This window comes from Streptacidiphilus neutrinimicus, from assembly GCF_000787815.1.
Lineage (GTDB): Bacteria > Actinomycetota > Actinomycetes > Streptomycetales > Streptomycetaceae > Streptacidiphilus > Streptacidiphilus neutrinimicus.
Genome location: NZ_BBPO01000012.1, coordinates 72,346 through 128,052 on the forward strand (window position 1 = coordinate 72,346; position 55,707 = coordinate 128,052).

Genomic DNA, 55,707 nt, shown 5'->3' on the forward strand with positions numbered 1-55,707 from the left:
GTGTCCGAGGACGTTCCCTCGGACACCGCGCCCGCCCGCTCACCTCGTTCGCGTCAGTGCTGCCAGACGCGCACGTAGTCGACCTGCATGTCCGACGGCGCCACAGGCTGGGCGTCGGAGGAGTTGAGGCCGTTGTTCAGGATCAGGTACTGCGGGGCCGAGGTGATGCCGGTGGTGATCTGGCCCACCTCCTTGCCGTCGTAGTAGTAGGTGACGGAACCGGGCTCCCAGTCGGCTCCGTAGGTGTGCCATCCGCTGTAGTCGCCGGAGGCACAGCCGCCGGGGCCGCCGGACGGGGAGTGGAAGTGGTAGCAGGCCTGGCCTTCCAGGCCCTCCATCACGTCCATCTCACCGTCGGTCGGCCAGCTCTGGCCGTCGGTCCAGAAGGCCGGCCAGTTGGCGACGCCCCCGCTGCCCGGCGGCAGGTAGATCCGCGCCTCGAACGCGCCGTAGGTGAACTGGGCCTTGCCGCTGGACTCCACGAGACCGGAACGGTACGGGTACGTCTTGCCGTTGACGGTCGTGGGCTCCTGGGCCATGGCCAGGTGCAGCGAGCCGCCGCCGACGCTGACCTGCGAGGGTGCGTAGGCGTCCTGCTCGCTGCTGTTGACCGGCGGGGTGGTGCAGGTCCCACAGCCGAGCCAGTTGGGGTTCCACTTCGAGGTGTCGAGACTGGTCCCGTTGAACTCGTCGGCGAACACCTCGTGCCAGGAACCCTGAATCCCGACCGGAACGGGGGTCGCGGCGGACGAGGCCGTCGACGTGGGTGTCGACGTCGGGGTCGTCGCCGGGGCCGTGGTCGGGATCTGGCTGGGGATCGTGGTCGCCGTCGGCGAAGACGCCGCCGCGGAGGCCGACGCCGACGCCGACGCCGATTCCGATTCCGATGCCGATTGCGAGGCCGCCGCGGACGCGGACGCCGAAGCCGTGCCGGTGGCCGCGGAGGTCGTCGGCGCGCTCGTGACGCTCGCACTCGGCGAACCCGACGCCGAACCCGGCGCGGCGGACGACGCCGAGGACGACGGCGCGGCGCTCGCGGCCGGAGTCGCCGCGGAGCTCGGCGTCACGCTGGCGCCGTCGGAGGTGAAGGAGCCGGTCGGAGCGAGCCGGTGCCAGGTGTTGTCGCTCTCGTACTCCACGAAGTAGCTGTACGCGCCGGCCGCGAAAGTGCGGCTCGCCGGGGTGAAGACGGTCTCGGAGGTGCTCAGCGTGGTGGGGCCGGAGACCTTGAAGTCGAAGTGCGCCCCGCTCGCGGACCGCACCGCGACCGTGAGCGCCTGCACCTGAAGGGTGCGGGTGGCGTGGAGCCTGGCCGTGGCGGTGGCCGAGGTGCCCGCCGCCGGGGAGGACGGCCTGAGGGACAGGGCGTCGACGACGACGCGGTTGGCCGTGTGCGACTGCGCGGCGCTGGCGCCGCCGACAGCGACCGCGGTCGCTGTGGCCATGGCCAGCCCGGTGGCGGCCAGCACCCTCCGCCGCTTGGCCGAACGGAGGCGGTGTTTCGCTTGATTGCGCATGGCGTGGGAGAACCTTTCGTTTCCCCCCCGACGTGCCGGGCCGACCGCGGACAGGAGCGGACTGGTTGACCCGATGCACGTGGAGCCTGCGCGACGAGCGCGGACCGGCGCAACCTCCCTCCGCCCGCCACCCGTGCGCAGGGCGCGCCGCACATCGCGACCGCTCCCGCAAGATGCCTGGTGGCAGAGCGTTTTCACAGGAACCGCCACCGAAACTGTGACCTCGCACACAAGCGATCCCGGCTGCCCCTTTGTCCGACTTAACCCGATTGCTCACTTTAGTGACAATTGCCCACCCCGACTGCGCGGCCCCCACGTTGGCACCGCGTCAGCGAATGCGCCCGCGCGCCCGCGCAGTTGACCCGGACCGCAGTCGTGATCAAGCTCCGGTCGAAGATCAGTACGATCGGGCGGTGATCATCCTCCGAAGGGCGGCGGCCGGGACAGCAGCCTGGCTCGCCGCACTGGCCCTGCTGGGCGGTCTCCCCACGACCGCCCACGCGGACAGCACCGACAACACCGCCCAACCCCCGCCCAAGGTCGAGCTCATCCTCGACGTCAGCGGCTCGATGCGCACGCCCGACATCGGCGGCATGAGCCGCATCTCGGCCGCGCAGCACGCGCTCGACGAAGTCGTCGACGCACTGCCCGACCAGGACCAGGTGGGTCTGCGCACCCTGGGCGCGACCTATCCCGGCAACAACAAGGCCGTCGGCTGCAAGGACACCCAACTGATGGTGCCCATCGGCCCGCTGAACCGGGTCGAGATGAAGACCGACGTCGCGACGCTGCGCCCGCTCGGCTGGACGCCGATCGGCCTGGCCCTGCGCGACGCCGCCAAGGACCTCGGCGTCGACAGCTCCAGCCGCCACATCGTGCTCGTCACCGACGGCGAGGACGACTGCGCGCCGCCGGACCCCTGCGACGTGGCGCGCGCCCTGGCCGCCGACGGCACCCATCTGACCGTGGACACGCTCGGCCTCACCGAGGACGACAAGGTCCGTCGGCAGCTGAGCTGCATCGCCCAGGCCACCGGCGGCACCTACACCGAGGTCCGGACCGAGGGCGAGCTCAGCACCCGGCTCACCCAGCTCGTCCAGTCGGGCACCACCCAGGCCGCCGCGCCGCCGGCCCCCACGACCGGAACGGACGCCTGCGCGACGGCGCCGGTGCTGAGGCCCGGTGTCTGGACCGACCGGCAGAACCCGCAGCAGGAGAGCTGGTACCGGGTGGCCGTGCCCGCCGGGCAGGAGCTGCGCGCCTCGGCGTCGATAGCCATCGACCGCCCGGTCGCGCCCCACTACGACATCACCATGCGCGCCACCACGGCCGACGGCCGGGAGCTCGCGCGCGGCGCCGGCGCGTCGAGCGGACGCAACGACGTCGTCTCGACCGGCCTGCGCGCCCAGGCGCCGGTGGCGGACGCGTCCGCCTCGTCCGCCGGATCCGACTCGTCCGCCTCGTCCGCCTCTGCGACGGCCGCCGACACGACATCGGCCGCCCCGACCGGTTCCACCCCGACCGACGGCACGACGGCCGGCCCGACGGGCAGCCCGTCCACAGACACGACGGCCACCACGACCGGCAGCGCCACCGACGGGATGGTCTGCCTCTCCGTCGCCAACGCGCTCAGCGTGACCACGGTCGGCGCGGGCAACCAGCCCGGCTTCCCCGTCGAGCTCAGCATCGACGTCGTCCCGGGCGCCTCCGCCTCGGGCGGCGGCGCGCAGTGGCTCGGCTCCGGTTGGGCCCTGGTCGGCCTGCTCGCGCTGATCGGTCTCGTCAGCGGTCTGATCTTCGGCTGGCTCGCGCGCTGGCGCGTGGCCGTGTGGAGGGCTCCGTGACCATGCCCCGACTTCTGCGCGCAGCTGGGACGTTGAGCCTGCTCGCCGTCCCCTTCCTCGCAACTCCCGTGCTGGCGGGCACCGCCCACGCGGACACCCCCGGGCCCGCCTCCCCGTCGGCCTCGACGAGCGCCGCCGCCCTCGCGGGGACCTCGTTCCGCACCGCCGGCACACTGACGCCAGGTCAGACCGGCCAGGCGACCGGTGCGGTGGGCGACTACTTCTACTGGTCCTTCCAGGCCCAGGCCGGCCAGAGCCCGAACGTCACCGCGACGGTCCAACTGCCGCCGGGCACCCAGCGGCAGGGCACGGAGACCTGGCGGCTCGACCTCTACGACGGCCTCCGCCGGGCCCAACCCTGCGTCAGCGGCACCCCGCAGGCGCAGGCGGGGACCGACTCCGGCTCGGTGCAGCTCAGTTGCACGCTGCCGACCATCCGCAGCTGGGCCGAGACCTGGTCCGACGACCCGCTCCCGGGCACGTACTACGTCCGGCTGACCGTCGGCGCACTCCCGGAGCAGGAGCTGGGGCTGCAGGTCAGCGCCCAGATCGGCCTCGCCGCACCGTCGGGCTCCGACCCCTCCTCCGACGGTTCGCTCTCCGCGCCGCTGTCACTGCCAAGCGCCGGCCCGAGCGCGGGCGCGGGCGCTACATCGGGGGCGACGTCCACGGACGGAGCTTCGGCACAGAGCGCCTCCGCCTCGGCGGCTCCGGCCGCCGTCGGCGCGTCCTCCGGCTTCTTCTCCGGCGGCAACGCCCGCTGGTGGTGGACGGGCGGAGGCGCGATCGCGGCGAGCCTCTTCGGCGTCGTCGGCTTCACCCTCACCCGCCACCCCCGCCGCTGGTTCTCCTGAGCCGACGCCGGGGCTTCCCTTTGGGGCCGCCCGCAACGGCGCGCCCCGGGGGAAGCCCCGGGGTCTTCGAGCAGCGGCGCGTCCCGTGAGCGCTTCACCCGCTAGGCGGGGTCCGGCATCAGCTCGGCGGGCTCCTTGGACAGCAGGGCAAAGACGGAGTCGAGCGCGACTGCGGCGCGGGCGGGATCAGGATCGACCTTGCGGACGATCTGGATGCCCTGGATCACCGTGAGCAGCAGGCGCGCGGCCGCGTCGGGGGTGACCGTCGCGGAGAGCTCACCGTCCTGCGCGGCACGTTCGAGCTGGCGGGTGAACGCCTCCTCCGCGACGCGCAGGCTGCGCTGCGCGAGCCGGGCGACGTCCTCGTCGCGGGGAAGCAGCTCGGCGATGCTGTTGACGCTGAAGCATCCGGCGTTGCCGCAGGCCGCGTCGGCGGCGAGAAGACGGTCGAGCACGTCGCGCAGTTGGGCGAGGGCCGGGCCGTCGGCGTCGAAGGCCGTGGTCAGCAGGGTGTCCTGCCGCCCCAGGTAGCGGGAGAGCGCGCGCACGAACAGCTGGTGCTTGTCGCCGAACGCGGCGTAGATCGAGCCGCGGCCGAGGCCCAGCTCCTCGACCAGGTCACTCATGGCGGTGGCCTCGTAGCCCTTGCGCCAGAACAGCAGCATCGCGCGGTCGAGGATCGCGTCTTCGTCGAACGTGCGGGGTCTGGCCATGGCTCCACGGTAGCGAACGCGACGGACGAAAGCAGCATTTACTTGACCGCTCGTTCCAGAACGCGTAGGTTATGGAACGAGCGGTCCGAAACTACTCCGGCTCAGCGTCACAGCCGACCCGATCCCCGGGCCCGCCCCACCCCGCACACCCGGCACACCCGGCACACCCGGCACACCCGAGCAGAGCCACCAACACGAACCAGGAGTTCCTCATGAAGGCAGCGGTCATCAACCAGTACGGCCAGGTCGGCGACGTCGTGACGGTCACCGAGGTCCCCACCCCCGCTGTCGGTCCGCGTGACGTGCTGATCGAGGCCCGCGCGGCCGGCGTCAACCCGGTGGACCACCTGATCGTCAAGGGCTTCATGAGCGCCGGGCCGCTCGCGCAGCCGCTGGTCATCGGCAGCGAGGTGGCCGGCCTGGTGAGCGCGGTCGGCGCCGAGGTCACCGACCTGTCGGTGGGCGACGAGGTGTTCGCCCGGGTCGACCCCCGCGTCGGCGGAGCCTTCGCCGAGTACGTCGCCGTCGACCGCTCGCTCGTCGCCGCCAAGCCGCAGAAGCTGTCCTTCGAGGAGGCAGCCTCGCTGCCGCTGGTCGGCCTCACCGCCTGGCAGGCGCTCACCGAGCAGTCCCAGGTCGGTCCGGGCACCCGGGTCCTCGTCCACGGCGGCGCCGGCGGCGTCGGCTCGGTCGCCGTCCAGCTCGCCAAGCACCTGGGCGCCGAGGTCGTGGCCACGGCCGGCGGCGACGGCGTCGACCTCGTCCGCAAGCTCGGGGCGGACCAGGTGGTCGACTACCGCGCCGAACAGTTCGACGAGGTCCTCGGCGGCTTCGACGTGGTCTTCGACACCGTCGGCGGGGCGACCCAGGACCGCTCCTTCCGGGTCCTCAAGCCGGGCGGCACGCTCGTCTCGATCGTCCCGATCGCCGACGCCGAGGCCAAGAAGGCCGAGTGGAACGTTGAGGCGCGCGCCTTCATGATGCGCCCGCACGGCGAGCAGCTGACCCACCTCGCTTCGCTGGTCGCCTCCGGCGAGCTGCAGCCGCTGCTGGAGACCACCTACCCGCTGGACGACACCGTCGAGGCCCTGCAGAAGGTCGAGCGCGGCGGCGCCCGCGGCAAGACCGTCCTCCGCATCCCGGCCTGACCGGCGCGTCGCCCCCGGGCGGCCGAGCCCGGCTACCGCTGTCGGCTCAGGCCCCGTCCCACCACGGCTTGCCCCCGGCCCAGTGCCGCACCCACCCGGCGAAGCCGGGCCGGGCCGTGTTGTCGCCGAACTCGGCGCCGAAGGGCGACGCGCCCTCGCTCTCGCAGCGAACGCGAGTCCATATGCTCCCGCCACTGGCGGGGTCATCCAGCGGGCTGCCGCGCGCCAGAAGCCGTACGCGGTCCAAAGTCTGCACTTCGAGGCCAGCAGACCACCCGGGCGCGAAGCCGCCCGACAAATGGTGATGGCACTTTAAAGGCAGTGCAGCTAAAATGCATGCATGACTGCCGTGACCATCCGCGAAGTACCCGACTCGGTCCTCGAACAGCTGAAACTCAAGGCCGCCCAGGGCGGGAAGAGCCTCCAGTCGTACCTTCTCGACCTTGTCACGCGCGAGGCCACGACACCTACCCTGGCCGAAATGATGGCGCGACTCGACCGCGAAACCCGCACCGAGCTCAGCACGCCCGACATCCTCGCCGCGATCGAGGACAGCCGAGAGCGCCGATGACCAACACCGTCGTCATCGACTGCTCCGCCCTCATCCGAGCCCTGACCGATCACAGCCCCGCCGGCTTCGCTGTCCGCGAGCGACTCCGGCAGCTCGACACGCTTACCGCCCCCGGCCTGCTGGACTACGAGATCATGTCCGCCCTCTTCGGCATGGCCAAGGGCGGAAAGCTCACGGACAAGGAGGCCGTCAAAGCCGTCGGCGACTACCAAACCCTTTCCATCGTCCGACACGACACCCTCGTGCTGTGGCAGCGGGTCCGCGCGCTGCACCACAACATCAGCGCCTACGACGCACAGTACGTAGCTCTCGCCGAAACCCTCGGCGTCCCGCTGATCACCAGTGACGCACGCATCCGACGCAGCGGCGCAGCCAAGTGCGCCATCGAAGTTTTCGCCTGACAAGCACCGTAGGAAGCCGAGCGCGGACCGTTAGCCTCGGATCAGCGCGGCCAGAACCATGGCGGGGTCGGCGCCGGAGGGCCACCAGGCACCGTCATCGCTTCCGGTACGGGTAGCACAATGCGTTCTCGCCGAGCCGCAGTTGTCGTCACTGCCGGTGGCGGCGTCAGCAAGGAGGCTCGCCACCTCCTGGTCGCCCACGCCGAGTTCGCCAAGACGGCGGGACGCGGGGATCGGCGCCCAGCGGGTCCGCAGCAGGGCCCGACGCTGCTCTCGACCGCCTCGACATCCCCGGGTGGTCCTGGTCCGACGACTCCGCGAACTGCCACACCTTCTCCCCCTGCCAGCGCTTCTACGCCGGATTCCTGCCCCAACCGGGGACCCGCCCGAAGCTCGAGCTGTGGCGGATCTGGGTCCGCCCCAACCGGGCACCGCTCGCCCCTTTGGTGCGGACCGCGACATCCCCGCCGAGCTGGTCGGCGCTCTCGCGGCCGCCCTCGCCGACGACTGATACCGGACCACACCCGAGGCGGAAGCGCGGAGCGGACGGCCGAGACGGCTTCGCCCCCGACGGTCGCTCCACGGCGGGGCTCCGGTGCAGCCGCACCGCCGACCGGCGTCCACGGAGGTGGACGCCATCACCACCCGACCGGTCCGGCAACCTCCAGCTGGAGGCCCTCCTCGGACCTTCGGGGGTGCCAGCCCAGCCCAAGCCCTTGAAAGGATCTTGCTCATTCGGCCGCACCCGGCACCCCAAAGGGGCTGGGGCGCGGCACAGCAACTTGAGGGGGATCCAGGCGCAGGGGCGAACTCATCCTGGCCGCAGCCATCGGGCTGTGCCTGGGCGGAAGCATCGTCACACCGGCCACCGCGGCCGAGACCACCGCCGAGCAGGCCACCGTTTCATCGATATCCGTCCAGGCCGAGGACTCCTCCCTGGACATCACCCTCGACAAGCCTGTCACGCCGACGACCGCGGCAAGCCTGCAGTCGCAGCTCCAGGCGGAGCTGGGGCCCGACGCACCCAAGGTGCAGCCGCAGAAAGTCGACCCGGGTCCCACCTACCCGGTGGTGCACTGCTCCGCGCCGGACAACACCTTCAGCGACCGCAACGGCACCTTCCACACCCGCTACAACTGCAACTACAACAACGTCAACTGGGGCTACAAGGTCGTCCTGCCCCTGCAGGCCATCGCCGCCGGCCCGATGAACGAGGCCGGCATGCGCTGGTACAAGGGAACCGGCCACTACCTCGGCGCGAACGCCCCCCCACACCGTCGGCGTCTCCTACCTCCTTCACGGTACCCAGGGCGGCATGGCCAGTGGCGACCTGATGAGCTGGTGGGACACACTGACCTTCCCGGTCGAGGTGGCCGGGAACCCCGGTAAGGCCGTGCTCCACATAGGCGGAAACTCTGTCGTCCTTCGCTGAGCCCTCCCCACTCCTGCTCTCCGTCCTGGCCGGCGTGGCCGAATCGCTCCGACCACCCACCAGTCCTGCAGTGAACGTCCAGTCCGTCTCCCCGACTGAAACCGTCCTCGCACCAGGCTGGGGAGAGCCGTCGGGGCAGCCGCCCGCGTTCCTCGTCCAAGCGGACGTCGACGGACAGGACTTCGCGTTCCACATGCACGAGGGCGGCAGCGCCGCCGAGCAATCATGGCGCTGCGCACAGGCGCTCATGGACGCGGCACAGGAGGCCGTGGGCTCCACGCCGTATCCGCCCTGTCCCGGCCACCGGCACCCGATGGCCGTCGAGCGAGACGGGGAACGGGTCTACTGGTGCTGCCCCGAGGCACGCCGCGTCCCCGTGGCACCCATCACTCAGGGCGCCTGACGCCGACGGGCTCCTCCTGGCAGACCACCACGACGTGGAAGGCCTCGACCGACCCGCAGTTCATCGCCAAGATGCAGCGCGTGCTGGAGCTGTACGACACTCCGCCCGCCGACGGCCGGGTGGTCTGCGTGGACGAGTTCGGCCGCTCAATCTCCAGCCCCGCAAGGGAACGCCTGGCGCCCTCACTGTTCCCCGCGCCGGCTGCGGGCCACCTACAACCGCTACGACGGCGTGTGCACATGCTCGCCGCCCTCGACCTGGCCACGGGCAAGATCTACTACCGCATCCGCAAGCGAAAGCGCTGGCGTGAGTTCCTTGCCCTGCTCAAGACCCTGCGCGCCCGCTGGCCCGGCGAGACGCTCTACGTCGTGCTGGACAACTTCTCTCCGCACAAGCACCCGAACGTCTGGGCCTGGGCCGAGGCCAACAAGGTCGAGCTGGTCTTCCTGCCCACCTACGGATCCTGGCTGAACTGGATCGAATCCGAGTTCGCAGCCCTTCGCTACTTCGCCCTCAACGGCACCGACCACCGCAGCCACGACGAGCAGAACGCCGCCATCAGCGCCTACATCCGCTGGCACAACGCCCGCGCGGAGCCGAAGACTGCCTTCGCCTCCGAATCACCGATCCGCACCTGGACCCAGTACCCGGCGAAGGCGGCTTGAGAAGTCCTCCGCCGGCTCCTCCGGCACGGACGGCCACTCTTCGATGGCCGCGACGATCTCCGCCAGCCCGGCTTCGAAGGCCACCACGTCGATCACCCCGTCTCCGAACCTCTGCCACAGGTCAACAAGCCCGTCGCCCCATCCGGCGAGATCGATCATCTTGTCACCAAGTGTGAAGCCGTCCAACGACGGCTTCCCCACCTCCAGCACCCATCGATTCGCAGCCGCGTCTGCCACGATGCCGCGACCCGCCAGCTCCACGGTGGTGCGCCGCCAGGGACTCGAACCCCGGACCCGCTGATTAAGAGCCTCCCTAGATCATTTCCCGGTAGTACCAACACACTGCAAAGTGCACTGATCCAGGCCGATCTGTCCGACTTCGAGGTGTCCGCAAGTCCCGACGCCGCCAACGGGTATCAATCGTGATCGGCGCCGTCGCTCCCACCACGCTCCCACCACCCGGACGCGCGGTCACGGCTACCGGAGCCTGGTATCACACGCCCCAAGGCACTTCAGCCCGAGCCGAGACAGTCCAGGCCTCGCTCGCCACTGCCAGCACGGGAGGCCATCCAACAGGTCACAGGCCGTGCTGATCGAGCAGCCGCATCAAGTTCCGTTTGCGCTTCTGCCCGGCACGCAGCGCGGCCACGTATACGTCGAACTCCCCCGTTGTGCCAAGAGCTTCATGACAGGCGCGGGCACTGACCAGCAACCGAAGAATCTGCTGGTACGCCGCGTCGCCCGTTACGGCCGTCAGCGGCTCGACCGCGCGCAGATAGACCTTGAGCGCATCACCCGGACGCTGGGCTGACACCAGGTCAGCCAAAGTGAGCCACTGTTGATCCGTGGCCACCCCGGTCGCAGCAACCCAGGCTTCCTCGAGATCCCCGTCGTCCACCAGCGCGTCGATCCACGCCGCGGGCGACCGCCACGGTTTCTCTGCCTGCTTGAGCGCCTCGGCACGCAGCACCTCCAGCGCCGGGCCACGCTCGGCCGGCCAGCAACCGTCAGCCTGCGCAGCCCGGCGCAAGCGCTGGTAGGCGGCCAGACTCAGCTCCCCACGCAACCGGTCGCGGCGGATTTCCACCGCGAGCTCTGCCTTGCCTGCGGCCTGGTAGCGGTCACACAGGTAGTCGACAAGGCCCGAGTCCACCCTCCCGGCGGGCGCGGCGGACGAGGCGGCCTCGAGGCCTCGAGCCGCCCACTCCAGCGCCTCCCCGGATCGGCCGGCAGCGTCGAGTTCCCGCGCGACCTGCAGATGCGTGGCACCCGTGGGAGCCAGATCGGCCGCGTACACGGCCACGACCGCGTCAACGTCGTCTTCCAAGCGCGCCAGCTGCTGCTTGAGGTACTTGAGCGTCCAGTCGGACGGGTGACGGTGCCACGCCTCCGTCACCAGGGCGGCCAGCCGCGCCTTGCCCGCCGCACCGAGCACGTCGAAGTAGTCGGTGACGTCAATGTCGAGCAGGTCACCGCCAGGACCGGTCAGGTGCGCGAAAAGCCACTCCGCGGTCTCCCCCGGAGCGGCCTGCGCCGCCCGGCAGGCGTCGAGATGAACCTCGCCCAACTCCTCGACCACACTGCCCAGCTGCCCCGAGGAGTCGTCCACGCTCTCGTACGTGGAGGCGAGGATTCGGAGCGCTTCGCGGGCCACCTCCACCGCCTGCTCGGCGTACTCGGTCTCCAGCAATGAGCCGATCGCCCGGACCGCTTCCGCGATCTGTTCGGCGTAGGCGTCCGCATCCGCGTACTCCACGAAGCCGTACTGGCTGAACGGGGAGGCGTCCAACAGCGCACGAATGCGCACACGCATCGCGTCCACGTCGGCGTTGTCCGCAGCCGCACGCAACTCCAGCCGACGGCGCAGCGCCCGATCCTGGGCAACCTGTTCCCGGACCAGCGCCAGCAGTTCTCCTTGACTGCGGGCCTCCAGCCACTCGTCCAGATCTCGACGGCCGCGCTCCGCCTCAGCCCGCTGCCCCGGAACGGCTGCGGCCCGACTCAGCAGCACCAGCCCCACCGCGACACAGTGCTTGCAGAAATGGCCCTCGCGACCGTACGGGCAACTGCACTTGCCCCACAGTCCGCCGCCCCGGCCGGTGCCGAGTTCGACCCGGTAGGCACTGCCGCCGTGGACGGTAGCCGTGGCCCCGGCCTCCAGCACCTCCAACCCTGAGACGGCACCCGTGTACTCCAGGCCCCGCTCGAAGGACCGGACCCCCGCTGCATCCCGCAGCTGCGCCTCCGAGAAGCCCACCCCGCTCATGGACATCAGCCTCACGCTCCACAGCAACCATCAGCGGATTCACCCTCCCGGCACCGCCGGCGACCAGTATCCCAACGACTGCGTCCGACGCCGTTCCGTTCGACGTGACGTGTGAGCCGAGGGGGGTCGTGGGGCGCGGCGGCAAGCCGTCTGGCCGCTTCGAAGCCGGGCACCGCATGAGAGCCAGCCGCATGCATATGGTGGAGGTACCATAACCCTATGGCACTGAAGAAGACCACCGTCATGGTGGACGAACAGGACCTCGCGCTGATCAAAGCGGCAGCAGAGCGTGAGGGCCGCCCCGAATCGGAGTACTTCCGCGAGGCCTTCCACCTCGCCGCACTCCGCACCCAGCGCTGGAACGAGGACTGGGACATCCCCCGTCTCGACTTCGGCCACCCCGTGAGCGCCGAGGAAATCCACGAGACCGTGTCCGACGCAGTGTCGGACCAGAAGTGATCGTCATCGGCGACACCTCCGGCCTGGTCGCAGCGCTGAACGTCGCCGACCCCGAACACGAGGCTGCTCGGGCCGCCCTGCGTGAAGCCGCCCTCACCGTGGTCTCCCCACTCGTTCTCCTGGAGATCGAGCACATCACCACGCGCAACGTCAGCCGCCAGGCCGCCCTCTCGGTCAACGACTGGCTGCTCAGCCAGGAACAGACGGGCCGGGTGGCCGTTCCCGGCCTGTCCGCCGACACCCTGCGCAAGGCCCGCAAAGTGCAGGACCGGTACGCGGGCCTGCGGCTGGACCTGACCGACGCCGTCAACGTCGTCCTCGCCGAACAATTCGACACCGAGTCCATCCTCACCCTGGACCGCCGTGACTTCCGCGCCCTCATGCCGCTGACCGGGAAGCACGGCTTCCGCCTGCTCCCCGACGACCGTTGACGGGAGCGGTCCCCCACCGAGTAGAAGACCGCGCTGTCCGCAGCTACTGGGCGCTTTCCGCGGCGGATCCGGCAGTCCACGACCAGATCCGCGATACGGAGAGCGGTCGCGACGCGGATGAACTCGGGGGCCGGGTAGAGCGCAGAGCCCACTGGCATCTCAAACGACTTGCGGTGATGCGCGGGTTGCTGGAGGCAAAATTCACCCAGCACCCTGCCCTCGCCGAGATCCTTCTCGACACCGGTGACAGCAGGATCAGCTACACCGGGCTGTCGGACTCCCCTTTCTGGCGCGACATCCCAGACCACCGCGGTCGCAACTGGATGGGGCGGCTCCTGGAGCTCACCCGCTCCGAGCTCGTCATCCAGCGGACACTCGGTCCGACCGACAGATCGAAGCAGTAACGTCGAAGTGAGCTGCTTCAGGCTCGGTCGATCGCGGCTCGCGCCGACGGCCGACGCCAAGCAATTGAGTGTCCCTCGGCAACGCTGCGGTGCAGAATGGCCGCATGGCAACTTGAAGAGCGCCGGCCGGACGGAAGTCCTGGCGCAAGACGGGCACTGGCTGGTCTGTCCGCGACGGTGACCGCTGGATCTGCACTGTATGCCACGGGCCTGTCCTCTCCTACCAGTACCGCTTCCATCCTCCCGGGTCCTCCAGCTTCGAGCGCTGCATCGGGTTCGTCTGGTGCTCGGGATGTCGGATCTACTCGGGCAACATGGTCTACGTTCCTCGCAAGCGGGTCCTGGTCGATGCCCTTGCCTCGCTGCCTGCCGATGACCGAGACCGGCTGCTCCGAAAGGAAGCCGCGTTGATCGACCATCTGGATGGCCAGGTCGTCGGTCACTACTGAGTGGCGCTCTGCGCAGGAGACAGCCGCTCCAGCGCCGACCTCGCGGCGCGGGCAAGGTGCTCGTCTATCCGGAGTTCCTCGTCCTCGTCGCCCGTGTTCACGCCGATCCGTGTGCGGCGGTGCGCCAGCGCTTCGAGTACGGGAATCACCTGTTGAGCGAACGCACCCATGTCGCCGAGCAGAGTGCAGGTCTCCAGGCCGAACACGTCGTCGGTGAGGTAGTCCGGCAGGAGGTCGAGGAGCAGGGGCGCGACGCCCGGACCCTGCACGTTCCAGAGCAGGCGCATCGCGCGTGGATGGAGACGCCTGGGGTCCTGCGCCATCCGGCACAGCCGCTCCGTGTGCCGGTGTGCGAGTCCGCCATGCAGGTGGAGGCACTCCATCAGCGGCAGGACCCGGCGCATTGCCCGGACGGTGTCCGGGAGTTGGTCGAGCCGGCGTTCGGCGTGGGTGCGGTCTCCGGTCACCGCGAGGAGCACGGCGGCGCACGTGTCGGCCAGATCCTCCCGCTCCAGGCAGCGCAGCAGCGCCGGTGCGGCTGAGGAAGCCATCGGTCCCAGAGCCGCGAGGACGTCAAGGGCCCGGCGGCGGACCCACGGGCGGCACGTCTGCGGCGAAGGCGCCGACGTGTCCACCAGTGCCACGAGGTCGGGAACCAGTGGCGCGGCTGCCGGCCCCAGACTGACGGCGGCGGCCAGGGCCCCGGCCAGCGGACAACCTGTGTGCCACCGGTCCTCGGAGCAGTGCTTATCAGCCGCGCGAAGGGCGCCGCGCACAGCGTCCACCCACAACGCCGGGTCGGGGCTTGGCGGGATGACGCCCTCGACGGCCTCAACGAAACCGCGCGCCATGAAGCCTGTCTGCACGAGACCACTCAGTACAACGGCAGCGCGTTGATCCCCCACCCGTCCGAGACCCATGGCGGCCTCGGTCCGAGGCTCAGGGTCCTCCAGCAACTCGGCCAGGGCGTCGGCGCACAGCCGGGAGTTGTCCAGACTCGCACAGATAGTGCTCACCGCCTCGGCGCGCACCCTGGCGTCGGTGTCGCCGACAGCCGCGCTCAGAGCTTGACTGAGCCGGTCGGGCGCGGCGCGCCAACGGCGCAGCGCCCCACGGGCGATGTCGACGCCAGCCAGGCGAGCGACCGGGGACGGGTGGACCAGTAAACGCGACGCCCAGTCGTAGGCCGCCTCCTCGCGGTCCTGCCGGACCAGGGCGAGCGACCACCACCAGCCGGGACGAACGGCAAGCTTGGAGCCTGGGCCTCCCAGGCGCTCTCCGGCCGACGGCAGGCAGGACAGTGCGAGTTCCTCCCACATCGGCCACTGCTCCTGTGGAGCAACTCGGACCGCTGCGAGGGCTGCACGGAGTCGGACTGCGTCGTCCGGGTCCGTCCGCAGGCTCTCGGCGAGCGTGAGTGCCCCCTCGCCGGTGAGGTCCCCGTGCGAGCTGAACATTGCCTCCACGAGGGCGAGACGAGCCACCGGGTCAAGGGGCGAGCCCGGCTCCCGGACCATGTCGAGGGCATGCTCCGGGTCGGCGGTCGCGAGGAGCCATGCCGCGCTGCGGCGGACGGTTCCGTCCGGATCAGCGAGGCACGATCGGGCGCGCTCCGCGGCCGCGTGCCAGGGTTGCGCACCCCAGCTCATGTCGTTCAGAAGCTGCAGGGTCCGGCAGCGGGCTTCGGCATCAGGATGCTCGCAGTAGCCGAAGATCAGGCGGGCCGCCTGGCCGTTGCGTTCTTCGCGCACGACGGTGAACAGGGCGCTGCGGGCGTCACCGTAAGCGCTCCCCCTCGGGTCGGCGAGTGCGGCGGCAAGCCATGCGTCCACGAGTTGGTCCGGCTCGAAGGCCGTTCCGCCGGGGGTCACCGGCTGGAAAGGGCACTGCCCTTCAACAAAGTCGTCATGCGGCCGATCATGTCCACTCGGCGCAGGTTCCGCAACCGGATTCGGGCTGCCCTGACGGCGAGCAGGTGCCGGAGCCGTGCTCTGACTCGCCCGACGAGGGTCATCGACGTTGAGCGGCGCTGGGGTGTCCGCCCACGGCAGGCGCTGCGCAAGTCAGCTGACCGAGCCGACGAGCCGCGCGCGTCAGTCCCACCAATTGAACAGCAGCTCACCCAACACCGCGGGCTTCCATCGCCGTATCGGCTTGCGTTCGATTACGGGAAGGGCGGACAGATCGACCTCCCTCAGCGGCGTGCGCAGCGCTGCGTCGTCGAGGACCTGGAAGCCGGCGACGACGAAGTCCTCCGCCCAAGCCGGCTGGGGGACCAGCGCCTTCGGCGCATCGCCGAAGACCGGCGAAGCGGCAGCCAGGGTCACGATCGGCAGCAGCAGATGCGCGACCACGACCGCCAACAACCGGCCGTCGAAGGCTCGCAGCTCGGTGCAGGTGAAGGACGCGGGATACCCCGGGCCCGCCTCGACCGCTGTCGCTCGAAGCGGTCCCGCCACCGCCCAGCAGGCTCGTCGCACGGCTGCCGGATCAACCCTGGGCGCAGAGCCACTGCGCCGGTCCTGGAAGCCTGTTGCCCCGCGCTTGATCCGGCCTGCAGGCTGATCGCTCGTCATTCCGCACCGAGGGAACGCACCCATTTCAACGTCATACGCCTCCCTTTCGTTTGCGAGGAACGGTCCGCTCGCTGCCCTGTCGGCAGTGCGGAGGCCGGCGGCTGCGCCGCTACTCGGCACCCAACCGCGCCGCCGACACCAAGGGGAGCGGGTATGGGCGCTCAGGCGGGAGCAGGGTCGCGGCCGTGCCGGTCTCGCCGTCCAGGATCAGGCGACGGATACGGTGTGCGAGCGGTGTGACATCCGCGATGCCCACGATCCACGAGTCGAGATACTGGTGGACGGCCTCCCCGCTGAGCCCTACCTGCAGGGAGCGCCAGGGCAGCGGCTGCAGGTTCAGGTCGCGTTCGGGATCCCACTGGAAGCGGACGTCGCCGCGGCGCAACTCGCGGCGCCAATGGTCACGCGAGGTATGCAGGCGCGGGGTGTAGGAGGAGGCGACAGCCTGGCCGAGAGCGCTGTGGAAACCGTCGCGGGTGATCTCGATGGCCAGCACGTGCTCCTGCCCGGGGCTGGTCGCCCAGCCTCTACGGTGCATCATCCACAGGAACGACGGCTTGATCCACGTCATGCGGGACCGGTTGTAGTCCGCGGGGAACCCGCCTGCGGCCGCGGCCGGGAGAGCGATCGAGGCAGGGTAGGCCTGGTAGACGGTCACGGTCTGGTCGGTGAAGCGAGCGCGGATCTGGCGAGCGGGAACGTTGACGAGCACGCGGCCGATGATCTCCTCCCTCCGCCGGACCGGCCAGTGGTTTTCGCGAGCACGCGGCCGCAGGGCCGACTGCTCTGTGCGCGGCAGCACACACCACCCCTGACTCACACCGGCGGCCCAGCCCCGGTCACAGGCCCACCACCGACTCCGCGCAGCCCTGGTCGAGTCGTTCGGCAAGGTCGAGCAGGTCCGGCAGCCGCAGTGTCCGGCCCCCGGAGCCGGGGAGCGGGACGTGCAGGGGCTCAGTCCAGCGGATGGGGATCGCGGACAGTCCGTAGCTGGCGCCGGCCAGGCCGCCGGTGACCGCGGCGACGGTGTCCGTGTCGCCTCCGAGGTCCAAGGCCGCGCGGAGCGCCTGCTCGAAAGAGCCGGTCGTGCGCAGCGCCCAGACTGCGGAGCCGAGGCAGGGCCAGACTGCGCCGTTGAACTCGGTGGCCTGTTCGGGGTGCCAGTCGGGTGCGAGGACGACGGCGTAGCGATCGCGGTGATCTGGGTCGAGCTCGTCGAGGGTGTCGGGGATGGCCGCGAGCAGGTCGCCGCCGTCCAGGGCAACGCGGATGAGCTCGTGGTAGATCGCCGTGCCTTCCCAGGCTGCGGAGTCGCCGTGGGTGAGGGCGGCGATGCGTCGTGCCGCGTTCATCGTCGCCTGCCGGCCGGCGTGGGCGAAGTAGACGGCGGAGGTGGCAGCACGCATCAGCGAGCCGTTGCCCGCGGCGCGGTGGGTGGTCTGGAAGTGGATGGCCGCGGCCAGGTCCCACGGCAGGCCGTTGGTGAGCACGTCCTCGGTCTGCAGCCCGACGTCCTTGGGGCCGTCAGTCACCCAGCGCTGGAAGCGAGCGAAGAGATCCGGCAGGTCCAACCCGTCCCGCTCCAGAAGCGATTCGGCCACGTGGACGGCCATCTGCGTGTCGTCGGTGGCCTCGCCCGGATCCCAGCCCCCTCCTCCGCACATCTCCCCGTCTCCGTCCGGGGCCGGGAAGCGGGCGGAGAACGCGCCTTCCCGGCTGAACTCGAAGGGCGCACCGAGCGCGTCCCCCACGGCCGACCCGACTATCGCACCTGCGACCCGCTCGCCACGATCCACCCGCGCAGACTACTGGCCGCCGAGCGTTGATCGCTGATCTCAGTGGACCGCCGCTTCGGCGGCGGGGAAGATGGCGCGCATGACGGGCGGGGACAGTGATCTGCGGGAGCTGCTGCAGCGTGCGGGGCTGGAAGTGGTCGGGCACGGGCGCGTGAACGATGCGCGGCCCGCGCCGGTGGCCTGGCGTCCGGTGATCGCCGGGAACGCGGTTCCCACCGTGGCTGTGCGGGACGACCGGCCGGATCTGGTGTCGGAACTGAACCGGCAGTGGCATCGCCTGGCCGTCGAACACGGCGTGATCGACGGCGACGGCGAGTTCCTGATCAGCATCGCCGAGCACAACTGCCGGTCCCACTGGTGCAATCACTGGACAAGGGTGCGCCTGACCGAACAGTGGGACCTGGCCGGAATACTCGGCCCGCACCCGGGACGGCCAGAGTTCGTCACCATGTCGATGGACGGCGACAGCGTGCTGGGCGCAACCAGCGAGGAGTACGAGGTCTGGCTGATCGCCGTCGATCACTTCCACGCCTGGGTCGAGTCCTGGGCCCAGGCCCGCGCCCAGGAGACGCCGCAGGAGCACGAGTCCGGGTGGCATGCCGTCCTGCGGTGGAAGACCGCGCCGCAGCACCTGCGGTCGGCATGGCGCGAGGGCCTGGCCCGCAATGCCGCTGCACCCGCATCAGTACTGCTGCGGCTGCTGGACGTCGCCGAAGGCGAACGCCTCCCCGGCGCGAGCTGGCTGATCACCCGCGAACTGCCGAACGAAGTCGTAGAAGCGTGGATCGAGCACCTCGAACCGCGCATCCGCAAGCAGCTCGCCGAACGCTGGACGCTCACCGCCAAACAGCGCGAGCGGCTCCTGCAGGAACCCGACCCGAAGCTGCGGTGGATCTTCGCCATGTGCGCTGTGGACGGACGGTCACCCCTGACCGAGGCCACGTTCGCGCAACTCGCCGCAGATCCCAGCGCGAAGGTCCGCGCCGAGGTAGCGCTCCACCGCGATCTGCCGGCCCGGTACCTGGTCACCCTGGCCACGGATCCGTATCCCGGCGTGCGCGGAGCCGCGTGCCGGCGAGCCTGGCCACACCTGGACGCGGGCACTCGCACCGCGCTGATCGAGGATCCGGACCGGGGCGTACGCGCCGAAGCGGTCCTGCTCGCCCACACGACAACGCCGATGCCGACCGCGGTGTTCACAGCCCTGGCCGACGCCAAGGAGCGGCAGCGCGCCGCCCGCGAATGCCTACTCACTGACGACCTGGCCGAGAACCTCGCCCGAAGCGCGGACAAGGACATTCGGCACGCCGTGGCCGCCAATCCGACGCTTGCACCGCACCTCGTCGCACAACTCGGCCAGGACCCCGACTCCGCCGTCCGGTGGACGGTGTCCGTGCGCGCAGACCTCACTGAGGAAGAACGCGCCCGCGTCACGGTCGAGATCGACCCCAAGGCGCGCTGCAATCCGCTCCCCTGGGTGCTGGCCATGCAGGACGACCCAGAGGCCATGCGACGCTGCGCCGCGTCCACCCACCTGCTCGTCCGCCGCAGCGCCGCCTGCGCGAGGAATCTGCCGCCGGACGTCGTCGAATGCCTGGCCACGGACGAGGACTGGCTCGTGCGGCTGTTCCTCGCCGAGAACTGCGCTCAGGCACCTGCCGAGGTCCTGCTGGAGATGTGCCGGACCTGGGACGGCTACTCGGCCGCCCGATTCCCCGAGCATCCCAATTTCCCCCGCCGCGCGGCCCTGGAGTACGCCCACGACCCCGATCCCCGGATGCGTCGGCTCGCTCTCGAAGACCCAGCGGCTACGGCCGAGTTGGTCGAGATTTTCAGCCGCGACCCTGATCGCGGTGTGCGCTGGCGCGCCGTGCGCGACCCCCGCCTCACACCCGCGTCGGTGATCCGCCTCCTCGATGACCCCGACTGGGTGATCAGAGAAGCGGCGGCACGTGACCCACGCCTGACCACGCGCGCGCTGACCAGTCTGCTCCACGACTCCAGCACCGCCGCATCCGCGGCCGCCAACCCCGCGATCCCGGCAGACGTGATGCACCACCTCCTGGACCGGCAGCCCATCATCACTACCTGATCGGCCCAGGTTCAGGTCGATCTGCAGCAGCGGGATACATGCCTCAACCCACTCGCCCGTCACCACCGGTCCCCGAGCGCGGACCAGACCGGCCGTCGCAGTTCATCCCCCTCAAACCAGTGGCCAGCCCACGTCGGGATTGGCAGGATGCGCGGCGATGGCCATCCACTCGTTCTCCTTCGACAGCCTTCCGACCGATCCCACCGCAATCGCACGCGACGCTTTGAACGGCCTGGCCGTGGGCGACGCCTTCGGCGCCCAGTTCTTCGTCCCCGACAACCTCCCCGCCCTGCGCGACCAGCAACTGCCCGAGGCGCCCTGGCCGTGGACCGACGACACCGAGATGGCCTGCTCCATCCACCAACTCGTCATGCTCCGAGGCAAGGTGGACCAGGACGAACTCGCGCGCTCCTTCGCCGAGCGCCACGACTTCGACCGCGGCTACGGCCCCGCGATGAACCGCCTGCTGCGCCTGGTCCGCAAGGGCGACGCCTGGCGCGAACTCGCAGCCGGACTGTTCGACGGCCAGGGCTCCTGGGGCAACGGCGCCGCGATGCGCGTCGCCCCTCTCGGCGCCCGCTACCCCGGCGACCCGGAACAGGCCGCCCGGCAGGCCGCCCTGTCCGCCGAGGTGACCCACACCCACCCCGAGGCCATCGCCGGGGCCGTCGCGGTCGCCGTTGCAGCCAGCCGCGCCGCGCACGGCCGCACCCAACCCGTCACCGGCGTGGACCTGCTCACGACCGTACTGGACCTCACCCCGCCAGGCCGCGTCCGCGACGGAATCGCCGAAGCCCACCCACTCCTGGACCAGCCCTACGTCGAACTCGCCGCCCACCGGCTCGGAAACGGCCGACAGGTCAGCGCCGTCGACACCGTCCCCTTCACCCTCTGGTGCGCCGCACGGCACCTGACCGACTACGAGGCTGCCCTCTGGGCCACCGCCTCGGCCGGCGGGGACGTCGACACCACCTGCGCGATCGTCGGCGGCATCGTCGCCTCCCGCGTCGGCACCGAAGGCATCCCCACGGTCTGGCGCGACCGTGCCGAGACCCTGCCCGCCTGGCTGCACGGACACGACTCCTGGGAGACCGTCCACGCCACCACGATTGCCGACCGCCATCCCTGCCCCTGCTGCGGCCACCTCGTCCACGACGAGCCCTGCGGCTCGTACGAGATCTGCCCGGTCTGCTTCTGGGAGGACGACCTGCTGCAACTACGCCGGCCGACCACGACCGGCGCCAACCGCGTCTCCCTGATCGAAGCACAGCGCAACGTGCAGCACTTCGGAGCCTGCGACCAGCGCGGCCTCCGCTTCACCCGCCGTCCCCTCCCCGACGAACCGCTCGACCCGCTCTGGCGTCCGATCGACCCGCAGCAAGACTCATTCAAGGACGCCGACGATCCAGCGCCCTGGCCCGACTACCAGCCTGATCTCTACTGGCGGCGACAATCCGAATGATCGGCAAGCAGGTCCGGCCTGGTCAGGTCAGTACCAGAGCGTCATTCCGGCAGCGCCGAGACCGTGCCGGGCGGCGTGACGCAGCACCCGCAGGGGGCCGTCGACCAGGTCGTCGAGGTCCTGGTCGCTTCCGTCAGTCATCCGGGCAAGCCAGTCCCGGATGCGCTCCTCGACGGCGCTGCGGCGTCCCGGTGCGAGGTCGAGGGCGGCCTCCACTGCAGGAAGGGCTGCACGGACGCCGTCCGCATCGAGCAGGAAGTCGCCGTACCAGCCCGGGAGCTGGAACACCGCTGCGGGGCCGAGGGCGTAGTGGAGTGCAGCAACGGGGTCGCCCTTGCGCGTCGAGACGCAGAACAGGTCGACGCCCTCGCCCTGAGGAACGAGCTGGAGGAGTTCTTCCTTGACCGCCTCATGCCGCTCGTCCGCGGAGCCCAGTGTGGCGAGGGCGTCCTGCAGCCGCAACGCCAGCTCCGTGGGCACAAGTCCGTGCGGCCCGGGATCGAAGAACGACGCCGGGTCGCTCCCCTCGCTCCACCACTCCAGGTCGCCGTTGCGCTCAGGATCACGGAGCCCGTAGGAATCAGCGCCGGGAAGTTCCGCCTGGAGGCGGGCAATGTCGCCGTCCGGCACGACTCCAACCACCCAGAATCCGGTGACGCTCACGGCCTTCTCCCCTTTACTCTCCGCCGCACGCGATCACGCACCGTCCTGGCCGTGGCTCGCGCCGAACTGGATGGTCGTGTGGCTGCGCAAACGCATGGCGGCGACGCGCTGTTCGAGCTCCGCTCGGACCCGGACGGGGTCGGGGCCGTCCGGGTCGGTCACGCGGAAGCCGTGCAGCGGAACAGCGTCAGCGTCCACGTCATCCGGGAGAAGACAGCCCTCCAGCACGAATCCGGCGAACGCCCGCAGCGCTTCCTCGCCCAGTTCGAGGGGATGGAACGCGAGCGGGTACGGAGGCTGGTCCTCACCCCACCACGGATAAGACTCGACCGGATGTTCACCCGCCCAGAACGACGCCTCGAACTCGTACGGGGCACCGATGTTCTCGACGATCCCGCTGTCCGGGGACAGGCTGAGCGAGCGCACCAGCACGCCGCCCTCCCAGACCGCGAACGTAAGGGCGTCCGAGACGCTGTGCATCACGTGGAAGAACACGCGATCCCCGCCCCCGGCCGCGAGCAGGTGCGGAGGCATCAGGCTCGGCCTGTGCTCCATGAGCCGCCGGTCGCAGACGATCGCCACGCCGTCGAAGCTCGCTGCGTAACAGGTTCCGTCCGACGGATAGGTACCGTCCCAGAGCGACTCGCCGGGCGCTGGTTCCACGTCGGACCCCGGATAGGCTCGCGCGATCAACGCGGCAGCGGCCACCTCGTCCGATTCACGCGCCCCGCGAAGGCGGTCAGCGGCACGCCCCCTGGAGGCTATCCGGACGGACCGACAGCCCCGCGATAGGGCAGCCGAGCGGGCCTGGCTATGACCGTGGCCGCACCGCGCGCTGTCTCGGCGCTGGAATTCGCGTGCGTCGGAGAACGCCGCGGCCCATACTCGCCCGGTGGCCACGACACCGCGCCTCTCAGCGCAGCATCGGTTCCGCGATCCGCGGCAAACCTCCTACGACTTCCTGGCTGACATCAGCGTGGTTTGTCCCCAATGCCAGCGGGACGCAAAGGTGCTCCCCGTCGTCGGCGCCCCTGAGCCAGGGCATCGCCCGTTCTTCGCGCCCCGGCGGTTGATCTGCTGTCACTGCGGTCTCGCGAAGACACACACGAGCCGCCGACTGGTCTTCCCTCACGGCACCGGGCACGCCATGACTGACCCATACTTCGGGCTGCCGCTGCTGCTCCAGACCGAGACCCGGCACGGCTGGCTCTGGGCCTACAACCCCGCGCACCTCACCCTCATCCACGACTACGTCGCGGCTTCCTTGCGCGAACGGGCCCCCTGGTACGACACCCGCAAGAAGATGACCCTCCTCGCCCGCCTGCCCACCTGGATCAAGCACGCGAAGAACCGCACGGAGATCCTGCACGCCATCGACCGGATCCGCGGTCAGCTCGTCGCGCCCTGAGGCGGTGACGCTCGTTGAATGTGCCGCCGGGACCGGAGACGTGAACTCCCTCCAGTAGATTCTCCCGGACGCGCGGGGGTGAGCCTCCTGCGGACACAGAAAGGAATGCCGTGGGCGAACGCCTGGATGCCGAGTGGCTCCGCGTCTGGTGTGAGCAGACGCACTCGGCGCTCGCACAACTGACCCAGTCGTTCCTGGCGCGGCACGGATTCGAGCCCGGCAGCAACGTGGTCGAGCTCGCAACAGAGGAGAGCCACCGAGCAACCGACGCACTCGTGGAACTGACACCGATCCCCTCGGACCTGACCACGATGTACTGGGTAATCGACGAGGTCTCCCTGTCCGACGTTGAGAACGGCTATTTCGTCCATCCGGCCTCGCTCGTCGCGGACCACTTCCGCGAGTACGGGCCCATCGAAGTCGACGGGGAAGAACCGGCGCTTGTCTTTGCCAGCGACGGCGGCGGCCACCTGTTCGCGTTGGCCGGCTCGGGACGAATCTGGAGGTCGACCACCGCCTCGTGGTTCGGCCACTTCGACCTCGCCGCAGCCAGCCTTCAAGAGTTCTTCGAAGGACTCTCCCGACAGATCGCCAGCCAGCTGTGACCGCTGGCCCACTCGACTCGCCTCAGGGGCGGCACATCGGCTCGCACCGTCATGCCCCGACGAACGGCATCACATCAGCCCATTCCCAGAAGGCATGGCCGGCATCGACTGCGGCCTCCATGACGGCGAACAGGCGCGCGGGCTCGGTGTTCGGCGGCACGTCTACGGCGACGAAGCGATCACCGTTCCACTCGCTCAACAGTCCGGCCGCGTTCACCTCGGCCCTGATTGCCTCGGCCGCTTGCCGGAGGTGGGCGGGCGGCAGTCCGGGAACGAACAAGAGGCGCAGCGTGCGGTGCCAGGCGGCCTTGACGATCTCACTTACGTAGTCGTGCTCGTTGAGCAGCACCGTGTCGCCCAGGGCGAGTCCGTAGACGGAGAACGGGATGCAGGCGACCTCGTAGCTCCCGTCGTTGACCGCCTTGAGCCAGAGTTGCTCGACCTGTCCGTCCAACCCGAACGGGGCCAGGTCGGCACGAGCGATGTAGTTGGTCGCGGTGCGTCCAACCGGGTCCTCGTGGACGATGAACTGCACGACGATGCTCCCCCATGACCGACTCCGACAGCCTGCCATGATGCCGCAGCCGATCACGACTGCGTCTGGCGGGTGGCAGGCCGGAGGTGACCATGCGCCGGGGCTTCTGGCTGACTTCCCAACCCGACCGTCGGCGGCCAAGCCCCATCGGGACTCGGCGGGCGGGCGGCCATAGAGGCAGGCGGGGGCGGCACCCGTGCCCGCCGCCTATTCAGGGATAGCACCGCGATTGATCTTGCTCCGCCTACGCGTTCTCGTTCGTGCCGTTCGTCGGCGGCCATGGACCGTCCAGCAGCGACCTGGCCTCCGTGATGATTCGCTCCGTGAAAGTCTCGCGCGGCATCCCCCAGGCGTCGGTCCAGCCCTCGTACTCGCTGGTCCAGCCGATGAGGGGCTGCAGAGCGTCCGGCCTGCCGAGCAGATCCCAGCCCTCGTGCCAGATGAGCAGACCTCCGCGGTACGCGTTCAAGCTGCCACCGACGATCAGCCGAAGCCACCAGCGCACCAGGGCCCACCGGGCCTCCGCTTGCTGACCAGGGATCACCAGGTCGAGTTCGGCGACAACCCGGGCGAACAGCTCGAACGCCTGGGCCCTGTCGCGGCGGGTCAAGTCGGCAAGGGCACGTAGTCCTGGTGAATCGACGCCAAGCACGACGGCGGTCAGAGCCGCCTGGACGAGCTGGTCGGCCCCGACGTCTCGTCGCAGGTGCTGCTCGATGGCCAGCATGCGCAGATGCTCGACGGCTTCCTCAGCGTCGGTGGCGTAAGGGTCCACCGGTGTGCCGGCGAGATCTTCGGCCGTGACGTCAGAGGAGTTCAGGAAGTGCGACCAGAACGGCACATGGAGCCGGGCACAAGGCGAATCGTGCGCCGGTCCGCCGAACTCGTGGTGCAGGTAGTCGGTCAGGTCGTTTCCGTAGCAGATGATGTCGCTCTGGTAGACGGACAGCACCGGGAGGCCCGTAACGCCGGCGATTCCCGGCAGGTATCGGTGCGAGAACACCGGCACGAGCTGCGGCGCTTCGCGCAGCCTGGCGTCAGCGACAGCGAGCGCCTCCTGCCGGTCCTGCGGGCGCACGCCCCACCCCCTGTACCAGAAGCCGTGGCCGACGTCGAAGAGGACTCCCTCGCGGGGCCAGTCGAGGCGACCCTGAAGGTCCTTCGGGTCCCCGTTGCGCCAGTCCGGCCAGCCCCTCCCCACAGGAAGACCAGCCTGGAGAAAGACCCGGTGATCATCGGCAAAGCGGAAACCGAATCGTTCCTCGACGGCGGTGATCTCCGAGTCGCTCAGGCCGAGGTCGATGCGCGTCGGCAGGCGGGACAGGAGGACTCCTGCCCGCTCGTAGGACATCGAGGCGGTCGATCGTGGGTCAGCCATGAGCGATGAGCATAGATGCCCGCCAGCTCCGCAGAACGATCAATATCGCGGCGCTCCCGAGGTCGGTGGCTGTCGGTGCTGTCCGGCATCATCAGCGCCGTGACCGCATCTCTTGAGTCGTACGAGGCTTTGGCCGCCGAGCACCTGCCGCCCGACGCAGCCGCGCGGTGGACGGCGCTCCTTCGGCAGTGCGTCCGCCTGCGGAAGGCTTCGGGTACCGAACCGACGGCGGCGCAGTTGGGCGGCGAGCCGCTGCTGCCCGCAGGCATGCCGTGGCCGGAGTGGCCGGACCACGGCCCACTGTCGTTCATCGCCTCCATCGACTGCGCGGCTCTGCCCCGCAACGGAGTGCATCCCGCCTTCCCCGAGGACGGCACCCTGCTGCTGTTCTTCTTCGACGGTCAGATAGACGACGGGAACGCCATGGTCTGGGTGGCCGACCCCGAGACCTGGGCGGGCGCCCGCGTCCTCTACGTCCCCGCCGGTACGGAGACCGCTGCGGCTGCCACCCCGGCCGGGCTGGAGCCCTACCCGCGCGTCGACCTGACCGCGGCCGCGCGATGCAGCGTCCCGGACCCGTGGCATCCCCGCTCCCTGGACGCCCTGACCGACGGCGACGTACCGCTGGATCCCCGCGAGATCCCGCCCCACGTCAAAACGTTTATGGACGCCGTCTACAGCGGCAACAACAGCATCGGCCACCAGGTCGGCGGCCATGCCCGCCCGGTGCAGGGCCCCGTCGAGTACGAGATCGCCCACGCCATCCTCGGGCCGAAGACCCAGTGGACCGATCCGAGACTGGACGAGGAAGCACAACGGTGGATCCTGCTCGCCCAGATCGACACCGACGCGGACGCCAACATGATGTGGGGCGACTGCGGCACCCTCTACTGGCTCATCCGCCCAGAAGACCTCGCCGCCCGCCGATTCGAGGAAGCCAGGCTCACCTGGCAGTGCTGCTGATCTCGATTTCATGCCCCATTTCCCGCGCGGATGGCACTGGGCTTCGTCAGGTGGCCAGAGAGCGGGAAGTGACACCCGGGGAGGCAAGCCGGTGCTGGCTCAGCTGTCGGTCCCGCCCAGCAGGTTCGCGAGGGCGGCACCGTAGCTGTTGGCGAGGTTGGCCTCTGCGGTCAGATTCTTGAGGAACGCGGGATCGCGCGTGGCTGTCAGGTCGTCGAGGTTCAAGGCGGTCAAGGCGTTGGGCGCCGCGGGAGGAGGCTGGATGGCCGGGCCGCTGAGTTGGCCGCTGGCGGGCATGGGGAGACGCGGGCGCAATTCCGCGCCGGTGGACCGCCTGGTGCACCGAGCGTGGACGGCGTTGATGACGCTGCCTGATTCTCCCCAGATGGTGCTGGCGGTTAGGTCAGACCCGCTGGAGTTGGTTCCCCACCCTTCGACTGGTGGCGTCTCGCGCGTCGGGCTGGTCAGGGAGAGCGGCGGCGGGTGGCGAGGGGAAGCAGACCTGCGGTCAACGCCGGGAAGATGGTGATGTTCCGGATTCGGATGATCTTCCCCTTGCGACGCGGGAGACTGGTGCGGTGACTACGGAACTCGCCTCTGCCCATGAGATCCACGCTTACCTCGTCGACGGCCTCAATCAGGCCCTCCGGAGGTCCGGTGTGCGGGGTGGCGAGATCCATCTCACGCTAGTCCTTGACCTGCTTCTGTTCGCTGAACGCCGCCAAGGTGACTGGGGCGAGGTGCTCCACGACGAACTGGGAAGCCGTGACGCGGTGACCTCTTCTGGAGTGCAGGGCGCGTTCAGGAAGTTCCTCCCTGCCGATCAGGGCCACGCCGTCGCGTCTGTCTACGCCGAGATCGCGCAGCGGCAAGGGTGGCTGCGCCTCGACCGGGTACTGGATGATGACGAGTACGGCTCGATGCTCGATGTCATCGACTCCTGGGCCAGCCGGGACCGCGTCTGGGAGGACGTGACGTCGACCTTCGGCCCACCCTCCATCGTGTTCGGGGGGAGCAACCCCCTCTACTCCAAGACGCTCGGCTACGCGACGGGGGAGCCGTCCGATCCCATGCTGTTCCTCCACCTGTGGAACGGCTCTGAACCGGAAGCCCAGTCCTCGTGGCCGCCGGCGTACGAACAGCCACTGCTGCTGGCGGTCCGCCGTGGTGACGCACCGTTCTCCACCGCCTTCACGTTCACTCCGGAGGGCCTGCGGCGTCGACCCGCTTGCCTTTTCGCGTAGTTGTCACGTGCTCGCTCTCGAATCGGGGAGCATGCGGCGGGGCGGTCCTGCTGATTTCTGGGCGCTGACAGTAGGTCGCCCGCCGCCGCCCCGACCACGGGCGCTTGTGGCGCCCAGTCTCTCCGGGTGTCCGGGACGGTCAGTTTGTGGGTGGTGCCTGCGGGTCGGTGGTGAACCTCCGCCAGACCGGTCCGCCGCTGGCACCGAGGAAGTTCTTGAAGGCCCAGTAGACGCCTCCTTCAAGGCGGCCGAACCCGTCACCCGGGCGGACGGGCTGGTTGCGGGGATCGTGCTCGTTCTCCCAGTCGATGTCCTCGTAAGCGGGGTCGTCGATGCTGTAGTGGGTCAGATAGGCGCGGGCATGCTCCGGGTCCAGGTCCAGAGCCGGAAACGCGGCGAGGAGAAGGTCGGGGCGGCCCTGGCACGGAAGGTCGCCGAAGAACGAACCCCTGACGTAGGTCTCCTGCTGGAACTGGTCGATCACCGTGCCGCGGTCGAACAGCTCGCAGCCCCAGAAGTCGTCGTCGTAGATGAAGACCAGAAGCCCGGGGCAGTCGAGCGTGCGCGAGACATGGAGTTGGGCGCGTCGGCGCAGGTCCCACTCCCAACCACGGGTCCATTTCAGCACGGTCCAGTCGTCGCGCTGCTCCTGCAGGGCGTAGGCGTCGCGGTTGACGTCGTTGATGTTAACCGCCTGGAGCGTGTGCTCCTCCTGGTGCCAGAACTCCTCCAGGGCGGCGTAGACCTGCTCGTGGTCGACGCCGTAGAAAAGGTTGGTGCGTTCGAACGTGCCCATGAGCGTCCCCCAGAGCATGTGGTCGGTGAGCAGCGGCGCATGCTTTTGCCCGGCAGTGTCGCAGATGCGGGTCTGCTGCTGTTCGGCGCTCGCGACCGCGGGCGTCCCACCGCCACCAGTCGCACGATGACGGGCCCGGCCCCGCGACCGCGAGTTAGCTGCCGGAGCGGAGCTTGGGCAGCTTCAGCTGCAGGTCGCCTGCCTGGGTGGTCAGCAGCGTTGCCGGCCCGGATCGAGTTGCCTCAACCGGGCCGCGCGAGCACACGGCAGCCGGTGCCGGCCCGGGACCCACTGGAGCCGACCGCGACCCGGAACTGCCCGCACTGTCAGCAGCCGATCACGATCGTCGCGCTGCTGGCCACCCGGGAAGCCGTCCGGCCGACCAGGCCCGTCACCGCATCGACGTCGTTCCACTGCGGCGGACCCCATGACCCGCAGGTCGGTGGTCACTCGAACGGCTCGTCGCTCCAGCGGAACCAAGCTCGCTCGCCGTCGATATGCAGCAAGAACTCCGCGACCGGGCCAGCGGGGGCAACCAACTGGAACGTCTCTCTGATCTCGCTGAACACCGCATCCCACTCGTCGAGGTCTTCCTCTTCGACAAGTGCGAGTTCCCGGTCGAACAGCGGTTTCACGTCGGCAAATCCCCCCGCCGGAACGAAGCGCCCGGACAGCCAGGGGAAGTCGCCCTCCTGGATGACGATCTCGCCGACGACCTCTTCCGCCCGGCGCAGCTGCCAGACGTCCCCCTCGTTCCACACACCAGCCGCCTCTCCACGGACACGGGACCGCACGCAGCCTCCCATCCGGGTCTGACAATGGCGCGGCGGGGCCCAACCTGCCCCGTCAAGGATCACCAGGGCCCGGCGACCTTCGGTCGCCGGGCCCTAACACGGTCGCTGCCCGCTCCCTAGATTCTCCACTTCGTTGCCCTTTGGACGAACTGAGGCGACCAGCATCCCCGGTCAAATTCGACCGTCCTCATCAGCGTTGGCTCCCACCACGCGTTTCACGTTGGAGCGCTCTGCTCGCGGCCCCAACGGCCCCCTTGCAGGTCCGCTCGCTTGGATATCGATGGGGTTCGTGCTCCGAGCGTGGCGCTCTCAACCTGCACTGGGCCGTCATGCAGCTGCCACCCATCTTGATCGACTATGTATTGGTGCACGAGCTCGCGCACCTTCATGTGCCGAACCACTCACCGGAATTCTGGCGTTGCGTCGCACGCGGACTCCCAGACTTTGAGGCACGGCGCAGCGATCTGGAGGGCTGGGGAGCCAGCATCTGGCTCCCGGAACACACAGACTGACTTCACAAGGGAGGCTTCGTGGCGCGTTACGGACCGCCTGATTTCAGGATCATCTCCTACGCAGGTAACGCCGAGGACGTCGTGCTCATGCGGGCCTTCGCGGACACAGTAGCTGGCTTTTTCGTGGATGTCCGGGCCGGGGAGCCGGATTCGGGATCCAACCTCCCCTTTGGTCAGCATGCGCCGCGACGACCGGAGCACTGGCACGCCAGCGCCGATCAGCAGCGTCTCCGCCTCCTATTCGGTCGGCATGCCGGCGCTGAGCGATTCCTCGACTCGAACTACCACGACACCGAGCGACGCGAGTTGGGTGACCGTCCCATCCGGCCAAGGCTCGTTGATGTGGTCGCCGCCGGGGTGCTGGCGACCGTGGACCAGCGCACGTAGCTCGTGGAGATCTCGACCGGCGCCTTACGTAGTGGCGGGCCATCAACGCAAGCACCTCGGCCTGACCGAATCGTTCTCTGCTCGCGTCATCTTGAGTCAGAACGGCTTGTACATCTTCAGTGCCGGCGCCGAAGATGGGAAGGCCGGGTGATTTGTACAGGGAATCTGAGCCGCTGCGGCCTTGGCAATCTTGAGTGCGATGTTGGCGTAGGCATTGCGCTCGCTCTCCGTGCCGAAGCTGGTCTGATTGACACCGCCGTGCATGGCACCAGCATGGGCATCCCCGTAGGTCCACCCGCCTTGAATTCCCTCGCAGCGGAAGTAGATGTTCACTGCGTCGCCGTTGGGTGCCAGCAAGACCCCAGGGGCCAGCGGGATCGCCTGAAGGGGATCTCCCTGGCTCTTGGCAGTGGTGATGGCGTCGTCGCCCGCGCCCGAGACCCCAGCCTCCGCTATTGCCGCGCCCTGCCACTTCACTTCGCACGCATAGATGCCATCCATGTGACCATTTGGCGATTTCAGAGGTGGCGCGACCATGCTGTCGGTCAGGCTCACAGCCGTGGCTGTCCCGTCTGTGCCCTCGAGCGGCCGGATGTCGTCCGGGCCGAGGATGCCCCAACAGGCACTCTGCGGCAGGGTGACGCTCGCCGTGTGCCACGGCTTCCAAACACCCACGACCACGGCGCCTGCTGCGAGCACCACAACCGTTGCCACGATTCCGGCGCGCTTTCCGGATTTGCTCATCGCCTGCTCCTCTATCCCTGAGCCCGCGTTCCGAAGCCGGCACCGGCCGTGTAGCCGTTCTCGGCGCCGGTGGCTGCAGAGTCGGCTGCGTCGACCGCGCCGGGGCCCAGCGCGTGGAGGACTGCCTGTCGGGCCGCGTCCTGGGTCTTGTGCAAGGCAGACATATCAGTCGAGTAGCTGCCCTGGATGGCCTGCAGGGTGTGATCCTGATGAAAGCTGGCACCCATGGCGTTGATGTAGCCGGAGACGCCGCTGTTGATGTATCCGCCGACAACGGGTACGCGCCCCGCCAGCGTCCCTCCAGTCATGGACCACACGGTGTTGGCGATCCCGGTGTTGCGGTCGATGGCGGCGTTGTACTGCGCGTCCGTCGCGGCGCTGTTCTGCTGGAGCTCCTGCACCCTTGCCTGAGACAGGATTCCGTTAGCCATTGCTCCGTGCTCGGCGATATTGGCCAACTCGGCTGCGTTATGCGGGTTAGCCTTGGCACAGTTTTGCAACTGCACGGCGGTGTAGGCGTTCTGGGCCTGCAGAACGGCACCGTAGGCGTCTGGGTCCCGCCCCAGGGCATGTAGGAGAGCGGCGGCATGACCTGAGTCGACCTGGGCGGAGACACCGTATGTCGGGATGTGTGTAGAGGTTCCGTTGAGGGCCCTATCCAGATCGCCGATGTACGAGGCAGCGATGTGACTCACGCTCGTGTTCAACTGGGGGAAGTACGCATTTCCGTTCTCGCCGCTCAGCCACTCCGGATGCGCACCGAACTTGTCCAGTACCTGGCCGGCGATGTCCGACATGGCCTGCGTGTGCTGCGGCAGCGGCGTCCCGCTCGGAGCGTCGTACGCGATGCCGGTCGTGGCCGCCTGCAGTGCGTCGCCGAGCGCGTTGATCTGGGCGGCGTGCGCCGCCTTGTACGAGTCGGGACCGACGCCCGTACAGTCCGTGAAGAGCATGACGTTCTTGTTGTCGACGCTCGTCAGGTAGTCCAGGTTGCCGGGTGTGTGAAGGAACTGCGTTGCGGCATCCGGACTGTGTCCGAGGCCCTGGAGGACGCCCGTCATCGGGTTGTAGCCCGCCGATGCGTCGAGGAAGTTGATCCGGTTGTTGGTGCCCTGCAATGACTGGTTGATCCAGCGGGTCGGATCGGCCTTGGACAGGTTGGTGATGTCCTGGGCGATCGGCACCAGGAAGTGTGAGTCGTAGCTGCCCGTACGCAGGTAACTGCTGAGGAGCTGGTAGCCGTAGACCTTGCTCTGCGGGTCGTTCGGGTTGTTCATGTCCAGCTGCATCTGCTGGTTGCCGGCCTTCTGCAGGCCCGTCACCCAGGCCTGGTCGAGGTGCGGCCAGTTGCCGAGATTGGTGGCTGCGGCCAGAGACGTGCCCATTTGGGCCTGGAGCGTTTTGAGGAGGGCAAGGCGGGCTGGGTCGTTCCTCGCGCCGTTGCCGGCGCTGCCCCAGGAGAGCTGACCGAAGAAGAGCAGGGACTCCTGTGGGCCGAGATTCTGGTAGAGGGCCGTGGCGAACCGCGGGTCGTTCGCGTGTGCCTTCATCAGCGCGTCGAGCTGGCTGAGCTGGGCGTCGGACATGAACCCGCCCTCCTTGGCAAGGGCCGCGGCCTGCGCCGCCTCCTGTTCGGACATGCCGCCGACGGGCTTGGCGCTGAAGGAGGTGGTGGAGGATCCGGTGTCGGCAGCGAAGGCCGCGGCCGCCGCGCTGTCGGCTTCGGTCGCCGTCTGAAGCACAGCGGTGAGGCGGTCGGCTATGCCCGAGGCCAGCTCCGAGTAGGAGCTGGCGTAGTCGGGGTCGTGGCGATCCGCTTGCGTCTTCGGCGGGGGCCAGTGCACCGCGCCGCCGTCGTCTACCGTCAGGCCCTGCGACTCCGCATCGGAGACCACCTGCCGAAGGATCCTCTGTGCAGCCGTCAGTTGGTCGTGCAGGTCGCGCAGGACGCGTGCCAGGGAGCTCGCCTCGTCGAAAGCGTCGGTTATCTGGGTGCGTGTCTGGGTCAGTGTGCCTGCGGCTGCATCGGCTGACGGGCCGGTCCAGTTGGAGCCGGCGAGCGGGCGTATGACCTGACTCTCGTACTCCGATTCCAGATCCCAGCCGCGCACGAGCTTCTCGAAGGACGAGGCAGCGGCATCGAGCTGGTCCAGCTTGAGGTAGGCAAGCTGATCGTAGGTCACCACAGCGTTGTCCCCCGTCGTCACTCGGGCCGGAAGCGTCCGGCGTTGTGGTGGTCGGTCTCGCTGGTGCTGGAGGCGCCTTCGATCAGGTTCTGGCCGATCGAGTTCAGCGTCGTGGAGAGGTTTTGGTACTGCTGTTGCCACATGCTCCATGCCGTGTTGAGCGCGCCACTGGAGTCGAGACCGATGAGGGAGGTGACTGCGTCTGTGACGTCGAGCTGAGGGGCCCCCAGTTCGGTGGTCACCTGGCTGCTGAGCGCGTTCGCTCGGTCGCCGCAGGCCCTGAGGATCGTGACGTCCATTTGGAGGACGCCCGGGCCCACAGAGCTGGTGGTGATCGCCGCGGGAGTTCTGGTGGAGTCCGGGAACTGCTGCTGGGCAGCTGATGTGAGGTTTCCGGACTTGTCGAACATCCAGGGATTGATCGCACGTTCGAGACTCTTGTCCCCCATGAAGCCCCCCGTCGCTTCGCCACGTCGCCGATCCAGAGGGCGACCGTACCAGGCCGGCCGTGTCACGACCTTTCGGCTGTGCACGCAGCACCCGGACAACTCTAGTCACCGAACCGCTCATTTGTGATGTGAACCTGGCAACTAGTGTGACGATCCGTCGGTTGTCCTGTGTACAGTCATATGCACATTTAGCCGCAACGGGGAGCGGGGTACGCGGTGTTGGATGAGGCAGCCGGGGGTGGGACGAGCCCTACGGCCGCGCAGTTCGCGGTCGAAGTCGTGACGCTCAAAGCCTTCCGTGACCGGGTGAACGGGCTGCTCACAAGTCTGGACGGGGGCGCGGGTTCCACGCAGAGCATCAGCGCCCAGGTGATGGCTCCCGGTCATCCCGGCGCCGGCTTTGCCGAGGTGAACGCGATGGTCTCCCGCTACCAGGAGACCCACGTGAAGCTGGTTCAGCTGTCCCAGGAGCTAAGTCATGCCATCGACGCCATGACGATCAGCATCGACGTCGCGCGCCTCGGCTACGAGAACGTGGACGCGCAGGAGATCGCCCGGCTGTGGGCCATCCACGACCAGGAGACAGCCGCTGCCGGGCCGGCGTCGACGAGTTCCCAGGCCGATGGTGGCAAGTCCACCAGCTCCGGGGACCCGCGGAGCGGCGCGCTGTGACGAAGCGACGGATGAAGAAGAGGGGGGACAGTGGATGAGGACCAGCGACGGTGGGGGCGGCTGGAGCCCGACTACCAACTTCGAGCAGTACTCCCATGCCCAACTGTTCGACATGGTCAACGGGTCGTCGCCCGCGAGCATCTCGTCGATCGCGAACACGCTGAACGCGGCGAGTACGCAGATCCAGTCGATCGCCGATGATCTCAACACCCACCTCAATCAGCTCCAGTGGGAGGGAACGGCAGCGGACTCTTTCCGCAGTTGGGGACGCCAGGTCGTTCAGGCCGTTGATGACCTTGCGATCTTCCACAACAACGCCGGGCTCGCGGTCCAGACGGCGGGTGACACGCTCTCCTCCGTGAAGGCCGGCATGCCGCCGGTGCCGACCGCGGACATCAGCCTCGTGCAGAACTACGTCCAGCAGGAGAGCTGCAAGGTCCCCAGCGGTGCGCCCACGGTGATCAAGGGCCGGGTTCAGCCGCCGTCGTCGTGCCTCCCGTCCAAGCCGGGGCAGATTTCGCAGTCGGACGCGTACGCGGCGCAGGCCCGTGTCGACGCCGCGCACCAGGAAGCCGTCACTCAGATGGAGAAGCTGGGCGGGGCATACAACGGTGCGACGCAGACGATGGACATCAACGCCGAACCGCAGTTCCCCCCGCCGCCGGCCGGGATGATGCCCCCACGCGGAGGGGGACGAGCCAGCTCAACCACCCGTTCTGGACCCACTGGTAGCACCAGTTCCAGTGGTGGTGGAGGGATCGCTGGCCCATCCAGTGGCGGTGGTGGTGGCAGCGTTGGACGTCAGTCGGCTCGGGGAAAGAGCGTTCATCAGGCACCCCCTCCACCCGGCCAGTCCGGCGGGACGGCGACACTCCAGGGCGCGCACAGGCCAACCGCGGGTCCCGGACCGGTCAAGACTCCCGGGGCATCTGCCGGGTCGACCACTGGCCAGGGCCACAGTGGTACGGGTGGCGGAACCCTGCCTCCCGGCGCCGGAACCGGAGTGCTCACTCCTCCCGCAGGGGGTGGCAGCACTCGCCGCGGGGGCACCGGGAAGGGTGAGCCTCAGCCCGGGGACCACCCGGGCGAGCCGGGGGCCGGTGGCGGCACGAGCCGGGGCGGACTGGGCGGGACGAGGGCCGGGCAGCATGGATCCGTCGAGAGCAAGGCGGGGGTCTCCGGTACGGAAGGCACTGGCGGTTCGGTCGCAGCGCGTTCGGCACTCCCCACCGGGGAGGGCGGCGGGGTCGGTGGTGGGGGTGCTCCTGGGGAGGCGGCAGGTGCGGGTGTCCCCGGGTCGTCGTCCACGGCCCGCTCTGGCCTCCCCGCTGAGGAGGCCGTAGGCGTCCGCGCCGGTGCCGCAGAGCCAGCTGGCCGGGGTGTCGGCGGCCCGATGATGGGTGGCGGCATGGGCGGCCTCGGCCATGCCGGTGGCCGGGGTCGTGGCCGGTCACGGCGCGCTCCCTACTACACCGAGGATGCGAAGACCTGGGCGACGGATTCGACGGGGAATCCAGCCGTGCTCCCTGCTGGCGGGGGCACAGGAGCCCGCGGTAGGGGCGGTGCTGCGGAGGCAAATGGTGGGGATGCTGCTCGAGCGTCCACCGAGCGGCCGGAACTGGCCGCCGAGGGCCGGGCAGATGTCCGTGCCGGTGCAGGAGAAACAGCGGCTAGTGCCACGGCTGGCGGGCCGATGATGGGCGGCCTCGGCCCCAGCCGCGGTCGTTCCCGGGGGCGTCGAGGTGCCTATTACGCGGAGAACGAGGACGTCTGGACGTCAGAGTCGACCACCAATCCGGCCGTGATTGAGTAAGCCCGCGACAGGTATGCGGTCCGCCAAGAAGGAGAGCAGGGGTTTGATGGCACGGCGATGGGTGGCCACTCTGGCTTCGGCCACTGCGCTGACGCTCGGGCTGGGCACGGCGGTCCAGCCCGCGTTCGGGGACTCGGTCAGTGCCGGGGAGTGGTGGCTAGCACCGATGCATGCCACACAGATGTGGCAACAGACCAAGGGCGCGGGCATCACCGTGGCCGTGATCGACAGCGGCGTCAAGGCCGACCACCCCGACCTAGTCGGCCAGGTGCTGACGGGCAAGAACTTCTCCACGCTGCCTGGCGGAGCGCAGACCGACGCCGACGGCCACGGCACCTCCATGGCCTCCCTGATTGCCGGCACAGGGAAGGCCTACAACGGGCAGGGAGTCATCGGCCTCGCCCCCGGCGTCAAGATCCTGCCCCTGCGGATCTGGAGGACCGGGGCGAGCGAAGCAGACGCCGCCACGACGTACTCGGCGCAACTGGCCGCAGCGGTCAGGTACGCAGCCGACAGCGACGCACAGATCATCAACTTGTCCCAGGGGCAGGAAGAGGACGTCGCCAGCGTTCGTCAGGCCATCGCCTACGCCGAGTCCAAGGGCAAGCTCATCGTGGCGGCCGTTGGCAACGAGGGGAACATCGGAAATCCGGTCGACTACCCGGGCGCCTACCCTGGCGTGCTGGGAGTGGCGGCAGTCGACCAGAACATCAAGCCAACGGCAGAGTCCGAATACGGATCGCAGGTTGCCCTTGCCGCCCCCGGGGACAACATGGCCGACGCATGTACCAGCCCAACCGGCTACTGCACGAGCCACGGCACGAGTGACTCCACGGCACTCGTGTCGGCCTCGGCCGCGCTGGTCTGGTCCATCCACCGGAACTGGACCGCCGACCAGATCATTCGGGTCCTCATCAACACCGCTGACGGTCAAGGCAAGTGGGACCCCCACTTCGGCTGGGGCGTCGTTCGACCCCGTATCGCCCTGACGAACCCCGGAGACCCCGGGCCGGCGGACGTAAACCCTCTCCTCGCCGCAGCGGTATCCGGCTCGGCGAGCCCGGCGGCGTCGCCGTCCACACACGGCGCCATCGCCAGCCCGGCCCCCGCCACCGCGGCACACGACCCGAAAGGCGGCGGGAACGGACTGCTGTACGCCGGACTCGGGGGCGTCGCACTGCTCGCTGTGATCGCCGGTGCCGTCCTCGCTCTGCGCCGTCGTGTTAGCGATGGTGTCCAGGCCCGCGGTTCGGCTGGCGAATAGGACAGGGCGGGAACACGGTACGGCCCAGGCGCCCGCATGGGGCGACGGCTGTGCCCGAGCCGCCCAGCACGGGCGGTCCCAGTGAGCCTCCGCCGTGCTACCACCTGCCGAACGTGCAAGGCGGCCCGCCAAACCAGGAGTGGACGCACAACGCCGCATCGATTGCCTGGTGGGCTAGGACGCTGGGACGCGGAGCTCGAACCAGACCGCCTTGCCGAGGGGGTGTACGGTGACCCCCCAGCGGTCGGCCAGGGCCTGCAGGACGTTCAGGCCGCGGCCGTTCTCATCGTCCCAATCGGCGGGAAGCCGGACGGGCAGGCTGCGAGACCCGTCTTCTACGTCGACCCGCAGGCGCTGGTTGTTCACTCGGAGGCGGATGGCGACGCGTGAGCAGCCGGTCCACTGGGCAGCGTTGGCCACCAGCTCGCTGGTCAGCTGCACCGCGACGGTGGTCACCGCCTCGGGTGCGCCGTCGGAGATCAGCCACTGGTGGACCCAAGTACGGGCGATTCGGACTGAGGCCGGTGTGCAGGCAAGGTTGGTGGTGCAGTGGAGGAGGCGTGACGTCTTAGTCGTCATGGTCGCGGCCGTCACGGGCGTTCTCCGGCGGACGCAGAGCCCGCAGGTCCGGTCAGAGAGTTTCGGTGCCGGGCCGGAGTGAGCGGGATGCGGGCGGTCGCGGCGGTACCGTTCTGGCTAGGGATTAGCTGCAGGTCGGCCTGGGCGCGGACGAGATCGAGGCCACGGCCGCCGGTAGGGAGCGCGCCGCGCTGTTCCGGGTCGTGCCAGCGGCCGTGATCGCGGATGCGCAGTTCCGCATGCTCATGGGTTGCGGTTAGCAAGAGCTCGACGTCGGGGCTGCCGCTGTGAACGACGACGTTAGTGACGAGCTCGCTGCTGGCCAGCATGAGTGCGGCCACGGCGTCGTCTGGCAGGCCCCAGTTGGCGGCCACGCGTCGGACGATTCCGCGCAGTCTCGGGACGGCAGAGGGGGTTGCTTCCGTTGCCACCAAGGCACCGTGCTCGGGCGTGGCGGGTACCGCAGTCAGCGGTCCGGTCCCGTAGGTGGTGAAGGCGGCGATCACGATGCAGCTCCCGACTCCTCGGTGGAGCGGTCCAGTTCCGCCCAGAGCTCTCGCTCGCCCGCTACGCCGCAGCGGTGGGCGACGCCGGCGGCTTGCTCCTGCCAGGAGGCGATGGCCACGTGGTCGATTGGGTGCTCGGTGCGGACAGTCAGGCGCACGCGGGTGTCCGCGAGCGCGAGCGTCAGGTGGACCGACTGTCCGGCGGCGGCGCACAGCTGCTGTGCGAGGACGGCGGCGGCATGGCTGATGTCGGTGCCGGAGAGCTTGTGCGCCACCCAGGCGGTGGCCTGGACTTCTTCGTTCGGCCACCAGCTCTTGGCCCAGGACGGGTCCATAGGCCCTCCCTCTATTTCTCATAGCTAAGAGAATGTTCTGTGTACTCAGATTTGCGTTGAACCTGGCGTCAGTCAACCGCTTCGCCTAAGTTTCTGAGTAAAGACAACTGATCGTTCACTACGAGTGAAGGGAGCGCTGATGGCCGATCAGCCTGCCTACCAGGCAATGGCCGAGGATCTGCGCGCCCGGATCAAGAGCGGCGAGTACGCGCCTGGCACGCAGATCCCGACTCTGCCGGAGCTGTGCGACCTCTACTCGGTGTCGGTCACGACCGTGCGCAACGCCCTCGCGCTCCTGCGCACCGAGGGGCTGCTGGAGATGCGGGGCAAGCGCGGCACGCTCGTGCGCAGCGCCCCGACCGTGTACCGGCTGACCGACGACCGCTACCGGCGGCGACCGGAGCCGTCGACGCCGTACACCGTGGACGAGAACCTCGGGTGGCAGGAGTACCGGCTCGACAAGCGCTTCGAGCGCGCAGCAGCCACCCCTGAGTTGGCTGAGCTGTTCGGCTGTCCGGTGGGGGAGCCGCTGCTGGCACGGCACTTCGTCTTCTACGCCGACGACCAGTCGCCCACCCAGATGTCGACGTCCTATCTGCTGTGGGCTGATGTCGCCGGCACTCCAGTTGCTGATCCGATCAACGAGCCCTGGCCCGGTGGGACGATCGCCCAGCTCGCCACGCTCGGCATCACGGTCGCGGAGGTCAAGGAGTCCTGGACCGCCGACATGCCCACGCGCGCGCAGGCAACCGCGCTGAAGCTGCCCTCGGGCACACCGGTCCTGCGCTGGACCAGGCGCATGGTCAGCGATACCGGTCGTGTCGTCGAGGTCGCCGACCCCATTGTGCGGCGCGGCAACTCCACTGTCGTCGAGACCGCGATCAAGGTGTGACTGCGACCCAGTCGGCGCAGTGCGCGTCCGACGGGGTTGGCAGCGTGGATGGTCGCCCGCGTGACGGCGGCCGCACCGCCTCGGCCCGTGCCCGGGCCGAGGCGGTGCGCGGCGACGTGGGCGGCGCAGAGCAAAGCGGGCCGATGGTGACGCGGAGCAGGACGAGCATCAACACGTCGGGCCTCCGATCCATGATGGGCGGAGCACCACGAGACCCTGGCCAGGGCCGCAAGGGCCAGGGTTGATCGAACAGCGCCAGGGCGATCGGAAGACGTCGCGTGTGCGGCGGGACTGGACCTATCGAACTTCGTGTCCGCGCCGCGAAAAGGCTGCAAGGGCAGGGCGAGGTCGCCTGGTATTCCGCAGGGCAAGCTCTCGGACCAGCGGTGGATCGACGCGGTGGCCGTGGAGCGGTCGATTGGTGACCGTGATGGCGATCAGGGGAGTGTGGCTGTCGCTCTACATTGCGGGAAAAACTGGGCCGACGGTTCCTCAACTTCCCTGTGGCCAGTAACCCGTCCAATCATCCCCCTCCAATTGGGGGTCCAATACCCCCTCCAGTCACAGATTGGATACCCCGACAGGCAGGAAGCCGCAGGTCACTGGGCAGATCTCCGTAGCGTTGGGTGCCCCGACTCCATACCCGGGGAGCATGTCGTCCCCGGTCTTCGCGCGCGGGGCGGCCAGCAGCGTCCCTTGGTTGTGCGCTCGCGGCCTCTCTGGTGCACTTCTGCGGCCTACGGTCGGAGACGGCCCCCGTACTCGTGCCGCCCAGCGGCCTGCGCGGTGCCGTGCACTGGACGGTCCGCCGCGGCGCGCTGGGAGCACTCGAAGGGCGCACGTCCGCCGGTGGTGGCGCACGCCCGGGCAGGGCCAGGCACGTGGTGTCCGGCCCTCCCCGGATCTCGTCAGCTCGGCTTCGTCGGCGTCGGCCGGAGGCGGTAGGTGCGGGGCTTGGCCGTCACCATCTCCGCCTGACCGAGGTTGACCAAGGTCACGAGCGCGTTGGCGACCGCGCCGGAGCTTCGGCCCAGATGACGTGCGATCCGGGTGGGTGAGTACGCCGTCTCCCGGTGGGTATCCAAGAAGCCCCGGACCAGGTCCCTGAGCCCGCCCTGGCCCAACCGTCCCGTCGGAGGCGCGTCCGGCGGGCTCACGTCGGGGGCCGTGTCCGGCTGCGCGGCCGAGTTCAGCTCGTCTGCACGCCCGTGTCGGTCCGCCGGTGTCGCGGTCTCGCCGGACTGTTCGCTCTCCTGGCCCGGGGAAGGCGCGGCTGTCTCTTCATCCGAGTCGGCGGGGCGCTCGGGGGCGGCACGCACGCTGTTCCGGCCCGGGGACTCGACTTCCTGCGGCCCGGCCGGGGCCGCGGTGGCGGCGGGGTACCAGCGGTCGGGGAGGATCCGGTTGCCGTCGCTGCCGCCACGGGTGCGGCGGGCGAGGCCGTCTTGCTCCATCTGCTTGAGCTGGTTGGCGGTGGTGGAGTTGGCGGTGCCGGCTGCGCGGGCCACCTCGATCACCTTGCTGCCAGGCGCAGCCCGCAAGGCGGCGTAGATCCGTGCGGCGCTGGGTGTGAGGTTGTCCGCGCTGTCGGACGCGGTCGTAAGGGTCATGGGGACCTCCCGGTCACAGTGGTGCTGTTGTTGGTCCCCGGCCGGGGCGGCCCGGGCGGTGGCCGCCGCGCTGATCGGGTCGTGGTCCAATCGATCGCTCTGGACCCCCACGCAAGTCAAGTCGACGGCGGCAACTCGCAACGGCCGCCCCCACGGCAACCCGGTCAGCCGGGTCCGGGGCCGGGTCCGCGCGTTCCTGTCTCGGCTGGGCCTCCGCTGGCAGGCAGCTGTCGTGGTCTGCCGTGGCTCGATGGCCTCCGTCGGACCTCCGCTGTGGCTCCGACCTGGTCGTCCCATCCGATGGAGGTGCGCCGGAGGTTCGGCCCTGAACTGCACAAATACCCCGCTGCAGAAGTCCCCGAAAGCAGCTCGCCCGACCGGCTTGGCAGCCACCGCCAACGATTAGAATCCGCATGCGAGAGATCGAATTTCTGACCATGCGTTTGGATCGCGCGGAAAATTGCGTTTCTTGGGGTGCCGACGTCTTCGCCGCAACGACCTCCCCGAGGTGATCACATGGCCGAGTTCCCAGCCGCTGAGCCTTCGTCCATGTCCACCCAGCCGACCGCCGCGGCCAGGGCCGCGTCCGGCGGCGTGCCGAGGCTGGCCGATCTGAGCGATCTGCCGCCCACACTGGATCTCACTACCGCGGCGCGGCTGCTCGGTATCGGTCGAAGCACCGCCTACGCCCTCGTCCGCGACGACCGGTTCCCCTGCCCGACCTTCAAAGCCGGCCACCAGCACCGCGTCGCCACCGCCGTCCTGCTCCGCCTTCTCGGCATCGCCGTCCCCGAGCCAGACCAGCCCGAGACGCCCCTCCACTCAGAGTGACAACGCCGCCGTCGGCTGGCTTCACCTCGCGTGAGGCCAACCGACGGCGCGCTCGCCGACTCATCACACCAACTGTGAGCAGCCAAGACGTCGTTGACAACATAGGCCGTGCAGAGCGTGGATCGACCACCGACCAGCTGATTGCGGCGGCCCCCCGACGCAGCCAGCCCACTCCCGCCCATCAGCCGTGATCGGCTGGTGGCGCTGTGACCGAACGAGAGGTCGTGATGGCCGGAAGCATCTACAAGCGCTGCGGCTGCAAGGTCCCCGTGCTCGACGACGACGGCAATCCCGTCCGCGACGCCTCCGGGCGGATCCGCCGCAGGGAACTGGGCACCAACTGCCCCCAGCTGCGCCGCCCGGGCGGGCGGTGGAACCACCGGCACGGCACCTGGTCGTGGCTGCTCCAGGTCCCCACTGGCCCGGATCAGCCCCGACAGCACCTGCGCCAGGGTGGCCACCAGACGCTCGACGAAGCCGAAGACGCGTTGCGCCACGTCCAGGAACTCCTCGCGCTCGCGGACAAGGCCGATGAGCCCGAGCACTGCCGCGCCGAGATCGCCACCCTGATCCGCGCCGCACTGCGTGCCAAGGAGCCCCTCCCCGATCCAGAGCAGCTGCGCAGCCGGATCACCCTCGGGCGCCCCGTGAACACAGACATGACCGTGGGGGAATGGCTCACGAGCTGGCTGGAGATGAAGCGTGACATCGCACCCAACTCGCGACGCTTCTACGAGGCCAACATCCGCCTCTACCTGCTCCCCCACCTCGGCCATCGCCGGCTCGACAGGCTCCGCACCGCGCACCTCCACGCCATGTTCACGGCCATCGAGGCCAGTAACCATCTCGTCATCGAGGAGAACGCCGCCCGCGAGGCCGTCGAGCAAGCGCGGAAGAAGGCGTGGGACCAGCGGAGCATGAAGGCCTGCCGCGCCGCCCGGCGCAAACTGCGCGCCATGGCGCCGTTTCGCCGAACCGCCGGGCTCGCCACCATCCACGGCATCCGCGCCACGCTCCGCGCCGCGCTGGCCGACGCCGCCAACGAGCAGCTCGTCATCGTCAACGTCGCGAAACTCGTCAAACTCCCCGCCCGCCATCGACCCAAGCCGAAGATCTGGACCCGCGAGCGCGTCGCCCGCTGGCGCGCCACCGGCGAGCGGCCCTCCCCCGTCATGGTGTGGACGGCCGAACTGACCGCCCGATTCCTCATCGCCAGTGCGGAGCACCCACTCCGGGTCCTGTACTGGCTCACCGCGCACACCGGTCTACGTCGTGGCGAAGCGTGCGGCGTGCGCTGGGTCGACCTCGACCTCGACAACCACACGCTGTCCGTCAGCCAGCAGATCATCCAGCTCGGCTGGCAGACCCAGACCAGCCGCCCCAAGTCCGACGCCGGCGAACGCGTCATCGCGCTCGACCCCGCCACCGTCACTCTGCTCACCGAACACCGGCATCAGCAGCGCAAGCAACGACTCGCTCACGGCCCGGGCTGGATCGACACCGGCTTGGTCTTCACCCAGGCGGACGGCGGGCCACTTCACCCGGCGCACGTGACCGACGAGTTCCAGAAACTGATCGAGCAATACGACCTGCCGCCGATCCGATTCCACGACCTCCGCCACGGCGCCGCCACCCACGCCCTCACGGCCGGAATCGACGCCCGCGTCGTCCAGGAGACCCTGGGTCACTCCTCGAGCACCTTCACCCGTGACACCTACCAGTCGGTCGTCAACGAGGTGAAGCACAGCGCCGCAGCCGCCCTCGCGGAGATCTTCACGCAGGCCGCCAGGAATCTCAACGACGCCGGTTGAGTCATAGCGGCCCCAACCCTGCTGCCAGCGTTGCGGACGAGAATCCGATTGCGCTGGCAGCCACTCATCCCTGACGTACTCAGCCATCGAATCCTGAGTGTCGTGTATCGCGAACGGCCAGCCGAGGGTTCCGCGCGATGCCTCCTCGCTCGGGCAGCATGGTGTCATGGGAGACGCTGGAGACAGGGACCTAACGCCCGGCCAACGGTGGGCCTACCGTGCCAGCCCCGAGCACGGTCCGGTACGTGAGGTGGAGGTCCTCAAGGTCGGCACGCAGCGACCCAAGCGCGTCAAAGTCCGCTTCACCGCTGAGGAGGATGAGGGCCGCGAGGAATGGGTCCCGCCGGCGCGGCTGCGGGCTCCCTGGGCCGAGAAGGACACGTGGCTGGAGGCGCAACGCCAGTGGGCCGAGCTAACCCAGGACGCACCGGATCAGGACGACCCCGGGTTCAGAGCAGCCAACCTCGTCTTCGACACCTGCCCCCTGAACGGCCGAGCGGAAATCGGCTACAACCTGCGCGTACGCGGCCTCCTGTTCCTCCAGGACATTCCAGGGCTGTGCCGGTTGCTTGGCGTCTCGGATGCCTTCTTCCTCGCCGATCCACGGAGTCAACCCGGTGATGACGGCACAATCATCGCCCCGTGGCCTACAACCCTGGCCACCGCGCAATTCCTGGCTAGGGTGCATGCCGAAGTCCTGCTCTCCGAACTCGCGAGGATGGAGGAGCGCGCGCAGCAGCGGGCGATCTACGGGCAGCACTACCCCGGCCGCGGCAAGACACCCGACAGTGTCGTCAGCCCAGAAGTCTGTGCCGAGGTCGACGCCGAGTTCCGCCAGGCCTGGGACCTCGTAAGCGGCTGGTGCGGGACAGAAGCGCTGGACAGCCGCGACGAACTGGCCGCGCTACGCATCGAGGTCGTGCGCATCGGGAAGCTGATGGAGGAAGCCATCACGGCGCTCCGCGCAGCCGGAAAGCGGGACACCGCGGACTACTTCGCCAAGCGCCTTGGCGTACCCCTCGATGTCGTCCGGAACGCCGAGCTGAGCGGGCAGTAGACACTGAGCAACTGGTCGACACCGGACGCTCAGCGCACTCACCGGAGCTCCCGCCCAGCCTCGTGCACCGCAGACCAGCGCTGATAGGAGGAAATCGTGTCCATACTGGATGACGAAGTCGCCAGTCTCGTCGAACAGCTTCGGCGCGACGGCGGCGTCCTTCGTTTCCTCAATCCTGAGCCGCAGGAGCGAGCCCGGCTTCGCCGCCTGGTGCACGCGGTCAAGGCAGCGGGGCTGGTACCGCCCGGCCATCATCTCCAGCACTCCGGTCGTGACAAGGGCGACCTCGTCGTCCGCCTCGTGCAAGGCGACCACCCTGTCCACACGAGGGAGATCCCGGCACCGGTGCCCGTTCCCGACTCGGTGGGAGAGGCGGAGCTGCACCCCGCCGTGCGCTCGGCCCGACCCCCTGTCTGCGATGCGTGCAACGCCCGCGCCCGGCGCATCCTGCAGGCGCTCGCTGATGCCGCGCAGACCCACGGCTACACGGTCGCCGCCCCGGCCGCCGACACGCGTGGGGACATCGTGATCTCCTCGGACGGCGGACAGTTCCCCCTCTCCCTGAGCGAGGGCACCAGCGAAGTTCTCGACGCCGACAGCGTCCGATATGCCTGGCAACGGGTGACAGCCACCAAAGCCAACTCGACGCACCAGCTCGACCTGCGGATCGAGGAGCGGTCCTGGGAACACCGAGGGCGACGCCACCAATGGGGCGACCGACAGCGCTGGACCCTGGAGGACAAGCTCCCCGCGGTGATGCATGAGATTCAACAGCGAGCCGATGCCGAGATCGAGCGGCAACATCAGCGCGAACTTGAAGCACAGCGCACCCAGCAGGCCTGGCAAGCCGCCATGGAGCGAGCCCACCGGAAAGCCCGCGAGACCCATCGAGTGAAAGCCATCCAAGAACAAACGGAGTCCTGGCGGCTCGCGGTCAACATCCGGGACTACTGCAATGCCCTTGAGCAACGCCTTCGGACAGAGCCAACTGACTCACCTGCCAACGCGGTGAGCGAGTGGATCGAATGGGCCCGAGAACACGCAGACAGCATCGACCCTCTCCAGCACCTGTCGAGCCTCGTCGAGGAGCCAGTCATCACCTCCGACGAACTACGCCCGCACCTGGGAGGCTGGAGTCCGCACGGGCCCCATCGACAGTGACCCCGAACAGGCACCCAACGCCTGGTAGCCCCTGAACGCCCCGCAGGCGCAGGCGCTGATGTTGGAAGCCAACGCTTGCCGGCAGCAGGCTCCTCAGAAGATCATCAGAGCGGTCTCGTCAGGCTCATAGAAGGCAAGTTGGTAGACCAAGTCCTCCACCGCGACCGGCTTCAAGGAGCCCGTGCACGACACCAGGACCTCGCGCACGCCCACGTGCGGCTCATCGTGACGGGCCGCGTTCCAGTGTCCGGCGACGCCACCCGGTATCGCAGCCACGTTCCTGCCGCACCTGCTGCAGGTTGTCCTGGGCATCTTCACACTTCGATCGTCTCATCACCCACCGACAGGCGGGCCTGCGATCGGGGCTGTGCCTGGTGTCGACTGACGGCCATGCCGGCACCGCATCGGCCTGACGGTCGGCTCCGACGAACGCCTCATGGGCTCGCAGTCGACGCCTCGGGCCGATGTCGGTGGAGCGAGGCATAGTGCCGACCATGTTGAACGGACTTCACGAGATCGACTGGTCGTCGCTGCACCACGCCTACGGCTCCGCCGAGGAGGTGCCGGCCCTGCTGGCGGCCCTCCGCTCCACGGATCCCAAGGAGCGAGGCAAGGCCCTGAGCCGGTACTACGGGGCCGTGCACCACCAGGGCTCCGTGTACCCGTCCACCATCGCCAGCCTGCCGTTCCTCTTCAAGTTGGCCGAGGACCACCGCACGCCCGACCGAGCCGAGATCGTGCAACTGATCGTCAGCATTGGGCAGTCGGCGGTCGAGCGCGGCGACGTGGAAGACGGCGACGCGGAGTTCTTCACCGGAGCCGGGGCCACGATGCGCAAGCGTGCGGACGTGTTCGTCGGCTTTGCCTCGGAGCCCGACGCGCGGCTGCGTCGCGCCGCGATACCGGCGCTGGGGTGCTTCCTCGAAGACGCGCACCGGGCAGCTCACCTGCTGCGGACCCGCCTTCCCGAGGAGCCGGGGGTCGTGGAGCGGCTGCTGCTCCTGGAGGCGATGGCGGAGCTGGCCCTGCGTCTGCCGACAGCCTCGGACGAGGCGACGACGTGGTTCACCGGGCTTGCCTCGGACCGGTCGGTCGCGCCCGAGATCCGGCTCGCAGCCGTGGTCCAGCGCGCGCGGTGTGCTCCGGACCGGATCGGTCCCGACGTCGTTCCCGCCGCGATGGAGCTGCTCAGCGAGCTCGCACAGGTCCACGTCCCGGCCTCCACGTGGGCGGACCCGCCGCGCAAGAACTCCCCAAAGCCAAAGGCGAACGGCGTACCGCCGCACATCCTCGCCGCGTTCGAGGACCTCGAACGACACGGGCGCGTCCACTCCCCCACCACCGACCTGCTGCGCACCTTCCACCAAACCCTGGCGCACCGGGTGCCCCAGCGCACGGCCCTGCTGGCGGCGCAGCTGCGCGACCCCGATCCCGGCGCGCGGCTGGACGCCCTGCGCATGAGCGGGGACGTGATGCGCGCCTGGCGCGGTGACCACACGTCACTGATCACGCTGGTCGCCGGGCAGCTGGGTGCGGAGCACCTCGAGGTCGCCGCGGAGGCGGCGGCTGTCCTGGAGTCCTGCCACGTGATCGCCGGACCTGCCCGGGAGGCGCTGGCCCAGCACGTCGCCGAGCAACGCGCCACCTACGGGCCGAACGTGTGGGCAGCCACGCACCCCCAGCTGCGGCGGGCCCACCAGGAGGCCGTCCGCGCCCTGGCCCGCCTCGGCGACGTGCGAGCTGTTCCCAGTCTGATCACTGCCTTCGACAGCGGCGTCGACGCCTGGCGCGCGGTCCAGGTGGCCGGCGCTCTGCCGGAGGCCGCCGACGCGTTGGTGCCGCGGCTCTGTGATCACCTGCGTCGGCTCGACGACGCACAGGGGCCTGCGGAGATGAGCGTCCGCTCCACGCTGTCCGCCCTCGCCGCGCTCGGGGACCCGGCCGCGCTGCCAGTCGTCCACGACACGCTCACCACAGCGGTGGCCCACGAGCAGTGGGGCATCGCCTCCCCGGCGTTGGAGACCCTGCGCGCCTTCGGCCCGGCGGCGGCACCTGCCCTCGCCGAGATCCGAGCACTGACCGGAGCGACGGACGCCCACGTCCGCCCAGCAGCCGTCGCCGCGCTCTGGGCCATCGGCGGCGACCACGAGGAAGTCATGCCGCTCCTCCTCGGCCTGCTGGACGACAACATCACCTTCCGCATCTCGGACGCGGCCGGGATCCTAGGCCAGATCGGCGCCCCGGCCGCGGCAGCGCTGCCGCGCCTGCGCTCACTCCTCACGCACGGATACGAATGGGTCCGCGTCCCCTGCGCCGCGGCCCTCTGGGACATCGGCGGCGAGCCGGAGGCACCGGCGGTGCTGGACACCCTGCTCCAGGCCTGGACGAAGAACCCGGCGACGGCCAACAACGCCGTGGCCTGCCTGGACCGTATGGGCACAAGTGCCGCACCCGCCCTGCCCCTGCTCCGCTCCCAACTGGCCCTCCCCGGGCGCGGTGGCCGGTTCTCCAGCATCGGCAACGACGAGGACCTGCAGCGCATCGGCCAGGAGGTCATCCGGCGCCTCACCTGACCCAACGTCAGTACTCGATGCGAGGCCGCTTGCTCCAGAGGGGCGGGCCGACGGTCTCGGTCACACAGGCCAGCCAAAACGCTCACGCGGCACTGACCGGCCTTCTCCCGGCGCGGGGCACGGCAGAGCGGACTCATCCGAGCCGTTCACATCCGCCCCGCGCCCGGGCTCCCACCTTGCTCCCACCTCAGGCACAAAAAAGACCTGCGGCTTCATGATCAATCATGAAGCCGCAGGTCAGATACCACCTTGGTGGTGCGCCGCCAGGGACTCGAACCCCGGACCCGCTGATTAAGAGTCAGCTGCTCTAACCAACTGAGCTAGCGGCGCCGGTGTGCTCTCTTCGCGGTTTCCCGCGCCTCGGCACGACAGAAATACTACCTGACCTGCGGGGGTGCTCGTGACCACCACGGTGGGGGGCGGGGGTCAGGCGGAGGAGCGGGCGCGGCGGATGGAGATGGCGACAACGGAGGAGACGGGTCGGCGCGGGTGAGGTCGGTGAGGAGGCGGCGGGCTTGGCGGTCCGGGCGGGTGGGGTGGAGATGGCTGGTCAGGTCGACGGTGGCCGCGAGGGTGGTGAGGGCGAGGTCGCGGGGTGGGGCCGTCAGCGGGGAGGCCAGGACGCCGTCGATGCGGGCGACCCGGGACGCGCGGGCGTCGGGGTCGGTGAGCGTGTGGGTGGTGACCGGGATGAAGCCGAGGAGACGGGCCTCGTCCCGGCTGAGGAGGCCGGCGGCCGTCAGGCTGTCGAGGTAGGGCCGCGCGCCCGGGCGTCGGCGGAGGCGCAGCAGGCAGCGGGAGATGCGCGCTCCGCGCGGACCGACGACGGTGGGGAGCAGGGACGTCGCCGCCGCTGCCAGGCCGGGTGCGGAAGTGACCCGCTCGCGCTGGCGTGGAGACGCTTTCCGTCGAATCTCAGAGCGCCCGCGAAGTGCAGTTCCGCGAGGATCGCGCCGGCGAGAGCGTGGGCGAGGTAGAGCGGCTGCCGGATCCGACCGTCGCCCGGGCGGGCGCAGAGGAAGAGCAGGTCCTCCGGGAGGCAGACGGTCGGGTCGGTGAATCCGTCGGTCATGAGGCCTCCTGGACGTGGGCGGCGGGCCGCGCGACGGGTCCATGTGAGAGGAGTCACGTTCCCGCGAGCAGGCTGGTTCCCGGCGCGGGCGAACGGTTCGGGTGGGAACAGGATGCCGTGGGCGGCGGTTGCCCAGAAGGAGGACACAGAAGACACGGGCCAAGTCAGAGCCGGCAGCCCCTCGAGACCCGCGGAGTCGCACGATGAGCCAGACCGTCCCCCAGGAGACCACGCAGGCCGGAGCGGCCGGAGCGGCGGGAGCGGCCGAGACGCCGCTGTCGATCCTCGACCTGGCCACCGTCGGGGAGGGCTACACGCCCACGCAGGCGCTCGCCGCGACCACGACCCTGGCGCAGCACGCCGAGCAGTGGGGCTACTCGCGCTTCTGGGTGGCCGAGCACCACGGGATGCCCGGCATCGCGAGCTCCTCCCCCGCCGTGCTGCTGGCGCACCTGGGCGCGCACACGAACCGGATCCGGCTCGGCTCCGGCGGGGTGATGCTGCCGAACCACGCGCCGCTGGTGATCGCGGAGCAGTTCGGAATGCTGCACGCGCTGCATCCCGGGCGGATCGACCTCGGGCTCGGGCGGGCGCCGGGGACGGACCAGGCGACAGCGCGGGCGCTGCGACGCGGGGCCGGGACGGACGCGGCGGACGAGTTCCCGCAGCAGCTCAGCGAGTTGCTGCACTTCCTGGACGCGGACTTCCCGGCCGGGCACCTCTACCAGCGGCTCAAGGCCGTGCCCGGGGAAGCGAGCGCGCCGGGCCAGGGGCGGCCGCCCGTGTGGCTGCTGGGCTCGTCGGGCTTCAGCGCGCAGCTCGCCGGGCGGCTCGGGCTGCCGTTCGCGTTCGCGCACCACTTCAGCGCGGCGAACACGGTCCCCGCACTGGACCTGTACCGGGAGACGTTCCGCCCCTCCGAGGTCCTCTCCGAGCCCTACGCGCTGATCGGGGTGGGCGTCGTCGCCGCCGACGAGGAGCGCGAGGCGCGACGGCTGGCGGGCTCGGGGGCGCTGGCGATGATGCGGCTGCGCACAGGTCGGCCCGGTCTGGTGCCGACGCCGGAGGAGGCGGAGGCGTACCCCTACAACGAGCTGGAGCGGGACTTCATCGACGCGTGGCTCGCGAACGTCGTCGTCGGCGACCCGGACCAGGTCCGCGCCGGGCTGCAGGAGCTGCGGAAGCGGACCGGCGCGGACGAGCTGATGGTCACCAGCAACATCCACGGCCATGAGGCCCGGCGCCGCTCCTACGAGTTGGTGGCGAAGGCATGGGGTCTGCTCGGGTGACCGGATCGACCTCGGTCAGCCCTTCCCCCTTGCAGGAGTTGGACGACGAGCGGGTCCGGCGCGCCGAGGTGCGGCTGCTGCTCAAGCGCGACGACCTGCTGCACCCGCCCGTGAGCGGCACCAAGTGGCGCAAGCTACTGCCGAATCTGGAGCGGGCCCGGCGCGAGGGGCACGACACGCTGCTGACATTCGGCGGCGCGTACTCCAACCACCTGCGTGCGGCGGCCGCGGCCGGGCGGGAGGCGGGCCTGCGGACGGTGGGCATCGTGCGCGGGGACGAGCTGCGCGGGCGGGAGTTGAACCCCGTGCTGGCCCAGGCCGCAGCCGATGGCATGGAGCTGGCGTTCATCACCCGCGCGCAGTGGCGGACGCGCATGGAGCCGGACGCCCTGGACGCGTTCCAACGACGGTACGGCCGCGCGTGGGTGGTGCCCGAGGGTGGCAGCAACGCCGACGGCGTGCGCGGCTGCGTGACGCTGGGCGAGGAGCTGCGCGGCTGCGGCGCAGGGCTGGTGTGCTGCTCAGTAGGGACGGGCGGCATGCTCGCCGGACTGGCCGCCGGCCTGGCGCCGGGCCAACGCGCCCTGGGGTTCGCCGCGTTGGCGCATGCGGATCTCGCCTCGGAGACGCGCGCGCTGCAACGGCAGGCGTTCGGCGGCCCACGCGGCGAGTGGGCCCTGGACGACTCGGCCATTTTCGGCGGCTACGGTCGTCGGACGCCCGAACTGGACGCCTTCCGAGCGGACTTCGAGGCGCGGCACGGCCTCGCCCTCGATCCGGCCTACGAGGCGAAGCTGCTGTGCGCGCTGTTCGCGCGCATGGAGGGCCACCAGGGCTTGGAGGGCCAGCAGGGCCTGGAGGGCTTGCAAAGCGTCGGGGCTGCGGCTGGCGGCATCGCGCCCGGCACGACGGTGGTCGTGGTGGTCGCGGGCTGAGCCGAGCGACGACGCCGGAGCGGGCAGGCAACCTTAAGAGAGTATTGGTCTAGCCCTAGGTCTAGTCCAATCTATTGACGCGCCGTCGACACGTCACTCACCCTGGACGGACCGTGGATCCGTGCGGGTGCACCCCCACCCTGCGCCCCCTCGCGCCCGCACGCGTCCACGCATGTCCTTGCCCTCCTCCCCACAAGGAGTGTCCAGGTGTTCCGCTTGACCCCCAACCGCATCGTGGCGACGGTCGGCGCCGCCGCGCTCGCCGCAGGCGGGCTGCTGGCCTCGATGGGCGGCAGCGCCCAGGCCAGCACCACCGCCGCCCTCGGCAGTAACTGGTACGCCGCCGCTCCGTATCTGATGCCGCTCGACAACAACCCGCCGAACCCGACCGACGTGATGGCGGCGACCGGCCTCAAGGCCTTCCAGCTCGCCTTCATCCTCGCGCCCAACGGCGGTGGCTGTAGCCCGACCTGGGGCGGCACCGCACCCGTCTCCAGTGACACCAGCGTGGCCTCGACGATCTCCGCGATCCGCGCGGCAGGCGGCGACGTCTCGGTCTCCATCGGCGGCTACGGCGGCACTAAGCTGGGCCAGACCTGCTCCGACCCGGCCTCCACCGCCGCCGCGTACCAGCAGGTCATCGACAAGTACGGCCTGCACGCGATGGACTTCGACCTCGAGGAGCCGGAGTACGAGAACAGCACGGCCGTCGCGAACGAGATCGGCGCCGCGCAGATCCTGCAGCGGAACAACCCGGGCCTGTACATCTCGGTGACCACGCCCGGAACCACCTCCGGCACCGGCTGGTTCGGTCAGCAGATGCTCAACCAGGCGAAGACGGACGGCTTCACGCCGAACAACTTCTCCATCATGCCGTTCGACGGCGGCTTCAACGGCGCGGCGAGCCAGATCTCCGCGCTGCAGCAGTTCAACACGATGCTGATGAACACCTTCGGCTGGAACAGTGCCACGGCGTACGCCCACGAGGGCATCTCGATGATGAACGGCCGCAGCGACAGCGGCGAGTACTTCTACCAGTCCGACTTCCAGACGGTGCTGAACTTCGCCGAGTCCAACCACATGGCCCGGTATACCTTCTGGTCGGTCAACCGCGACCGCCAGTGCAGCCCGCCAGACAACAACGGCCAGACGTCCGGCACCTGCAGCAGCGTGACCCAGAACAGCTGGGACTTCACCAAGTACGACGTGGAGTTCGCGGGCGCGACGCCGCCCACCGGCACGCCGTCGGCGAGCGCCTCCGCCTCGCCCACCTCGTCCCCGACCTCGACGGCCAGCGCCAGCGCGTCGCCGACGAGCGGTGGCGGCGGCACCTGCACGGCGGCGCCGTGGAACTCCACCACCGCGTACAACGGCGGCGCGGTGGTCAGCTACAACGGCCACCAGTGGACCGCAAAGTGGTGGACCGAGGCCGACACCCCCGGCGGCGCGGCCGGTGTCTGGACGGACAACGGCCCCTGCTGAGGCAGCGGCTTCTGCTGAGGCAGCGGCTGACGGCATGACGGAGGGGGCGGCCACCACCGTGGCTGCCCCCTCCGTCATACGCCGCCTCCGTGAAGCGCCGACTCCGTGATGCGCCGCCGCCGTGCGTGGGGTGCTCAGTAGTGCGTGCCGCCGTCGATGCGGATCTCGGTGCCGGTGATGAACGAGCCGTCCGCCGAGCCGAGCATCGCGACGACGCCGGCCACCGCGTCCGGACCGGCGAAGCCGTGGCCGAGGGCCGGGGCGAGCCTGGCGAACAGCGAGAAGTCCGCATCCTGCGGCAGGCCAGGACCGGCGTTCTGCGCGCTGGTGCCGCTGGCGTCGGTCAGGCCGGAGGAGATCGAGCCCGGCGCGACGGCGGTGAAGCGGATGCTCTGCTTGCTGTACTCGGCGGCGAGCGCGTGGGTCATGGACTGGATGCCACCCTTGCTCGCCGCGCAGGCCGCCATGTACGGGTGCGCAAAGCTCGCGGACGTGGAGCTGAAGTTGATGACGGCCGGGGCGTCGCCCTGCAACAGTGCCGGGACGGTCTCGCGGATCACCAGGAAGGTGCTGGTCAGGTTGACCGCGATCACCTTGTGGAACTGCTCCGGCTCGTCTCGTGGGTGTGCGAGGAGCGCAGGATGCCGGCGGCGTTGACCAGCACGTCCACGCCGCCGCCGAGGGCGGCGAGCGCGGTGGCGACAGCCTCGCGCACGGACACCTCGTCGGCGATGTTCACCTGGGTCGGCGATGTTCACCTGGACGGTGTGCAGGCGCGCATCCGCTCCGGCCTCGGCGGCGAGCTTGCGGGTGGTGGCGAGCCCGGCCTAGTTCCGCAACAAGGAGGACGCGGTCTCCCCCTGCTGAGTGCGGGGGGCGCACGCTGGCGCGAGCTCGTGGCCGCGGAGGCCGCGGGGGCGACCGGCGCGGAGCTGCGGGAGGCGTTGGTGCGCGCGGCGCGCGCGTCCCTCACCGCGGAGACGCTGGGCTGGTCCCTCGGTCACGGCCTGGCGGAGGCGGAGGGCACGCGCGGACTGCTGCGGGCCGCGGCGGACGACGCCGCGCTGCGGGCTGTCTGGTACCGGGTGAACCAGGAGTCCGAGGAGGGGCTGAGCGCGGTCCTCGCGGCCCTGCGGGGGCCGGCGAACCTGGGCGAGCTCGAACGAAGGATGATCGCCGCGGGGGCGACGGACGCGATCCGCCTGGCGCTGGAGGCCTGGGCGGCGTCGGACGGACCGCTGGACGGCATGCAGGGGCCGACGGCGCTCGTCGAGGACTTCATGCGGAAGCTGCTGCAGTGGCTCGAGCCGTCGCGCGCTGCCCCGCACCGCCAGACACCGCCACGTACTGCCGCGCAAAGGCGGGAGCCCGGCGGAGCAAGGCGGGCCAGGCGGACCAAGGCGGGCCAGGCAGACCAAGGGCGGGCGAGGCGGACCAAGGCGGGCCAGGCAGACCAAGGGCGGGCGAGGCGGACCAAGGCGGGCCAGGCAGACCAAGGCCGGGCCAGGCGGAGCAAGACACGGAGAGGCGGAGCCAGGCGGAGCCAGGCAGGGCCAGGTGGGCGAGGCGGGAAAAGCTCAGGGGCGCGGGCATCAGCCTCCGCGCCCCTGTTCGGGTCGGCGTCCGGGTCAGCGCCAGCTGACCGGGTTGCGGTAGCTGCTGACGCGCTCGAGGCGGC

General features: G+C 69.6%; 59 protein-coding genes, 1 tRNA gene and 1 pseudogene (1 of these 61 only partly in view). 32 read left to right on the plus strand and 29 right to left on the minus strand.

Annotation, left to right across the window (positions count from 1 at the left end):
- Positions 1-53: 53 nt before the first annotated feature.
- Complete coding sequence (locus tag TR48_RS45375) at positions 54-818, minus strand: glycoside hydrolase family 16 protein (RefSeq protein WP_236652101.1); 765 nt, start codon at positions 816-818, stop codon at positions 54-56.
- A 1-nt stretch (position 819) separates the two neighbouring features.
- Between TR48_RS45375 and TR48_RS45380 the strand changes: the two genes are divergently transcribed.
- The 3 genes from TR48_RS45380 to TR48_RS10805 all read left to right on the plus strand — a co-directional run bounded on the left by TR48_RS45380 (position 820) and on the right by TR48_RS10805 (position 4,215).
- Positions 820-1,146: a hypothetical protein gene (locus tag TR48_RS45380; protein WP_236652104.1), complete on the plus strand. Its 327-nt coding sequence runs from the start codon at positions 820-822 to the stop codon at positions 1,144-1,146.
- A gap of 784 nt (positions 1,147-1,930) precedes the next feature.
- A complete protein-coding gene (locus tag TR48_RS10800; protein ID WP_042365829.1) occupies positions 1,931-3,361 on the plus strand; it encodes a VWA domain-containing protein in 1,431 nt (476 codons plus the stop codon).
- A gap of 2 nt (positions 3,362-3,363) precedes the next feature.
- On the plus strand, positions 3,364-4,215 hold the full coding sequence (locus TR48_RS10805) for a peptidase (RefSeq protein WP_236652102.1): 852 nt from the start codon (positions 3,364-3,366) through the stop codon (positions 4,213-4,215).
- A gap of 101 nt (positions 4,216-4,316) precedes the next feature.
- On the opposite strand, the gene TR48_RS10810 is transcribed toward TR48_RS10805, so the two are convergent.
- Entirely contained in the window at positions 4,317-4,928 is a 612-nt protein-coding gene (locus TR48_RS10810; protein WP_042365830.1) for a TetR/AcrR family transcriptional regulator, read from the minus strand.
- 212 nt (positions 4,929-5,140) lie between these two features.
- Between TR48_RS10810 and TR48_RS10815 the strand changes: the two genes are divergently transcribed.
- The 6 genes from TR48_RS10815 (at position 5,141) to TR48_RS10845 (ending at position 9,548) form a co-directional block, all read left to right on the plus strand.
- Positions 5,141-6,076, plus strand: coding sequence for an NADP-dependent oxidoreductase (locus TR48_RS10815; RefSeq protein WP_042365831.1), 936 nt, complete (start codon positions 5,141-5,143; stop codon positions 6,074-6,076).
- Positions 6,077-6,416: 340 nt separating this feature from the next.
- Positions 6,417-6,647 carry a FitA-like ribbon-helix-helix domain-containing protein gene (locus TR48_RS10825; protein ID WP_042365833.1) on the plus strand — a complete coding sequence of 77 codons (231 nt, stop codon included), beginning with the start codon at positions 6,417-6,419 and terminating at the stop codon, positions 6,645-6,647.
- A complete protein-coding gene (locus TR48_RS10830) occupies positions 6,644-7,048 on the plus strand; it encodes a type II toxin-antitoxin system VapC family toxin (RefSeq protein ID WP_042365834.1) in 405 nt (134 codons plus the stop codon). Before TR48_RS10825 ends, TR48_RS10830 begins: the two co-directional genes overlap by 4 nt.
- Before the next feature lie 1,029 nt (positions 7,049-8,077).
- Entirely contained in the window at positions 8,078-8,437 is a 360-nt protein-coding gene (locus tag TR48_RS10835) for a hypothetical protein (protein ID WP_042365835.1), read from the plus strand.
- 113 nt (positions 8,438-8,550) lie between these two features.
- Positions 8,551-8,883: a hypothetical protein gene (locus TR48_RS43075; protein WP_052442560.1), complete on the plus strand. Its 333-nt coding sequence runs from the start codon at positions 8,551-8,553 to the stop codon at positions 8,881-8,883.
- The gene (locus TR48_RS10845) at positions 8,829-9,548 is read left to right on the plus strand and encodes an IS630 family transposase (RefSeq protein WP_161789804.1); all 720 of its coding nucleotides are present in this window, start codon (positions 8,829-8,831) and stop codon (positions 9,546-9,548) included. Before TR48_RS43075 ends, TR48_RS10845 begins: the two co-directional genes overlap by 55 nt.
- On the opposite strand, the gene TR48_RS10850 is transcribed toward TR48_RS10845, so the two are convergent.
- Both TR48_RS10850 and TR48_RS10855 read right to left on the minus strand, forming a co-directional pair.
- Positions 9,504-9,809: a hypothetical protein gene (locus TR48_RS10850; protein WP_152627902.1), complete on the minus strand. Its 306-nt coding sequence runs from the start codon at positions 9,807-9,809 to the stop codon at positions 9,504-9,506. The genes TR48_RS10845 and TR48_RS10850 overlap by 45 nt on opposite strands.
- A gap of 316 nt (positions 9,810-10,125) precedes the next feature.
- Positions 10,126-11,814: an SWIM zinc finger family protein gene (locus TR48_RS10855; protein ID WP_042365894.1), complete on the minus strand. Its 1,689-nt coding sequence runs from the start codon at positions 11,812-11,814 to the stop codon at positions 10,126-10,128.
- 219 nt (positions 11,815-12,033) lie between these two features.
- Between TR48_RS10855 and TR48_RS10860 the strand changes: the two genes are divergently transcribed.
- The 4 genes from TR48_RS10860 to TR48_RS46290 all read left to right on the plus strand — a co-directional run bounded on the left by TR48_RS10860 (position 12,034) and on the right by TR48_RS46290 (position 13,557).
- Positions 12,034-12,273, plus strand: coding sequence for a ribbon-helix-helix protein, CopG family (locus tag TR48_RS10860; protein ID WP_042365837.1), 240 nt, complete (start codon positions 12,034-12,036; stop codon positions 12,271-12,273).
- Positions 12,270-12,704, plus strand: a complete 435-nt coding sequence (locus TR48_RS10865) for a PIN domain-containing protein (RefSeq protein WP_042365838.1) — start codon at positions 12,270-12,272, stop codon at positions 12,702-12,704. Before TR48_RS10860 ends, TR48_RS10865 begins: the two co-directional genes overlap by 4 nt.
- Positions 12,701-13,108 (plus strand): NADAR family protein, encoded by a 408-nt coding sequence (locus tag TR48_RS40255; protein ID WP_084729179.1) that lies wholly within the window; start codon positions 12,701-12,703, stop codon positions 13,106-13,108. The genes TR48_RS10865 and TR48_RS40255 overlap by 4 nt, the downstream gene beginning before the upstream one ends.
- 314 nt (positions 13,109-13,422) lie before the next feature.
- On the plus strand, positions 13,423-13,557 hold the full coding sequence (locus TR48_RS46290) for a hypothetical protein (RefSeq protein WP_268873571.1): 135 nt from the start codon (positions 13,423-13,425) through the stop codon (positions 13,555-13,557).
- On the opposite strand, the gene TR48_RS10875 is transcribed toward TR48_RS46290, so the two are convergent.
- From TR48_RS10875 to TR48_RS10890, 4 genes are all read right to left on the minus strand, one after another.
- Positions 13,551-15,389, minus strand: coding sequence for a HEAT repeat domain-containing protein (locus tag TR48_RS10875; protein ID WP_152627903.1), 1,839 nt, complete (start codon positions 15,387-15,389; stop codon positions 13,551-13,553). The genes TR48_RS46290 and TR48_RS10875 overlap by 7 nt on opposite strands.
- Positions 15,390-15,650: 261 nt before the next feature.
- Positions 15,651-16,133 carry a hypothetical protein gene (locus TR48_RS10880; RefSeq protein ID WP_152627904.1) on the minus strand — a complete coding sequence of 161 codons (483 nt, stop codon included), beginning with the start codon at positions 16,131-16,133 and terminating at the stop codon, positions 15,651-15,653.
- Between the two features lie 109 nt (positions 16,134-16,242).
- Positions 16,243-16,845, minus strand: a complete 603-nt coding sequence (locus TR48_RS10885; protein ID WP_042365841.1) for a DUF4291 domain-containing protein — start codon at positions 16,843-16,845, stop codon at positions 16,243-16,245.
- A gap of 127 nt (positions 16,846-16,972) precedes the next feature.
- Positions 16,973-17,929 (minus strand): ADP-ribosylglycohydrolase family protein, encoded by a 957-nt coding sequence (locus tag TR48_RS10890; protein ID WP_042365842.1) that lies wholly within the window; start codon positions 17,927-17,929, stop codon positions 16,973-16,975.
- A gap of 79 nt (positions 17,930-18,008) precedes the next feature.
- Here TR48_RS10890 and TR48_RS10895 point away from each other — a divergent pair, with 79 nt between their 5' ends.
- Positions 18,009-20,021 carry a HEAT repeat domain-containing protein gene (locus TR48_RS10895; protein ID WP_052442562.1) on the plus strand — a complete coding sequence of 671 codons (2,013 nt, stop codon included), beginning with the start codon at positions 18,009-18,011 and terminating at the stop codon, positions 20,019-20,021.
- Positions 20,022-20,178: 157 nt separating this feature from the next.
- Positions 20,179-21,483 carry an ADP-ribosylglycohydrolase family protein gene (locus TR48_RS45390; protein WP_063770963.1) on the plus strand — a complete coding sequence of 435 codons (1,305 nt, stop codon included), beginning with the start codon at positions 20,179-20,181 and terminating at the stop codon, positions 21,481-21,483.
- Between the two features lie 27 nt (positions 21,484-21,510).
- Here the strand turns inward: TR48_RS45390 and TR48_RS43080 are convergent, their stop codons facing one another.
- Positions 21,511-22,146, minus strand: a complete 636-nt coding sequence (locus TR48_RS43080) for a hypothetical protein (protein ID WP_042365844.1) — start codon at positions 22,144-22,146, stop codon at positions 21,511-21,513.
- A 33-nt stretch (positions 22,147-22,179) separates the two neighbouring features.
- Positions 22,180-23,046: a DUF6928 family protein gene (locus TR48_RS10910; protein ID WP_439654461.1), complete on the minus strand. Its 867-nt coding sequence runs from the start codon at positions 23,044-23,046 to the stop codon at positions 22,180-22,182.
- 247 nt (positions 23,047-23,293) lie between these two features.
- On the opposite strand from TR48_RS10910, the gene TR48_RS46790 reads away from it, so the two are divergent.
- Together TR48_RS46790 and TR48_RS10920 are read left to right on the plus strand one after the other, a co-directional pair.
- Complete coding sequence (locus tag TR48_RS46790) at positions 23,294-23,554, plus strand: hypothetical protein (RefSeq protein ID WP_439654462.1); 261 nt, start codon at positions 23,294-23,296, stop codon at positions 23,552-23,554.
- Between the two features lie 110 nt (positions 23,555-23,664).
- On the plus strand, positions 23,665-24,159 hold the full coding sequence (locus TR48_RS10920) for a hypothetical protein (protein WP_042365847.1): 495 nt from the start codon (positions 23,665-23,667) through the stop codon (positions 24,157-24,159).
- Between the two features lie 49 nt (positions 24,160-24,208).
- Here TR48_RS10920 and TR48_RS10925 read toward each other — a convergent pair whose 3' ends face one another.
- Positions 24,209-24,694: a DUF4265 domain-containing protein gene (locus TR48_RS10925; RefSeq protein WP_042365848.1), complete on the minus strand. Its 486-nt coding sequence runs from the start codon at positions 24,692-24,694 to the stop codon at positions 24,209-24,211.
- Between the two features lie 244 nt (positions 24,695-24,938).
- Positions 24,939-26,072 (minus strand): hypothetical protein, encoded by a 1,134-nt coding sequence (locus TR48_RS38755; protein ID WP_236652096.1) that lies wholly within the window; start codon positions 26,070-26,072, stop codon positions 24,939-24,941.
- A gap of 99 nt (positions 26,073-26,171) precedes the next feature.
- Here TR48_RS38755 and TR48_RS10935 point away from each other — a divergent pair, with 99 nt between their 5' ends.
- Positions 26,172-27,035, plus strand: a complete 864-nt coding sequence (locus TR48_RS10935; protein WP_042365898.1) for a YwqG family protein — start codon at positions 26,172-26,174, stop codon at positions 27,033-27,035.
- A gap of 99 nt (positions 27,036-27,134) precedes the next feature.
- On the opposite strand, the gene TR48_RS10940 is transcribed toward TR48_RS10935, so the two are convergent.
- Positions 27,135-27,332, minus strand: coding sequence for a hypothetical protein (locus TR48_RS10940; RefSeq protein ID WP_042365849.1), 198 nt, complete (start codon positions 27,330-27,332; stop codon positions 27,135-27,137).
- 281 nt (positions 27,333-27,613) lie between these two features.
- On the opposite strand from TR48_RS10940, the gene TR48_RS10945 reads away from it, so the two are divergent.
- Positions 27,614-28,279 (plus strand): hypothetical protein, encoded by a 666-nt coding sequence (locus TR48_RS10945; protein ID WP_042365850.1) that lies wholly within the window; start codon positions 27,614-27,616, stop codon positions 28,277-28,279.
- Positions 28,280-28,418: 139 nt separating this feature from the next.
- Here the strand turns inward: TR48_RS10945 and TR48_RS10950 are convergent, their stop codons facing one another.
- Both TR48_RS10950 and TR48_RS10955 read right to left on the minus strand, forming a co-directional pair.
- The gene (locus TR48_RS10950; protein WP_042365851.1) at positions 28,419-29,075 is read right to left on the minus strand and encodes a hypothetical protein; all 657 of its coding nucleotides are present in this window, start codon (positions 29,073-29,075) and stop codon (positions 28,419-28,421) included.
- A gap of 446 nt (positions 29,076-29,521) precedes the next feature.
- Positions 29,522-29,836, minus strand: a complete 315-nt coding sequence (locus tag TR48_RS10955) for a hypothetical protein (RefSeq protein WP_152627905.1) — start codon at positions 29,834-29,836, stop codon at positions 29,522-29,524.
- Between the two features lie 173 nt (positions 29,837-30,009).
- On the opposite strand from TR48_RS10955, the gene TR48_RS40260 reads away from it, so the two are divergent.
- Both TR48_RS40260 and TR48_RS10960 read left to right on the plus strand, forming a co-directional pair.
- The gene (locus TR48_RS40260) at positions 30,010-30,381 is read left to right on the plus strand and encodes a M48 metallopeptidase family protein (RefSeq protein WP_236652097.1); all 372 of its coding nucleotides are present in this window, start codon (positions 30,010-30,012) and stop codon (positions 30,379-30,381) included.
- Between the two features lie 18 nt (positions 30,382-30,399).
- Positions 30,400-30,768, plus strand: a complete 369-nt coding sequence (locus tag TR48_RS10960; protein WP_042365853.1) for a hypothetical protein — start codon at positions 30,400-30,402, stop codon at positions 30,766-30,768.
- Positions 30,769-30,864: 96 nt separating this feature from the next.
- On the opposite strand, the gene TR48_RS10965 is transcribed toward TR48_RS10960, so the two are convergent.
- From TR48_RS10965 to TR48_RS10975, 3 genes are read right to left on the minus strand one after another with little or no spacing between them, the layout of a single operon-like run.
- A complete protein-coding gene (locus tag TR48_RS10965; protein WP_042365854.1) occupies positions 30,865-31,512 on the minus strand; it encodes a hypothetical protein in 648 nt (215 codons plus the stop codon).
- 11 nt (positions 31,513-31,523) lie between these two features.
- On the minus strand, positions 31,524-33,695 hold the full coding sequence (locus TR48_RS10970; RefSeq protein ID WP_152627906.1) for a DUF6571 family protein: 2,172 nt from the start codon (positions 33,693-33,695) through the stop codon (positions 31,524-31,526).
- A 20-nt stretch (positions 33,696-33,715) separates the two neighbouring features.
- Complete coding sequence (locus tag TR48_RS10975) at positions 33,716-34,147, minus strand: WXG100 family type VII secretion target (protein ID WP_042365856.1); 432 nt, start codon at positions 34,145-34,147, stop codon at positions 33,716-33,718.
- Positions 34,148-34,426: 279 nt separating this feature from the next.
- On the opposite strand from TR48_RS10975, the gene TR48_RS10980 reads away from it, so the two are divergent.
- Entirely contained in the window at positions 34,427-34,819 is a 393-nt protein-coding gene (locus tag TR48_RS10980; RefSeq protein WP_152627907.1) for a DUF2563 family protein, read from the plus strand.
- 1,874 nt (positions 34,820-36,693) lie between these two features.
- Complete coding sequence (gene mycP, locus TR48_RS10985; protein ID WP_236652098.1) at positions 36,694-37,896, plus strand: type VII secretion-associated serine protease mycosin; 1,203 nt, start codon at positions 36,694-36,696, stop codon at positions 37,894-37,896.
- A 174-nt stretch (positions 37,897-38,070) separates the two neighbouring features.
- Here the strand turns inward: mycP and TR48_RS38760 are convergent, their stop codons facing one another.
- Genes TR48_RS38760 through TR48_RS43090 form a run of 3 tightly spaced genes read right to left on the minus strand, consistent with a single transcriptional unit; the run spans position 38,071 to position 39,316 of the window.
- Positions 38,071-38,475, minus strand: coding sequence for an ATP-binding protein (locus TR48_RS38760; protein WP_152627908.1), 405 nt, complete (start codon positions 38,473-38,475; stop codon positions 38,071-38,073).
- 11 nt (positions 38,476-38,486) lie between these two features.
- Positions 38,487-38,981, minus strand: coding sequence for an ATP-binding protein (locus tag TR48_RS43085; protein WP_052442565.1), 495 nt, complete (start codon positions 38,979-38,981; stop codon positions 38,487-38,489).
- A complete protein-coding gene (locus TR48_RS43090) occupies positions 38,978-39,316 on the minus strand; it encodes a hypothetical protein (protein ID WP_042365858.1) in 339 nt (112 codons plus the stop codon). The genes TR48_RS43085 and TR48_RS43090 overlap by 4 nt, the downstream gene beginning before the upstream one ends.
- Positions 39,317-39,455: 139 nt before the next feature.
- Here TR48_RS43090 and TR48_RS11005 point away from each other — a divergent pair, with 139 nt between their 5' ends.
- Entirely contained in the window at positions 39,456-40,208 is a 753-nt protein-coding gene (locus TR48_RS11005) for a GntR family transcriptional regulator (RefSeq protein ID WP_042365859.1), read from the plus strand.
- A gap of 908 nt (positions 40,209-41,116) precedes the next feature.
- Here TR48_RS11005 and TR48_RS11010 read toward each other — a convergent pair.
- Complete coding sequence (locus TR48_RS11010; protein WP_152627909.1) at positions 41,117-41,818, minus strand: helix-turn-helix domain-containing protein; 702 nt, start codon at positions 41,816-41,818, stop codon at positions 41,117-41,119.
- 549 nt (positions 41,819-42,367) lie between these two features.
- On the opposite strand from TR48_RS11010, the gene TR48_RS11015 reads away from it, so the two are divergent.
- The 4 genes from TR48_RS11015 to TR48_RS11030 all read left to right on the plus strand — a co-directional run bounded on the left by TR48_RS11015 (position 42,368) and on the right by TR48_RS11030 (position 46,678).
- Complete coding sequence (locus tag TR48_RS11015; RefSeq protein WP_042365902.1) at positions 42,368-42,649, plus strand: helix-turn-helix domain-containing protein; 282 nt, start codon at positions 42,368-42,370, stop codon at positions 42,647-42,649.
- Positions 42,650-42,855: 206 nt separating this feature from the next.
- Entirely contained in the window at positions 42,856-44,460 is a 1,605-nt protein-coding gene (locus TR48_RS11020; protein WP_152627910.1) for a tyrosine-type recombinase/integrase, read from the plus strand.
- Between the two features lie 250 nt (positions 44,461-44,710).
- Positions 44,711-45,517, plus strand: a complete 807-nt coding sequence (locus tag TR48_RS43095; RefSeq protein WP_042365862.1) for a hypothetical protein — start codon at positions 44,711-44,713, stop codon at positions 45,515-45,517.
- A 96-nt stretch (positions 45,518-45,613) separates the two neighbouring features.
- On the plus strand, positions 45,614-46,678 hold the full coding sequence (locus tag TR48_RS11030; protein ID WP_042365863.1) for a hypothetical protein: 1,065 nt from the start codon (positions 45,614-45,616) through the stop codon (positions 46,676-46,678).
- A 93-nt stretch (positions 46,679-46,771) separates the two neighbouring features.
- Here the strand turns inward: TR48_RS11030 and TR48_RS41790 are convergent, their stop codons facing one another.
- Complete coding sequence (locus TR48_RS41790) at positions 46,772-46,954, minus strand: hypothetical protein (RefSeq protein ID WP_152627912.1); 183 nt, start codon at positions 46,952-46,954, stop codon at positions 46,772-46,774.
- A 218-nt stretch (positions 46,955-47,172) separates the two neighbouring features.
- Here TR48_RS41790 and TR48_RS11035 point away from each other — a divergent pair, with 218 nt between their 5' ends.
- Positions 47,173-49,251: a HEAT repeat domain-containing protein gene (locus tag TR48_RS11035; RefSeq protein WP_042365903.1), complete on the plus strand. Its 2,079-nt coding sequence runs from the start codon at positions 47,173-47,175 to the stop codon at positions 49,249-49,251.
- A gap of 253 nt (positions 49,252-49,504) precedes the next feature.
- Here the strand turns inward: TR48_RS11035 and TR48_RS11040 are convergent.
- The 3 genes from TR48_RS11040 to TR48_RS45400 all read right to left on the minus strand — a co-directional run bounded on the left by TR48_RS11040 (position 49,505) and on the right by TR48_RS45400 (position 50,323).
- Positions 49,505-49,581: transfer RNA gene (locus tag TR48_RS11040), tRNA-Lys, on the minus strand.
- 47 nt (positions 49,582-49,628) lie between these two features.
- Positions 49,629-50,090 (minus strand): GOLPH3/VPS74 family protein, encoded by a 462-nt coding sequence (locus TR48_RS46565; RefSeq protein WP_369405571.1) that lies wholly within the window; start codon positions 50,088-50,090, stop codon positions 49,629-49,631.
- Positions 49,991-50,323, minus strand: coding sequence for a GPP34 family phosphoprotein (locus tag TR48_RS45400; RefSeq protein ID WP_042365865.1), 333 nt, complete (start codon positions 50,321-50,323; stop codon positions 49,991-49,993). Before TR48_RS45400 ends, TR48_RS46565 begins: the two co-directional genes overlap by 100 nt.
- Positions 50,324-50,526: 203 nt before the next feature.
- Here TR48_RS45400 and TR48_RS11055 point away from each other — a divergent pair, with 203 nt between their 5' ends.
- The 3 genes from TR48_RS11055 (at position 50,527) to TR48_RS11065 (ending at position 54,029) form a co-directional block, all read left to right on the plus strand.
- A complete protein-coding gene (locus tag TR48_RS11055) occupies positions 50,527-51,612 on the plus strand; it encodes an LLM class flavin-dependent oxidoreductase (protein WP_042365866.1) in 1,086 nt (361 codons plus the stop codon).
- Positions 51,594-52,547 (plus strand): 1-aminocyclopropane-1-carboxylate deaminase/D-cysteine desulfhydrase, encoded by a 954-nt coding sequence (locus TR48_RS11060; RefSeq protein ID WP_084729190.1) that lies wholly within the window; start codon positions 51,594-51,596, stop codon positions 52,545-52,547. Before TR48_RS11055 ends, TR48_RS11060 begins: the two co-directional genes overlap by 19 nt.
- A gap of 285 nt (positions 52,548-52,832) precedes the next feature.
- A complete protein-coding gene (locus tag TR48_RS11065; protein WP_084729202.1) occupies positions 52,833-54,029 on the plus strand; it encodes a chitinase in 1,197 nt (398 codons plus the stop codon).
- Positions 54,030-54,163: 134 nt separating this feature from the next.
- Here TR48_RS11065 and TR48_RS11070 read toward each other — a convergent pair.
- The 3 genes and pseudogenes from TR48_RS11070 to TR48_RS11080 all read right to left on the minus strand — a co-directional run.
- Positions 54,164-54,768 (minus strand): annotated as a pseudogene (locus tag TR48_RS11070) (SDR family NAD(P)-dependent oxidoreductase); the annotation flags it as partial.
- 261 nt (positions 54,769-55,029) lie between these two features.
- Positions 55,030-55,311 (minus strand): hypothetical protein, encoded by a 282-nt coding sequence (locus TR48_RS11075; protein ID WP_042365868.1) that lies wholly within the window; start codon positions 55,309-55,311, stop codon positions 55,030-55,032.
- Positions 55,312-55,657: 346 nt separating this feature from the next.
- Positions 55,658-55,707 carry the final stretch of an acyl-CoA carboxylase subunit epsilon gene (locus tag TR48_RS11080; RefSeq protein ID WP_042365869.1) on the minus strand. 163 nt of this gene lie beyond the right edge of the window, so the window shows 50 of its 213 coding nt (coding positions 164-213); its start codon lies off the right edge, out of view; its stop codon occupies positions 55,658-55,660.

Bases quoted from the DNA above. Each gene is read 5' to 3' on its own strand.
- TR48_RS10805 (WP_236652102.1), top strand. From the start codon at position 3,364: ATGCCCCGACTTCTGCGCGCAGCTGGGACGTTGAGCCTGCTCGCCGTC.
- TR48_RS10810 (WP_042365830.1), bottom strand. From the start codon at position 4,928: ATGGCCAGACCCCGCACGTTCGACGAAGACGCGATCCTCGACCGCGCG.
- TR48_RS10815 (WP_042365831.1), top strand. From the start codon at position 5,141: ATGAAGGCAGCGGTCATCAACCAGTACGGCCAGGTCGGCGACGTCGTG.
- TR48_RS10825 (WP_042365833.1), top strand. From the start codon at position 6,417: ATGACTGCCGTGACCATCCGCGAAGTACCCGACTCGGTCCTCGAACAG.
- TR48_RS10830 (WP_042365834.1), top strand. From the start codon at position 6,644: ATGACCAACACCGTCGTCATCGACTGCTCCGCCCTCATCCGAGCCCTG.
- TR48_RS10855 (WP_042365894.1), bottom strand. From the start codon at position 11,814: ATGAGCGGGGTGGGCTTCTCGGAGGCGCAGCTGCGGGATGCAGCGGGG.
- TR48_RS10860 (WP_042365837.1), top strand. From the start codon at position 12,034: ATGGCACTGAAGAAGACCACCGTCATGGTGGACGAACAGGACCTCGCG.
- TR48_RS46290 (WP_268873571.1), top strand. From the start codon at position 13,423: ATGGTCTACGTTCCTCGCAAGCGGGTCCTGGTCGATGCCCTTGCCTCG.
- TR48_RS10880 (WP_152627904.1), bottom strand. From the start codon at position 16,133: ATGACGAGCGATCAGCCTGCAGGCCGGATCAAGCGCGGGGCAACAGGC.
- TR48_RS10895 (WP_052442562.1), top strand. From the start codon at position 18,009: ATGACGGGCGGGGACAGTGATCTGCGGGAGCTGCTGCAGCGTGCGGGG.
- TR48_RS45390 (WP_063770963.1), top strand. From the start codon at position 20,179: ATGGCCATCCACTCGTTCTCCTTCGACAGCCTTCCGACCGATCCCACC.
- TR48_RS46790 (WP_439654462.1), top strand. From the start codon at position 23,294: ATGACTGACCCATACTTCGGGCTGCCGCTGCTGCTCCAGACCGAGACC.
- TR48_RS38755 (WP_236652096.1), bottom strand. From the start codon at position 26,072: ATGGCTGACCCACGATCGACCGCCTCGATGTCCTACGAGCGGGCAGGA.
- TR48_RS10940 (WP_042365849.1), bottom strand. From the start codon at position 27,332: ATGCCCGCCAGCGGCCAACTCAGCGGCCCGGCCATCCAGCCTCCTCCC.
- TR48_RS10950 (WP_042365851.1), bottom strand. From the start codon at position 29,075: ATGGGCACGTTCGAACGCACCAACCTTTTCTACGGCGTCGACCACGAG.
- TR48_RS10965 (WP_042365854.1), bottom strand. From the start codon at position 31,512: ATGAGCAAATCCGGAAAGCGCGCCGGAATCGTGGCAACGGTTGTGGTG.
- TR48_RS10975 (WP_042365856.1), bottom strand. From the start codon at position 34,147: ATGGGGGACAAGAGTCTCGAACGTGCGATCAATCCCTGGATGTTCGAC.
- TR48_RS38760 (WP_152627908.1), bottom strand. From the start codon at position 38,475: ATGACGACTAAGACGTCACGCCTCCTCCACTGCACCACCAACCTTGCC.
- TR48_RS43090 (WP_042365858.1), bottom strand. From the start codon at position 39,316: ATGGACCCGTCCTGGGCCAAGAGCTGGTGGCCGAACGAAGAAGTCCAG.
- TR48_RS11005 (WP_042365859.1), top strand. From the start codon at position 39,456: ATGGCCGATCAGCCTGCCTACCAGGCAATGGCCGAGGATCTGCGCGCC.
- TR48_RS11010 (WP_152627909.1), bottom strand. From the start codon at position 41,818: ATGACCCTTACGACCGCGTCCGACAGCGCGGACAACCTCACACCCAGC.
- TR48_RS11015 (WP_042365902.1), top strand. From the start codon at position 42,368: ATGTCCACCCAGCCGACCGCCGCGGCCAGGGCCGCGTCCGGCGGCGTG.
- TR48_RS11035 (WP_042365903.1), top strand. From the start codon at position 47,173: ATGTTGAACGGACTTCACGAGATCGACTGGTCGTCGCTGCACCACGCC.
- TR48_RS45400 (WP_042365865.1), bottom strand. From the start codon at position 50,323: ATGACCGACGGATTCACCGACCCGACCGTCTGCCTCCCGGAGGACCTG.
- TR48_RS11055 (WP_042365866.1), top strand. From the start codon at position 50,527: ATGAGCCAGACCGTCCCCCAGGAGACCACGCAGGCCGGAGCGGCCGGA.
- TR48_RS11060 (WP_084729190.1), top strand. From the start codon at position 51,594: ATGGGGTCTGCTCGGGTGACCGGATCGACCTCGGTCAGCCCTTCCCCC.
- TR48_RS11065 (WP_084729202.1), top strand. From the start codon at position 52,833: ATGGGCGGCAGCGCCCAGGCCAGCACCACCGCCGCCCTCGGCAGTAAC.
- TR48_RS11075 (WP_042365868.1), bottom strand. From the start codon at position 55,311: ATGAAGTCCTCGACGAGCGCCGTCGGCCCCTGCATGCCGTCCAGCGGT.